Raw genomic sequence first — 57,671 nt, 5'->3', positions numbered from 1 at the left:
GGGGAACGGCCTGCGCCGTGATGTCGGCGAACAGGGAATCGTAGTTGGCGGCCTTTTCCGTCCAGGCGGTGCGCTCGAAGCTCTTGAAGGAGGTGGACATAAATTGGCCTTCGCCGAATCGGGGAGAGGAGCGGCACGATAGAGGAGGCGGCGCCCGCATGGAATCGGGCGCCGCCAATCAATCTCTCACGCCACCCGAAGGATGAGTGACACGCCACGAAAAAGGGGCCGCGTGCGGCCCCTCGCTTCGTTCGTTCGGCCGGGTGCGTCCGATCAGGCGGCTTCGGCGACCGCGCCGGGCACCCGCTCGAACACCAGACGCGCGGTCGACGGGCTCACGCGAACGGTGTCGCCGTCCATGATTTCGCCGCCCAGGATGCGCTCGGCGAGCGGATCCTGCACCTCTTTCTGGATCACGCGCTTCAGCGGGCGCGCGCCATAGACCGGGTCGTAACCGCGCTCGGCGAGCCACTCGATCGCGCCGTCGGTCATCTCCAGCGTGATCTTGCGATCGGTCAGGAGCTGGCGGAGCCGGGCGAGCTGGATCTCCACGATCGAGGCCATCTGCGTGCGCTTCAGGCGCGAGAAGAGGACGATCTCGTCGAGCCGGTTGAGGAATTCCGGCCGGAACGTCGCCCGGACGAGATCCATCACCTGCGGACGGACCGCCTCCACATCGTCGGTCTCGCCCTGCGCGGCGAGGAACTCCGCGCCGACATTCGAGGTCATGACGATGATCGTGTTGCGGAAGTCCACCGTGCGGCCCTGTCCGTCGGTGAGGCGCCCATCATCGAGCACCTGAAGGAGCACGTTGAAGACATCGGGGTGCGCCTTCTCGATCTCGTCGAACAGGACGACCTGATAGGGGCGGCGGCGGACGGCCTCGGTCAGCGCGCCGCCTTCCTCGTAGCCGACATAGCCCGGAGGCGCGCCGATAAGGCGGCTGACGGCATGCTTTTCCATGTACTCCGACATGTCGATGCGGACCATCGCCGTGTCGTCGTCGAAAAGGAAGGCCGCGAGCGCCTTGGTGAGCTCCGTCTTGCCGACGCCCGTCGGGCCGAGGAACATGAACGAGCCGATCGGCCGGTGCGGATCCTGAAGGCCGGCCCGCGCGCGGCGGACGGCAGCGGAGACGGCATGGACGGCTTCGGCCTGGCCGACGACGCGCTTTTCGAGGGCCTCCTCCATGCGCAGGAGCTTCTCGCGCTCGCCTTCCATCATCTTGTCGACCGGGATGCCCGTCCAGCGCGAGACGACTTGCGCCACGTGGTTGGACGTCACCGCCTCCTCGACCATAGCGCCTTTGTCGCTCTCGCCGCCTTCGGCCTCGGCGATCCGGCGCTCGAGGTCCGGGATCACGCCGTAAGCGAGTTCACCGGCGCGGGCGAGATCGCCTTGCCGCTGCGCGTTGGCGAGTTCGATGCGGGCCTGGTCGAGCTTCGCCTTCACGTCCTGCGCGCCGGCGAGCTTGTCCTTTTCCGCGCGCCAGCGCTGGGTGAGGGCGTTCGAGCGCTCCTCGAGCCCGGTCAGCTCGCGCTCCAGCTTCTCGAGCCGGTCGCGGGAGGCCGCGTCGTCTTCCTTGCGCAGCGCCTCACGCTCAATCTTGAGCTGGACGATGCGGCGGTCGAGCTCGTCGAGCTCTTCCGGCTTGGAATCGACCTGCATCCGCAGTCGCGAGGCCGCCTCGTCGACGAGGTCGATCGCTTTGTCGGGCAGGAAACGGTCGGCGATATAGCGGTTGGAAAGGTTCGCCGCCGCGACGATCGCGCTGTCGGTGATACGCACGCCGTGGTGCAGCTCGTACTTCTCCTTGAGGCCGCGCAGGATCGAGACGGTATCCTCCACCGACGGCTCGTCGACGAAGACGGGCTGGAAGCGGCGGGCGAGCGCGGCGTCCTTCTCGACATATTTGCGGTATTCGTCGAGCGTCGTCGCGCCGACGCAGTGCAGCTCACCGCGGGCGAGGGCCGGCTTCAAGAGGTTCGAGGCGTCCATCGCGCCATCGGTCTTGCCGGCGCCGACGAGGGTGTGCACCTCGTCGATGAAAAGCACGACATTGCCGGTCGACTTGATCTCGTTGAGGACGCTCTTCAGCCGCTCCTCGAACTCGCCGCGATATTTCGCGCCGGCGATGAGGGCGCCCATGTCGAGTGACAACAGCGTCTTGTTCTTGAGGCTCTCCGGCACGTCGCCATTGACGATGCGCAGCGCGAGGCCTTCCGCGATCGCCGTCTTACCGACGCCCGGCTCACCGATCAGGATCGGGTTGTTCTTCGTGCGGCGCGACAGGACCTGGATCGTGCGGCGAATCTCTTCGTCGCGGCCGATCACCGGGTCGAGCTTTCCTTCGCGCGCATCCTCGGTGAGGTCGCGCGTGTACTTTTTCAGCGAATCGTATTGGCCTTCGGCCGATGCCGTGTCGGCGGTGCGGCCCTTGCGAAGATCCGCGATCGCGGTTTCGAGCGCCTGCGGCGTCGCGCCGGCCGCTTTCAGGATCTTGAAGGATTCGGACGAGCTCTCGCTCGCGAGTGCGAGGAGGAGGCGCTCGACGGTGACGAACGAGTCGCCGGCTTTCTTGGCGAGGTCCTCGGCCTGCTGCAACACCTTCACCGTGGCCGGCGTGAGGTGGAGCTGGCCCGCCCCGGAGCCTTCGACCTTCGGAAGGCGGGCGAGCGCGCGTTCGACGCCCGCGAGCGCGGCCTTCGGGTCGGCGCCGGCGGATGTCAGAAGCCCGGCTGCGAGCCCCTCATTGTCGTCGAGCAGGACCTTCAACAGGTGCTCGGGTGTGAATTGCTGATGGCCCGCTCCGATCGCGTTCGTTTGCGCCGATTGGATGAATCCGCGCGTGCGATCGGAAAATTTTTCGATATCCATATGACCCCCTGAACCCTTTCGACAGCGAAGACTCGAGGAAAGAGCGTTTGGCTGGCGCGGTGCGATTGCCACCGCGGGCGCCGCCTATCGGCCGGCGCCATAACGAAGATAAGCATCCCGGAGGCGGAGAAAAGACGTCTTTGGGCCCCTTTTGTGCCGATTCTGCCGGAGCCGCCGGCCGCCGCCGCGCGGGTCCCCGGACGATCGAGGGCGGAAAAGGGAAGGTGGTGCGCAAGCGGGCGCTAAAAGACGGCGCCGGCTTTCACGAAAGCAATGGCGCGCGACTGTGCGCAACGGCGCGAGATCGCGGTCCGTCTCGCGGGCGGCATGACGCGGACGCACGAAAACACCCCGCCTGGATCGCAAGGATCCGGCGGGGTGCCAACGAGGGGAGACGAGCTGTTCTTCTTATGAGGCGGCGGGCCGTAGCGCGCCGGCAGGCTGGTCGGCCGCGCCGATAGAGTCGGCGGACGGCGCCGACTTCAGTTGGTCGATTCGGCGGTTTCGGTTGCCGGCTTGTCGGCATCGGCGGTGCGCCGGGTCCGCGTGCGGGGGCGCGTCGTGCGGGGGCGGCGCTTGGGTTTCGCGTCGTCTTCCGCCGGCGCTTCGGCCGCGTTCAGCTCGACCGTGGCGCCCGCCTCGTCGCTCTCGGAAGCGGTTTCGACCGATTGCGCGTCGCCGTCGCCGTTGCCGTTTCCGTTGTGAGCCGGTGAGGGCTGAACGGTCGCCTGGACGGTCTTGTTGTCATCGTCGTCGTCGCCATCGTCGTCGTCGAGATTGCGATCGTTGTTGTTGCCGTTGGCGCGAACGGTGCGACGTACGCCGTCGTCCTCGTCGTCGTCGATACCGTCATAGCCGTTGACGGACGGTTGCTCGCCGCGGAAGCGATCGTCGTAGCGGCCGCCGCGATCGTTGTCGTCTCGGCGCTCGCGCGGCTGCTGGGTGTTCGATTGCTCGTACGCTTGCGCGACGATGCGATAGTAGTGCTCGGCGTGCTGGAAGTAATTTTCCGCCATCACGCGGTCACCGGCGGACTGGGCGTCTCGCGCAAGTTGGGCATACTTGTCCGCAACCTGGAGCGCACTTCCGCGGATCTTAACGTCTGGGCCGTTCGACTCGTATGAGCGAGCAAGCGGATTGCTATTCTTGCTCCGATTGCGGCCACGTAGACGCTTGTTCGGATTGTTTGGTCTCATCAGCTCGTTTCTCGTCCGGGACACAACGTCAAACTGGCGGACTGTTTGGCGCAGAAAGGTGAAGACCCTTCCAACGTCCAACACGATCGACACGAATGCAGATCGACGGCCCGACTCAGTTCGCTTAGGAGCGCCGCCTATGCAGCGCACCACACCCCAACCACGTCGACGACGGCTGTAGGCCGATGCCCAGTTGGGCACGCTACAGGGAAACCCATCGTCGCCTTCATGGCGTCAGTGATAACGGTGCCCCAATCGAGGGGCAGGCACACGATGGGCATCAACGGTGCTCAATGCACCAGAACCCACCGGCCGACAGCCGGACGTTAGCGGGTCCGGCTCATCATTCCAAGACTTAATTACATACACGTCACGTCTTTTCCAACATGGCGACGTTAAGCATTCGTGCGGCGCAATGCGATGGCGCGCGTGTCTCCGTTGAGATCTGTGGCGATCGACACAGCCGAAAGGCCACATCGCTCGGCTTCACGGATCACCTCGGCCTGAGCATTTGGATCGATCTCGACGATCAAAGTGCCCGTAGGCAACATCATCTCGTCGGCCTGCGCGAACACGATCCGGTAGGCGTCGAGCCCGTCCACACCGCCATCGAGGGCGAGGCGGGGGTCGTTGTCGCGCACGATCGGATCGAGGCTCTCGATCACCGACGTCGCGATATAAGGCGGGTTCGAGACCACGACGTCGAACCGCTTCGCGAGCGCCGCGCCGAAATTGGAAACCACGAAAAAAGCACGGTCGGCGAGGTTGTTGCGCTCGGCGTTGCGTTCCGCCTCTCGAAGGGCATCCTCCGAAATGTCGACCCCGACGCCGAACGCGTTCAGGCGCTCGCTGAGGATCGACAAAAGGATCGCGCCCGTACCAACCCCTAGATCGGCGATCAGGGCCTCGGTTTCAACCGGTTGTAGCATCTGAAGCGCAAGTTCGACGACAGTTTCGGTTTCCGGGCGCGGCTCCAGCGTCGATTGATTGATCCGCAAATCCAGCGACCAGAAGGCCCGGCGGCCGAGAATGCGCCCGATCGACCGGCCGGCGATTCGCTCGCGCGCATGGGTCACGAGCTCGGCGGCGAGTTCCGGCGAAATGCGCATCCGGGGATTGGCGATCAGTTGCGCCGTCGAAACGCCGAGCGTTTCGGTGACGAGAAGCCGTGCATCGAGATCCGGTGTCGCGATCCCAGCCTCACGAAACGCCCGCTTCACCCCGTTATAAAGGCTCGACAGGTCGGCATCGTCGTTCATGAGGCCGAGGGGATCGTCAACCATCGGTCTCTGCCAGCAATCGCGATTGATGCTCGGTCGCCAGCGCGTCGACCACCTCGTCGAGCGCCGTCCCGGCGAGCACCTCGTTCAGTTTGTAGAGTGTCAGGTTGATGCGGTGATCCGTCACCCGGCCTTGCGGGAAATTGTAGGTGCGGATGCGCTCCGACCGGTCGCCGGAGCCGACCTGGCCCTTGCGTTCGGCCGCCCGCGCGTCGTCCGCCTCCTGCCGCATCATGTCGTAGAGGCGGGCCCGCAGAACCTCCATCGCGCGCGCACGGTTCTGGTGCTGCGACTTTTCCGAGGAGGTCACGACGATGCCGGTCGGCAAGTGGGTGATGCGCACGGCCGAATCGGTCGTGTTGACGTGCTGACCGCCGGCGCCGGAGGCCCGCATCGTGTCGATGCGGATGTCGGCCGCCGGGATGTCGATATCGACGTCCTCGGCCTCCGGCAGCACTGCGACGGTCGCCGCGGAGGTATGGATCCGCCCGCCCGATTCGGTGACCGGCACACGCTGCACGCGGTGGACGCCGGACTCGAATTTCATCCGCGCGAACACGTTGGTGCCCCGCACCGCGGCGATGATCTCCTTGTAGCCGCCGGCCTCGCCCTCGGACATGCTCATCACCTCGACCTTCCAGCCCTGCTCGGCGGCGTACCGCTCGTACATGCGGAAAAGGTCGCCGGCGAAGAGGGCGGCTTCCTGGCCACCCGTCCCGGCACGGACTTCGAGGATCGCGCTCTTGGCGTCCGCCTCGTCCTTCGGCAGGAGGGCGACCCGGATCTCGTCGGCCAGCCGGTCGATCGTCTTCACGACCTCCGGCCGCTCGGCTTCAGCGATCTCGGCCAACTCGTCGTCGGCCTTCAACAGCTCGTCGATATCGGCGAGCTCCTTCTCGGCCTGGCGTAAGGCCGAGACGGATCGGACGAGCGGTTCGAGCTCGGCATATTCTCTGGACAGCTCCACATATTCGTCGGCCTGGGGGCCGGCGGCCATGCGCTGCTCCAGAATGTTGAAGCGGTCGACCACCTCGTCGAGCCGCTGACGCAACATCATTCTCGTTCCTAGACTGGGATGTCGTTCGCGTCTGCAAATCGCGAAAGAAGATGACGAAGATCGTCGTTTCCGCGTCCAGGTTCAAGCCTTGGCCATAGACGCGCGCGCAATCGTCCCAGGTCTGTTGCACGAATGGCGGCCTTGACCGGCCCGATCGCCGCGGGCGGCATCGAAAGATGCGTGTAGCCGAGCCCGAGAAGGCAGAGCGCTTCGAGCGGGCGGCTCGCATAATCGCCGCAGACGGTCACGGGAACGTTGGCCTCCCGGCACGCATCGGCGACCCGCTTCAGCATCCGCACGAAGGATTGACTCAACGTGTCGAACCGGCCGGCGACGCGCACGTTCGAGCGGTCCGCCGCCATCGCAAACTGGAAGAGATCGTTGGTGCCGACGGAGACGAAATCGGTGACCTGCAGCAGCTCCTCGAGCTCGAAGAGGAGCGACGGCGTCTCGAGCATCACCCCGAGCTTGGTCGATTCGGGAAGCGTATAGCCGTGCGTGTGCAGGAAGCGCCGCTCGCGATCGACGAGCGCCCTTGCGGCATTATACTCGGCGACGGTCGTCACCATCGGGAACATCAGTTTCAATTCCTGCCCCGCGGCGGCGAGGAGGAAGGCGCGGATCTGCGTGCGCAGCAGGCCCGGCCGGTCGAGGCCGAGACGCACCGCGCGCCAGCCCATCGCCGGATTCTCCTCCTCCACCTTGCGCAGATAGGGAAGGATCTTGTCGCCCCCGATATCGAGCGAGCGGAACGTGACCGGCCGCCCTTCGGCGCCCTTGTAGATCTGGCGGTAGAGCTGCTCCTGCGCCTGCATTCGCGGCAGGGAGGGCGCCACCATGAACAGCACCTCGGTGCGGAAGAGGCCGACGCCGGCCGCGCCGCTCTCCTTGAGATGCGGCATGTCGGCGAGCATCCCCGCGTTCATCGACAAGGTGACGTCCTGCCCGTCCCGCGTCGTCGCCGGCAGATGCCTGAGGCGGCGATATTGCGCCTGCTTGCGTGCCCGGAAGCGGACCTTCTCCGCGAACACGTTCTCGACGTCGGGGGAGGGGCGGATATGAACGTCGCCCCCGTCGGCGTCGATGATGATCGCTTCGCCCGATTCCACCATCGACGTGACGCCGGCGGCCTGGCCGATCGTCGGAATGCCGAGCGCGCGGGCGATCAGCGTGACGTGGGAGGCGGGCGTGCCTTCCTCCATCACGAGACCGCGAATGCGGGTGCGCTCATAGTCGAGGAGTTCGGCCGCGCCCATCGAGCGGGCGACGATGATGGCATCGCCGGTGATCTGCGCGAGCGAGGTCGGCGAGCGACCCATCAATTCGCGCAGGAGCCGGTTGGCAAGATCGTCGAGATCGTGGAGCCGCTCGCGGACCAGACGGTCGGTCGACCGCAAGAGGCGGGCGCGATTGTCCGACTGGACGCGCTCGACGGCGGCTTCGGCCGTGAGGCCGGAGCGCACGACGTCGGCCATCTTGCGAGCCCAGCCGCGATCCTGCGCGATCATCAAGAAGGCCTCGAGCACGTCCCGCGGCGCGCCGTCGCCCTTCACCTCGTCGCGCGAGAGGTGGGCGACGAGGTTGCCGCGGATCTTGTCGAGCGCGGTTTCGAGACGGTTCAGCTCATGCTCGACATCGTCGTTCAACAGGCGGGTGACGACGACGCGCGGCTCGTGCAGCACGGCGCGGCCGAGGCCCACGCCCTCGACCAGCGAGACGCCGGCCACGTGAAGCTGCCGGCTGATATCGAGCGCGGCGGTCGATTGCGGGATCTTCTCGAGGTCGCCGGTGCCGGCGATCTCGGCGATCACCATCGCCGTGGTCTGCAACGCCTCGACTTCTTCGTTGTCGTAGCGCTTCGGCGCGCGGTTCTGGACCGTGAGGACGCCGAGCATCCGGCCGGCGCGTAGCACCGGCACGCCGAGGAAGGTGTTGTACTCATCCTCACCCGTCTCCGGCAGATAGGCAAAGCCCGGATGGGAGCGGGGATTGGTGATGTTGAGCGGCTGAGCGGTCTTCGCGACGCGGCCGACGAGGCCTTGGCCGACGCGCAGCCCGGCTCGGTGCACGGCCGACGGATTGAGGCCGTGCGTGGCATAGAGTTCAAGGATGCCGTCTTCGCGCAGAATGTAGAGCGAAGACACTTCGGCAACCATATTGTCCGCGATGATGCGGACGATACGGTCCAGCCTCTCCTGAGCTTCGAGCGGCGCGGCCATAACCGCGTGCAGCTGCTTGATAAGCTGCCTTGGCCCGGCAAGCGTATCGCGCATCGGCCCTCCTACAACCACGGGTCGTTCGAGGTCTTTCAACCATAATGAGGCGGCGCGCGCATCCTAAAAATGGAGAATACTCGTCGCCGCCACCACCGTTACCGTGAATTGCCTCTATGCTGAAATTAGTGCGCGACCTTGTCGAGGCCATAGACGGAGTGAAGCGTTCGGACGGCAAGCTCGGTGTAGGCGGAATCGATCAACACCGAGATTTTGATTTCCGATGTCGTGATGGCACGAATGTTGATCGACCGCTCGCCGAGCGCCTTGAAGGCGGTCGCCGCCACACCGGCGTGCGAGCGCATGCCGACGCCGATCACCGACACCTTCACGACGTCCGTGTCGCCGAGGAGCTTGGCGAAGCGGATCGTCTCCCGCTGCTCCTCGAGCGTCGCCATCGCGCGGTCGAACTCGGACTGCGGGACGGTGAAGGTGATGTCGGTCGTCGAGCCGTCGTCGGAGATGTTCTGGACGATCATGTCGACATTGATGTTCGCATCGGCGAGCGGACCGAACACGCGGTGCGCGACGCCGGGCGCGTCGGGCACATCGCGAAGGGTCACCTGGGCTTCGTCGCGCGAGTAGGCGATGGACGTGACTGTTTCTGCTTCCATGTCGATATTCTCCCCGGTGATCAGCGTCCCGGGCGGGGTGACGGCGGGATCGGCGAAGCTGGAGCACACCATGAGCGGCACTTCGTAGAGCATCGCGAGCTCGACCGAGCGCACATGGAGGACCTTCGCGCCGAGCGAGGCCATTTCGAGCATCTCCTCGTGGGAGATTTGCGGCAGGCGGCGGGCCGATTTCACGATCCGCGGATCGGTCGTGTAGACGCCGTCGACATCGGTGTAGATGTCGCAGCGGTCGGCCTTCAGCGCGGCGGCGAGGGCGACGGCGGTCGTGTCGGACCCACCCCGGCCGAGCGTCGAAATTCGGTTGAGCGGCGACAGGCCCTGGAAGCCGGCGATCACGGCGACTTGGCCGCGGCCGAACCGCTCGATAATCTGGCTGCCGTCAATGTCGGCGATGCGGGCGGCGCCGTGGGCCTCGTTGGTGCGCATCGGGATCTGCCAGCCCTGCCAGGAGCGGGCCTCGATCCCCATCGTCTGCAGGACGATCGCGAGGAGGCCGGAGGTGACATTCTCGCCGGAGGAAACGACAGCGTCATATTCACGCGCATCGTGGAGCGGCGCGGCTTCGCGGCAGAGCGCCACGAGACGGTTGGTCTCCCCCGCCATCGCCGAAACGACCACGGCAACCTCGTTTCCAGCTTTCACCTCGCGCGCCACATGGGCGGCGACGTTGCGGATACGGTCGACGTCGGCGACGGAAGTGCCGCCGAATTTCATTACAATGCGGGACATGGAGTGTAAGTCAAACTTTGCGGAGCGGTCCGGGGCCGCTAGCTAGCAGGTGAACCGCGTTTGAACAACCAAGGCCTTTCATGACAACGACCGTCGATGCCGCCGAAGTCGAGAAATTCGACCGTCTCGCCGCCGAATGGTGGAATCCGAACGGCAAGATGAAGCCGCTCCACAAGTTCAATCCGGTGCGGCTCACCTTCCTCCGGCAGACCATCAGTCGCCATTTCGAGCGCGATCCGCGCGGCGAAGCGCCGCTCGCGGGGCTCAGGATCCTCGATATCGGCTGCGGTGCGGGGCTCCTGTCCGAGCCGCTGTCGCGTATGGGCGCCGAGATCGTCGGCGCGGATGCCGCCGCCACGAACATCGAGGTCGCGCGGCGCCATGCCGAGCATTCCGGCGTCGATGTCGATTATCGCAACACCACCGCCGAGGCGCTCGCGGAGGCGAGGGAGACGTTCGACGTGGTGCTCGCGATGGAGATCGTCGAGCACGTGGCCGATGTGAATGCCTTCGTCGCGGCGTGCGCCACGATGGTGCGCCCCGGCGGCCTCACGGTGTTCGCGACGCTGAATCGGACGCCGAAGGCGCTCGCGCTCGCGATCGTGGCGGCGGAATATGTTTTGCGGTGGTTGCCGCGCGGAACGCACGAATTTTCCAAATTCGTGCGCCCGGCCGAGCTCGAAGCGGCCTTCACCTCGAACGGCCTGTCGCCGCGCGACGTTGTGGGCGTCGCCTACAATCCGCTGCGCGACGAGTGGTCGATCGGGAAGGACGCCGAGGTCAATTACATGATCACCGGCGTCCGTCCGCTCGCCTGATCAGGCGGCCTCGCTCTTCCTGAGGAAGTCGTCCATCCGCTCCATCGCCTCCAGAATGCGGTCCTTCGCGGCCGCATAGGAGACGCGGACATAACCTTCGCCGAGAATGCCGAAGTCCGGCCCGCCGATTAGCGCGACGCCGGTCTCCTGGAGGAGCTTGTCGGCGAGGGGCTTCGCCTTCCAGCCGGTCTCCTTGATGTTGGGGAACGCGTAGAAGGCGCCCTTGGGCGTCGCGCAGCTCACCCCCGGCAGCGCGTTCAGCGCCTCCACCACCGCCTTGCGGCGATCGTCGAAGGCGGCGACCATCGCCTCGGACGCATCCTGCGGCCCGGTGAGGGCGGCGATCCCGGCATATTGGGCCGACGCGTTGACGCAGGACCAGGCATTCACCGCGAGCTTGCGCGCCTTGTCGAACAGAGCGTCCGGCCAGAGCGACCAGCCGAGGCGCCAGCCCGTCATCGCATAGGTCTTCGAGAAGCCGTCGAGGAGGATGAGCTGGTCGCGAAGCTCGGGGAAGGAGCCGAGCGAGACGTGCTGCAGCCCGTCATAGGTCATGCGGCCGTAAATCTCGTCCGACATCACCGCGATGTCGGGCCGGTTCGCGAGGATCTTGGCGAGCTTCGCAACGTCTTCGGGCGGGGTCACGCCGCCGGTGGGGTTCGCCGGCGAGTTGATGATGACGAGCCGCGTCTTGTCGGAGAGAAGGCCCTCGAGATCGTCCGGCGAGAAGGCGAAGCCGTTTTCCTCACGGATCGGCAGCGGAACCGGGGTCGCGCCGGTGAACTCGATCATCGAGCGATAGATCGGGAAGCCGGGGTCTGGATAGATGATCTCGACGCCGGGCTCACCGAACATGACGATCGCGAGATACATCGTCACCTTGCCGCCGGGAACGACGAGGACGTTGCCCGCATCCGTCGCGACGCCGGTGCGCATCTGGATGTCGTTGGCGATCGCCTCGCGCAGCGGGGTGATGCCGGTCGCGGGCGTATAGCCATGGTGACCGTCGCGCAGCGCCTTCACGGCCGCCTCGACGATATGGTCGGGCGTCGGAAAATCCGGCTGGCCGATGCCGAGATTGATGATGTCGCGCCCTTGTTCGGCGAGCTTGTTGGCCTTCGCGAGCACGGCGAAGGCGTTCTCCTCGCCGATGCGGTCGAAGCCGCTGACGGTGTGTAGCATGTTGAGATTCTCCTCCCTACGGCGCGCGTCTTAGCGAAGCGCGCCGCAGATGACTATCGGGTGTCGGCGTTTCGTGCGGGATCGGATCCCTACTGGACGGCCGGGTCGCGCACGGTGACGTGCTGGCCGCGCACCCGCTCGCGGTGAAGGATGTAAAGACCCGCGCCGGCGATGACCAAGGTTCCGACGATGGTCCAAAGGTCCGGCGTGTCGTCGAAGATGACGTAGCCGAAGGTGATCATCCAGACCATCTGAGTGTAGATGAACGGCGCGAGCAGCGACGCGCTCGCCACCCGGTGGGCGACGACCATCGCCCCGTGCCCGATCGCGCCGAAAATGCCCATCAGGACGGCGATGCCCCACGCCCAACCCGACAGGTCCATCAGTGCATGGCCGGAATAGGGAACGAGGAGCACCATGCCGACGAGGGCGGAGAGCATCATCAGGCTCTCCTGCGATTCGGTCCGGTGCATCCGCCGCGTCAGCAGCGAATAGGACGCGTAGCACAGCATCCCGATGCCGGAGAGGCCGGCCGCCCAGTGCATCGCGCCGGTGCCGGGACGCGTCACGATGAGGACCCCGATAAAGCCGATCCCGACCGCGATCCAGCGCCGGATGCCGACCTGCTCGCCGAGCAGTGGCCCCGCGAGCGCGGTGACGACCAACGGTCCGGCGAACATGATGGCGCTCGTCTCGGCGAGCTGGAGATAGCGAAGCGCCCAAAAATTGAAGAAGGTCGCGCCGAGAAGGCAGAGGCCGCGCAGAATGTGCCAGAACACATGCTGGGTGCGGAACGGCCGCAGATTGCGCCAGACGCGGAAATAAAGCGCGAGAATGAGAACGTGGAAGGCGTAGCGCAGCCAGACGATATCGACCGATTCCATCGTCTGGTTGAGATATTTCGCCGCCGTATCGAGACACGAGAACATCGCGGCGGCGAAGGTCATGAGGAGGATGCCGCGGATCGCGGCACCCGCTTCGGTGTTGGCGGGGGCTAAAAGGGGCACTTAGGCAGTCGCGTCCTCGGCGTCGTCGTCCTCGTCGTCGCGATGCTTGGCAGAGCCCTGGGCGGCGAGAAGATTTTTCTCCATCTTTCGTAAAAGCCGCCGGAGCCGTTTTCGATCCTTGTCGTCGAAGCCGGTCAGCGCTTCTTTTTCGAGGCGCTTCCAGGTCTTGTCGATATCGTTGAGGAGGGCGCGGCCCGGATCGGTGAGGAACACGCGCGCCAGACGCCCGTCGGTGGTCGAGGTCTGCCGGACGAGAAACCCGTAAGCGGCGAGCCGTGTGACCATCTTCGTCACCGTCGGCGGCTGCACGCCGAGTTCGGCGGCGAGCTCGCTCATCGTTTGACCGTCCGTGCGGGCGAGCGCCTTGAGGACGACTTCCTGGCCCGGATGGAGGCCGAGCGCTGACAAATGCGCACCCGACCGGGCACGCTGCGCCTTCGCCGCCTGCGCGAGGCGGTAGGTCGCGGTCTTGGCGTAATCGAACGGCATCGGGACCTCTGTGCGCCCGCTCGCTCCGGCTCGGGAAGATCGCGGCGGGCATGACAAAGCCATATGCCTCAATACGTGCCGCGAACGATGACCGCAAGCCGAACACGGGGCGTCGCATCCCCCGCATAGAGCCATGAAACGGCAGAAACGCACCGAAATCGGGCCGTTTCGGCGAGACTCCAGCGATTTGTATTTATAAAACTTACGGTGAAGCGGTCAGAGCGCGGCGATCATCGTCTCGACGCGCCCGACATGGGCGGCCCGGCGCGCCTCGGTGGAGCTGTCGATCTTGTAGAGCGCGGCATAGCGGGTGCGGCAGGTGGGATGGCAGATCGCCCGAAAGCCGCGCAGCAACGTCTTGCGGCCGGGCTCGCCGATCAGCTTCGATTGCCACCAGGGGGCGCCGCAGGTGGTCGCGACTGCGATGGTGCGGATATTGTCGAGCTGGCGCTGCATCGGCTTCGATTCGGTCGGCATCGTGAAGGTCGCGTGCGGGATCATCACGCGGTCGAGCCAGCCTTTCAGCATCGCCGGCAGCCCGAACCACCATGTCGGATAGACGAACACCGCCGCGTCGCACCAGCGAAGCCGGGCGAGATGCTCGGCGACGGGGATCTCGTTGTCGCCGGGGGTGTGGTAGCCGAGCCGCTCCTCGCAGCTCATGACCGGGTCGAACCCCTCGGCATAAAGATCGATGAGCCGCACCTCGTGGCCGGCTTCGGCCAGTGTCACCACCACACGCGCGCAGATATGCGCGGAAAAGCTCTCGGGATTGGGATGACAATAAACGACGAGCGCGCGCATCAGGCCATGAGAGACGGAAACAAATAAGGCTTACCGTAATCGAAATCGGGCTGATCCCAAGCGATCATCTTGCCGGGATTGAGGAGCCCCTTGGGATCCGCGCGCCGCTTGAAGGAGAGCTGGACCGCATCGGTCTGCTTCATCCCGCCTTCCTCGAGCGTATAGCGGTGCGGATTGAAGATCGGGCACCCGTGCTCCTCGTGGATCGCGACGATCTCGTCGAGCCGAGCCTCGCTGGTGTAGCGGACGAGGGGCAGACCGAAGCATCCGACCGCCCCGTCGAAGCGGACGAACTCCAGATGTGTCGGCGCCTCGTCGCCCAAAAGCCCGGCGATCTTCATCACTTTCGCCGCGATATCGGGCTGCGGATAGAGAACCTGCAGGTAGGTGATCGCCGGATCGACGCGCAGCGCGCGCAGCGTCGTGTGGTTCCAGCAGAGCTCGAAGGCGGCCGGGAGGGTCTTCAGAAGTGCCGCATCGACCGTATCGGAGCGGAAGGTCACGGCGCCGCCGGCATGGGCAACGGCATAGGCGACGTCGGTCACCGCAAACGGCGCGGCCATGACGACGAGCACCGCCTCGCCGGCCTTCAGATAGGGTGCGTGCCGCTTGAAATAGGGCGTGACCGCCGCATCCATCACCGCGACATTCTTGAGGAGAAGGCCGTCCGCCGCGGCGAGCGCCTCGCCGCATTTCACCGCCGCTTCCAGCGAGGCGAAGGAGGCGATCATATCGACCCAGTCATAGGCCGGGGCGAGCGGCATCTCGACCTCGGTGATCACGCCGGTGGTGCCGTAGGCGTGGCTCGCTTTGGCGATATCGGGGCCGGTGAGGTCGATCAGCGAGCCGACGGTGCCGTCCATCGCCGCAAGGCGCAGGCGGATGATGTTGCCGGGATCGCGCAGGCCGCCCCAGCGGATCGATCCGACGCCACCCGAGCCGCCGGCGACGAAGCCGCCGATCGAGGCCGTGTGATAGGTGGAGGGCGACAGGCGCAGCTCCTGGCCGCTCGCGCGCGTCGCCGCGTCGATATCGGCGAGGATCGCGCCGGGCTCGGCGACGACGCGTCCGGGCTCGATCGACAGCACCCGGTTCATGCCGGACATATCGAGGATGAGGCCGCCAGCGAGCGGCATCGCCTGACCATAATTGCCGGTTCCCGCGCCGCGCACCGTCACCGGCACCTCATTGCGCCAGCAGGATCCGAGGATGAACAAGAGCTCGTCGAGATCGCGCGGGGTCGCCACGATATCCGCCGTCACGCTGTCGAGCTGGCGCTTCAGCACCGGCGAATACCAGTAGAAGTCCCGGCTCTTTTGCTGGACGATTCTCGGGTTCACCTCGAGCGGCAGCTCTTTGAGGTCGGATTTCAGCGCGGCGAGATCCATAGGCCGTCCAGCTCACAATAGTCGGGCGGTGCGGCCTCGAGGACGGCCCCGTTCCGAATGACGATACGGTCATATTGTGGGCGCGCGAACAGCTCTGTCCAAGAGCGGGCCTTGAAGAGAACGACATCCGCGGGCGCGCCGGGGGCCAACCGGTCGCGATCCGGCAAACCCATGATGGCGGCTGGAGTCGCGGAAAACGCCAGGGGCCACGCGCCGACCGGGTGGTCGAGATGGAGGATGCGCGTGGCTTCTCGCCACACCTCCACCATGTCGAGGTCGCCATAGGCGTAAAACGGATCGCGTGTGTTGTCCGATGCGATGGCGACCGGGATGCCGCGCGCGGCCATCTCATGCACCAGCGTTCCGCCGCGAATGCGGGGCGTGCGACCGGCCCGGCGGTCCTGGAGATACTGGTTGCACATCGGCAGGCTGACGATCGAAATCCCGGCCTCGGCGACGGCGTCGAGCGTCCGGTCGGCCGTGCTCTCGTCCATCGCCATCAGCGAGCAGCAATGGCCGCAGGTGATCGTCCCGGAAAAGCCGATCCGCTTCGCCTCCGCCGCGACGACGGCGAGGCAGTTGGAGGCCGGATCGAGATTTTCGTCGACATGGAAGTCGATATCGAGGCCGCGCGCCTCCGCCTCCTCCATGAGCCGCGCGACCTTCGCTTGCATCGGCGGCACGGCATAGAGGACCGCGCCGACGATCCCGCCATGGCGCGTCACATGGTCGAAGAGCGGGCCGGGGTCGTCCGGGACGCCCTCGATGCCCATGAGGCTCGCGCCTTGGAGCGTGATGCGGCCGGCCCATTCCGCCCGCAATTCGGCGAAGACGGGCCAGGAGATCGCATCTTGCGGCGGCATCGAATCGATATGGGTGCGGATCGCCGCGGTCCCCCGCGCATAGGCGGTCTCGAGCGCGAATGTCATCCGCGCTCTGAGGTCGTCCGCCGACCAGAAACGGTGGTCCTCGCCCGTGGCGGCGAGCGCTCCGGCGAACGTGCCGTCCGGGTTCGGCGTGCGCGGCCAGATATGGCCCTTGTCGAGATGGGTGTGCATGTCGACGAAGGCGGGGACGAGGATGCCGCCGGCGGCGTCGATCCCGTCCGCGAGGCCGGCGGCGGGTTCTACCAGCGCGATGCGCCCGCCTTCGATCGTGACGTCGCAGAGGTTGAGGTCGTCCGCCGGTTCCTCGCGAAAGGCGGCGGGGAGGGCGGCGTCGACGATCTTCATCGCCGGGTCGCGCTTTCGTGCCATTTGCCGAGGATCCGGTTGGAGAGGAGGCTGAGCAGGACGTAGATCACGATGCCGCTCGCCGAGATCAGCAGGAGCGCGGCGAAGAGGCGCGGAATGTTGAGCCGATAGCCCGATTCGATGATCCGCGAGGCAAGCCCCGTCCCGAAGCCCGACGCGCCGGCCACGAACTCGGCGACCACCGCCCCGATCAGCGCGAGGCCGCCCGCGATCCTGAGCCCGCCGAGAAAATAGGGCATCGCCGCCGGCAGGCGCAGATAGCGCAAGGTCTGCCACCGGCTCGCGCCATAGAGGCGGTAGAGGTCGCGCAGATTGTGGTCGGCCGAATTGAGGCCGAGCGTCGTGTTCGACAAAATCGGGAAGAAGGCGACGATCCAGGCGCACAGCAGGATCTTCGCGAGGTCGTTCTCGACGTAGATGTTGATCAGCGGGAAGATCGCGACGATCGGCGTCACCTGGAGCACGACGGCGATCGGAAAGAAGGAATATTCCACCACGCGGGACTGGGTGAGCGCAATCGCGAGGAGGACGCCGCCGACGGTGGCGAGCGCGAGGGCCAGAAGGGTGATCGCCAGCGTGTTGAAGAGCGAGGGGCCGAGAATGGCCCAGTCGTTCACGATCGTCGCGAGCACCAGCCACGGGCGCGGCAGGATGTAGGTCGGAATCGCGTTGATGACGACGATCGCGTCCCACAGCGCCACGAACGCCGCGAGCACCACCAGCGGCAATCCGATCCGCAGCATCTTGTCCGTCCGCCGCCGGCGTTCGCTGAGGCTCGGCGCGGTGGCCGCCGCCTCGTCGCTTTCGCGGCGCGCGGCGAGGCTCATTCGCCCATCGCCCGGTGCAGCGCCTCGGAGGTGATCCGCGCGATCTCGCCATTCTTTGGCGAGGTGCGGAACGCCTCGGTGCGCGGAAAGGGCTCGTCGACGACGATGTCCGCCGCGATCCTGCCGGGCCGGTTCGTCATCACCGCGATGCGGGCGGAGAGGTAGACCGATTCGAATACCGAATGGGTGACGAAGACGACCGTCCATCCCTTGTCCGCCCAGAGCCTCAGGAGATCATCGTTGAGGCGGAAGCGGGTGATCTCGTCGAGCGCGGCGAACGGCTCATCCATCAGGAGGATCGACGGGTCGGTCGCGAGCGCGCGGGCGATCGAGACGCGCATCTTCATGCCGCCGGAGAGTTCGCGCGGATAGGCGTTGCGGAAGTCGGCGAGGCCGACGCTTTCGAGCGCGGTCATGATCTGCGCTTCGGCGCTGCTGCGCGTCATGCCTTTGAGCCGCAATGGAAGCCAGGCATTGTCGAAGACGGTGGCCCACGGCATCAACGTGGGCTCCTGAAAGACGAAGCCCACATTGCGCTCGCGCTGCGCCGCGCGGCCGGTCGCCCGGTCGTGCCAGGTGATCGTCCCCTCGGTCGGCTCGTCGAGACCCGCGATCAGCCGCAGGATCGTCGACTTGCCACACCCCGAAGGGCCGAGCAGCGATAGAAATTCGCCGCGTCCGATCCTGAGATCGACGCCGGCGAGGGCGCGCGTGCCGTTGTCGAACGTCTTGCCGACACCGTCGAGGGAGACGATGGCTTCGGCGCTCTCGGCGGGGCTCGCGTTCAGCACGGCGGGCCGGTTATTCGCCGGTGAGCTGTTTCTTCAGATCGAGCCCGACGCCCTTGTTGACGAAATCGAGCGTGTAGATGGTCTCGAGATCGAGCCCCTCGGGTGCGACCTTGGCCTCGACCATCTTGTCGTAAAAGCTCTTGAAGCGCGCGTCGGTCATCGCGCCGATGCCGAGATCGAGCGCTTCGCCGGAATCGACGATGCCGTATTCCTTCATCTTGTCGATCGAGTAGGCGAGCTGCGCCTCGGTCATCTCCGGGTTGGCCTCGAGGATGAGGGCGTTGCCGGCCGACGGGTCGCCATAGAGGTAGGTGTACCAGCCGAGCGCCGAGGCATCGACGAAGCATTGCACCGCGTCCGCCATCTCGTCGATCGTGCTCTGCATCACTTCGACGGTGGTCGCGTAGGTGTCGAACCCGTGATCGGCGAGGAGGAAGACGTTGGGCGTGAACCCGCCCTGCGTCTCGATCGCGTACGGCTCGGACGTCACGTAGCCCTGTTGGCCGGAGCGCGGATCGGCGAGGAAGGGGGCGGGGTTGAAGGTGTAGGGCTCGCGCTGATCGGCGGTGAAGCCGTAGGCGTCGATCATCCATTGATAATAGGACTGGAAGCCGTTCTCGCCGATCATCAGCTTGATCGTCTTCAGGTCCTCGAACGTGTCGAGCCCCTGGTCGGGGTGGGTCATGATGACCTGCGGCTCTTTCTGGAAGTGCGCCGCGACGACGACGAGCGGGATCCCCTGTTCGGCCGCGCTGAAGGCCTGGAGAAGGTTGCCGCCCATGTGGAACTGGATCCGCCCGGCGAGGAGGAGCGCGCGGTTGTTCACCTGCGGACCGCCGGGAGCGATCGTCACGTCGAGGCCGCAATCGGCATAGGTCCCGTCCGCGACAGCCTGATAATAGCCGCCATGCTCGGCCTGGGGCAGCCAGTTGGTGCCGAAGGTGACGGGCGTCAGCTCCTGCGCGTGGACGGCGCTTGCGCCCATCGCGGCGATGGCGACGGCAGTCAAAAGCGTGCGGTGCATCATCTTCCCCTCGGTCCGTTCGATCCGGATACCATGCGATAGCATCGCCGCGCCGTCGGCGACAACGCGCCCGCCCGCGACGCGTTGATTGCAAGCAATTGTTGTGCCGTGATGACCGCTGCACCCGCGCTCCGAGAGGCCCGCTTGGACCATGAAACACCACACGCCAGAGACCATCCGCCGCCCCTTCGCGAAATATTCGCATGCCGTCGAAATTCCAGCAGGGCGGCGCCTTTTGGTCCTCTCCGGCCAGCTCGGTATCGGGCCGGACGATGCGATCCCGGACGGGGCGGAGGCGCAGGCCGCGCTCTGCTTCCGCAATATCGACGCGATCCTCGCCGAGGCGGGCGGCGATGCACGCTCGATCGTGCGGATCAACGCCTTCGTCTCGGGCCGGGAGCACCTCGCAGGCTATATGGCGGCGCGCGACCGATATGTCGCCGACCCGCCGCCCGCCTCGACCTTGATGATCGTCGGCGGCTTTACCCGTGAGGCGTTCGTCGTCGAGGTGGAGGTTCTCGCCGCGCTCGACTGAGGGCCCGCGCGATTGCCGACTTGCCACGTCGGCGGGCCCGCCCATAGTCTTCGAGCGGCCCCATCTCGACCGGCCATGGAGTTCCGACGATGCCCCTGCCGCTTCCCTATTGGGCGGACATGACCGCGCTCGATTTCTCGACCGACACCGATGATTGGATCGCCGTCATCCCGACGGCCGCCATCGAGCAGCACGGCCCCCATCTGCCCCTCGGCACCGACACGATCATCGCCGAAGGCATGGTGAAAACGGTCGTCGAGCGCCTGCCGGACGATATTCCGGCCTCCTTCCTGCCCGTCCAGGCGATCGGCAAGTCGAACGAGCACATCAGTTATCGCGGCACGCTGACGATGGCGTGGGAGACGGCGATTAAGGCGTGGCTCGAAATCGCGACGTCCGTCGCGCGGGCCGGCGTGCGACGTATCGTCTTCGCGAACTCGCACGGCGGCAACACGGCGATGCTCGACATCGTGACGCGCGAGTTGCGCGTCCGCTTCGACATGCTCGCGGTCCATTCGGCCTGGATGCGCTTCGGCGAAGGCGAGGCGATCGGCGAGGCGGAGCGCGCCTATGGCATCCATGGCGGCCAGGTGGAAACGGCGTTGATCCAGCATTTCCGCCCCGATCTCGTCCGCACCGAGCATCTTCAGGATTTTGCCAGCGAGCAGGCCCGCCTCGTCGCCGAGCGATCCCATCTGCGCGCTCACGGCCAGCACGTCTTCGCCTGGAAGGCCGGAGACCTCAACCCGAATGGCGTCGTCGGCGACGCGGCGGCGGCCACCCCGGCGCTCGGCGCGCGCATCGCCGCCCACCAGGCTGACCGCTTCATCGAGCTTCTGCGCGACGTTGCAACGATTGACCTCTCTGTTCTGAAGTAAAACGGCCCCGAGCCGTCCCGCCGAAATTGTGCGGTGGACGAATCCGGACCGTTGTGGGTAGAGTCTGCGGGATATTTCCAACGCCGCTGTGGTCACGGCGAGTTCTTGGGGGACGGCTATATGAAGCGTGTTTGGATCGCCGCTGCTCTTCTTGCGGCGTCTTGCGGCACAGTCATTGCTCAAGATGATGAAAAGACGTTCAAGTTCGCCTTCCAGGGCGAGCTTAAGTCGCTCGATCAATACACGCTCAACGAAACGTTTTCGTTGTGGACGCTCGGCAACGTCTATGAGGGGCTCGTCCGTCTCGACCCCGATCTCAACATCATTCCGGGTCTTGCCGAGAGCTGGGAGATGGTCGACGACAACACTTGGCGCTTCAACCTGCGCAAGGGCGTGACCTTCCATAACGGCAACCCGTTCACGGCCGACGACGTCGTCTTCTCCGCCAATCGCGTCCGCTCCAAGGGCTCCGACCTCACGACCCGCGTCCCCGCCGACGCCGAGTTCGTCGCGATCGACGATCACACCGTCGAGGTCCGCCTCGACTCGCCGAATCCGATCCTGACGGCCGAGTGGCCGACCTGGGGCATCATGGACAAGGAGTGGACCGAGGAGAACGACGCCGTCGCCGTCACCTCCGCGTCCGCCGAGGGCCAGAATTACGCCGCGCTCAACACCAACGGCACGGGCCCGTTCAAGATCGTCAGCCACGAGCCGGGCGTGAGGACCGTCTTCGAGGCCAATACCGACTGGTGGGATTGGGACAATCGCGCGTTCAATATCGAGCGCGCCGAATTCACCCCGATCGGCTCGGACGCGACGCGTGTCGCCGCGCTCCTCTCGGGCGAGCTCGATCTCGTCTATCCGATCCCGGTGCAGGACATTCCGCGCGTCGAGGCCAATCCCGGCACCGAGGCGCTGACCGGACCGGAGCTGCGGACGATCTTCCTGGGCTTCGACCAGAAGCGGCCGGAGCTTCTCTATTCGAGCGTCAAGGGCGAGAACCCCTTCCAGGACGTACGGGTGCGCAAGGCGTTCTATCAGGCGATCGACATCGAGGCGATCAAGCAGAAGATCATGCGCAACCTGTCGACCCCGTCGGCGCTGATGATCTCGCCCGCCCTCTATTCCCGTTCCGACGAGTTCGAGCGCCTGCCTTATGATCCGGACGCGGCCAAGGCGCTTCTCGCCGAGGCCGGCTATGGTGACGGCTTCTCCGTCGGCATGGATTGCCCGAACGACCGCTATGTGAACGACGAGCAGATTTGCCAGGCGGTCGCCGCGATGCTCGCCCGCATCGGCGTCACGATCGAGTTGAACGCGCAGCCCAAGGCGCAATATTTCGCCAAGATCCTCGCCTCGGGCGGCTACGATACGTCCTTCTACATGCTCGGTTGGACCCCCGGCTCGTTCGACAGCTACAACGTGATCCGCGACCTCAACGCCTGCCGCAACGACGACGGCACCGAGGGCGGCCCGTTCAATCTCGGCGGCTATTGCAACGAGGAGGTCGACGCCCTCGCCGCGAAGATCCTCGTCGAGAACGACATCGACACCCGCGATGCGATGATCGCCGAGGTCTACACCATCCTCAACGAGGAGGTGTCGCATATCCCGCTTCACCAGCAGGGCCTCGCCTGGGGCAAGTCCTCCGACATCGAGGTGTTGCAGCGGGCGGACAACGCGCTCCTTCTGTCGACCGTCAAGAAATAGGGGCGGGGCCGTGAGCCCCCCTCGGCTGCCGCTATGATCGGATTCATCGTCCGCCGCATCGTGCAGGCGATCGTCGTGATGCTCGTCGTCGCGCTGATCTCGTTCACGATGTTCCGTTTCGTCGGCGATCCCGTGAACCAGATGGTCGGCGTCGAGACGACGCCGGCCGAACGCGCCGCTCTGCGCGATGATCTCGGCCTCAACGACCCCGTGCCCGTGCAGTTCTGGCGCTTCGTCAGCGACGCCGCGCAAGGCGATTTCGGCGTGTCCTATCAGTTCAAGCGCCCGGTCGCGGAGCTTCTCGCGGCGCGGATGCCGGCGACGCTGGAGCTGTCGTTCGTCTCGGCCCTCTTCGCCCTTCTCATCGGCATCCCGATGGGGGTCTATACCGGCCTCAAGCGCGATCACTGGCTGTCGAAGCTGTTCCTGTCGGTGTCACTGATCGGCATCTCGTTGCCGACCTTCCTGATCGGCATTCTCCTCATCTTCGTCTTCGCGGTGAACCTTCAGTGGCTCCCGTCCTTCGGGCGCGGGCAGGTCGTCGATCTCGGCTTCTGGACGACGGGGCTTCTCACCGTCTCCGGCCTCAAGGCGCTGATCCTGCCGTCGATCACGCTCGGCCTCTTCCAGATGACGCTGATCATGCGCCTCGTGCGCGCCGAGATGCTGGAGGTCCTGCGGTCCGATTATATCCGCTTCGCGCGCGCTCGCGGTTTGCGGGATCGGACGATCAATTTCGGCCATGCGCTGAAGAACACGTTGGTGCCCGTCATCACCATCACCGGATTACAGCTCGGCTCGGTGATCGCTTTTGCCATCATCACCGAGACCGTGTTTCAATGGCCGGGGATGGGCTTGTTGTTCCTGCAGGCGGTGCAGAATGTCGATATCCCGATCATGGCGGCCTATCTCCTGATGATCGCGTTCCTGTTCGTCGTCATCAATCTCCTGGTCGACCTCCTCTATGTCGTGGTCGACCCGCGCATTCGCCTGACGGGGCCCGCGGCATGAGCGAGAGCGCCCCCCACCGCGCCGAGCCCGACGGCGAAGCGGCCTCCTCGGTCGCCGCGATCGAGAGCCGGCCGCGCCCGTTCCGCACCGCGCTCTTCGACAGCGATCTCCTGCACGCTTTCCTGCGCTCCAAGCTCACGGTCCTCGCCGCGGTGGTGACGCTCGTCATCTTCGTCGCCGCCGCGTTCGCCCCCTGGATCGCGCCGCATGATCCCTCGGACCTCGCCTCGCTCTCGCTTCTCGACAGCCTGACCCCGCCGGCATGGGTGAATGGCGGATCGACCACTTATCTTCTCGGCACCGACGATCAGGGCCGGGACATGCTGTCCGCGATCCTCTACGGCACGCGGATCTCGCTCGCCGTCGGCCTCGCCTCGGTGGCGCTCGCCGCCTTTATCGGCATCACGCTCGGCCTCATCGCCGGGTATGTGCGCGGCCCGATCGACAGCTTCATCATGCGCGTCGCGGACGTGCAGCTCACCTTTCCGGCGATCCTCATCGCGCTCTTGATCGACGGCACGGCCCGCGCGCTGTTTCCGAGCCTCACCCGCGAGGAGAGCGCGTTCTACGTCCTCACTTTGTCGATCGGGCTGTCTTTCTGGGTGCAGTATGCCCGCACCGTGCGCGGCTCAACGCTGGTGGAGGCCAACAAGGAATATGTCCTCGCCGCCAAGCTCATCGGGCTGCCTACCTTCGTCATCCTGCTGCGGCACATCCTGCCCAACATTATGGGCCCCGTCCTGGTGATCGCGACGATCAATCTCGCGCTCGCGATCATCACGGAGGCGACCCTCTCCTTCCTCGGCGTCGGCGTGCCGCCGACCGAGCCGTCGCTCGGCACGCTGATCCGCATCGGACAGGATTTCCTCTTTTCCGGGGAATGGTGGATCACGATGTTCCCGGGCGCGATGCTCGCGGTCCTGGTGCTCGCGGTGAACCTCCTCGGCGATTGGCTCCGCGACGCGCTCAATCCGAGGCTGAGATGACGGCGCGGCTCCTCGCCGGCGGCATCGGCTACGAGATGGGCCGCCATTTCCCCAATCCCGGCGATCCCGTCGGCGCGACGCGGATGATGCTCGAAGAGCCGGCCCTCGTGCACGACCTTCACGAGGGCTATCTCGAGGCCGGCGCCGAGATCATCACGACGAACACGGGGGCGGCCAACCATCGCCTCCTCAACCGCCACGGCCTCGGCGATCGCTTCGCCGAGGCGAACCGCATCGCCTGTGAGGCGGCCGTCACGGCGCGCGACAGCGTTAATCCGGCGGCGCTGATCGCCGGTGTCCTGCCGCCGATCAGCCAGTCGGACGATCCGAACGACCTGCCGCCGCTCGGCCTGATGGAAGCCGAATATGCCGAACTCGCGCTGATGCTCGCCCCGCAGGTCGACCTCTTCATCTGCGAATCGATGTGGTCGGCGGCGCAGGCCTTCGCGGCCGCGCGCGCCGCGCGCGCCGCCGGGCGTCCGGTCTGGGTCGCCTTCACCCTGCGCGATGCGGGGGAGCCGGTCCTGCGCGGTGGTGAGCGGATCGCCGATGCCGCCACGCTCCTCCAGGACATCGCCGTCGACGCGCTCCTCCTCAGCTGCACCACGCCGGAGATGGTGACGCTCGGTCTTCCCGAACTCATCCGCGCCGCCGACGGGGTGGAGGTCGGGGCCTACGCCAACGCCTATCGCGACGTGCCGGGCGAATGGCAGGCCGGCAAGAATCTCGAGGCGCTGATGATCCGGGAGGATATCGACGCGGAAGCCTATGCCGCCTACGCCGAGCACTGGCTCGACGAGGGGGCGACCATCATCGGCGGATGTTGTGAGGTCGGACCCGCTTATCTCGCGCGGCTCAAACTGCTCATCGAGGGACGCTGATGGAGGCCGGCCCCGTTCTCAGCGTCCGCGATCTCACGGTCGAGTTTCCGACCCGTCGCGGCACGCTCACCGCCATCGACGGCATCTCGTTCGACATCGCGCCCGGCGAAGTGCTCGGCGTGGTCGGCGAATCGGGGGCGGGCAAGTCGTTGACCGGCACGTCGATCATCGGCCTCCTCGACCCGCCGGGCCGGATCGCGGGCGGCGAGATCCACCTCGAAGGCCGCCGGATCGACAATCTCCCCGCCGACGCGATGCGCACCATTCGCGGCCGGCGGATCGGCACCGTGTTCCAGGATCCGCTGACGAGCCTCAATCCGCTCTACACGATCGGCCGCCAGCTCACCGAGACGATCCGCACCCATCTCGGCCTCGGCCGCCGTGCGGCGCGCGACAAGGCGATCGCGCTGCTCACCGAAGTCGGCATTCCCGCGGCTGACAAGCGGCTCAACGCCTATCCGCACCAGTTCTCCGGCGGCATGCGGCAGCGCGTGGTGATCGCCCTCGCGCTCGCCGCCGACCCGGTCCTCGTCGTCGCCGACGAGCCGACGACCGCGCTCGACGTGTCGGTCCAGGCGCAGATCATCAACATCCTGAAGCGCATGTGCCGCGAGCATGGCGCGTCGGTGATGCTGATCACCCACGATATGGGCGTGATCGCCGAGACGGCCGACCGTGTCGCGGTGATGTATGCCGGGCGGATCGCGGAAATCGGGCCGGTCTCCGATGTCGTCAAGCGGCCGCGCCATCCCTATACGGTGGGGCTGATGGGGGCGATCCCGCGGCGCGAAGGCGGGGAGCGGCGCCTGCGCCAAATACCGGGCGCCATGCCGCGGCTCGACGCGATACCGCCGGGGTGCGCCTTCAATCCGCGTTGCCCCGAGGCGTTCGCCCGCTGCCGCCTCACCCGTCCCGGCCCGATGGAGGTCGACGCCTCGCACGTCGCCTGCTGGCTCTACGATCCCGACGCGACCCCCACGCCGGACTTTCCCCCTTCCGAGGATGACGAGGGGGATACGGAAACGGAGTGGCAGACCTATACGCCGCCCCCCGATCCCGATCCGCAACACGCCTTCACCGCATCTGGCGAAGCGCTGGTGGAGGGGCCGGGCCGGGCCTTCGACCTTCCGCAGTCCGATTGGCGAAAGGTGACGCGGCCATGACCGACACGATCGACCACGACGAGGCCGTGGCCGCGCGCGCCGCCGATCCGGCCGCCGCCTCTGAGACCCTCGTCACGGTGGAGCATCTTTCGCGCACCTTCGACGTCTCGCCCCCTTGGCTCGACCGCGCGCTCGAAGGCATGAAGCGCCAGATCGTCCACGCCGTCTCCGACGTGTCGTTCACGATCGAGCGGGGGGAGACGTTCGCCCTCGTCGGCGAATCGGGGTCCGGCAAGTCGACGATCGCCAAAGTGGTCGTCGGTCTGATGCCCGCGAAAGGCGGCTCGATCGTCATCGACGGCGTTACGATGGGGGAGGGGTCGTCGCGTGACGTCCGGGCCTTGCGGCGGCGGATGCAGATGATCTTCCAGGATCCCTATGCGAGCCTCAATCCGCGCATGCGGGTCGACAAGATCCTCGCCGAGCCGATCCGCGCCTTCGGCCTCATGTCGGGCCGGAACCGGCGGGCGCGGGTCGCCGAACTCCTCGAGGCGGTCGGCCTTCATCCGCGCGACGGGCGGAAATACCCGCACGAATTCTCCGGCGGCCAGCGCCAGCGCATCTGCATCGCCCGCGCGCTCGCCTCGAACCCGGCCTTTCTCGTGTGCGACGAGCCGACATCGGCGCTCGATGTGTCGGTGCAGGCGCAGATCCTCAATCTGATGAAGGATCTCCAGGACGAGCTCGGCCTCACCTACCTCTTCATCAGCCACAATCTCGCCGTCGTGCGGCACATGGCGAACCGGATCGGCGTCCTCTATCTCGGCCGCCTTGCCGAGGTCGCCCCGTCCGAGGCGCTCTTCTCCACCCCGCGCCACCCCTACACGAAGATGCTCCTCGACGCCCTGCCGGACGTCGAGATGTCCGGCCGCGCGCGCACGCCGGTGACGGGCGAGATCCCGAACCCGATCGATCCGCCGACCGGCTGCGCCTTCCATCCGCGCTGCCCGCTCGCCGACACCCGTTGCCGCGCCGAGCGCCCGGAGCTCGCCCCCGCGCCCGATACGCCGGCCAATCTCGTCGCGTGCCACGCGGTGGAGGAGGGGCGCGACCGGCAGGCCGCCTGAACGAACGCGGCGCACCCCGCCGCCGCAAGCGCCGCACCACCCGCGCCCGTTAGCTTTGCCGGGCCGAGAGTGGGGCGGGCGGCCCGCTCGCGACCGCGAGGGGGCCTATGCCGAGCACCATTCCCGTCGATCGATTGCTGACGAAGGCCGGCACCATGGCCCGCGCCGGCCACTATCTGGAGGCTCACCGCCTCTATCGCACGGTGCTCGATCACTATCCCCAAAATCGCCGCGCGGCCGACGGGCTGCGAAAGATCCGTGAGCCCGCGCCCTGGGGCAAGGGCAGCAAACGGCTGAAGGGAAAGCTCGAGCACATCGCCACGCTCCAGCGAGCGCGCCGGGTCGAGGATGCGGCGCAGGCGAGCCGGGCCCTCGCGGCGGAGTATCCCGATACCATCCGCGTCCACCTCCTGCGCGGCGCCCTCGCGCTTCAGGTCGAGGACGCGCTCGGCGCGGTCGAAGCGTTCACCCGCGCCGTCCAGCTCCAGCCGACCTACCCGGACGCTTACCGCCAGCTCGGAGAGGCGCTGAAGCGGCTCGGCCATCGCGAGGAGGCGCTCGCCGCCTACCGCCAGGCGATTGCGGTGCATCCCGAGGCGGCGGAGCCGCGCCGCGATCTCGGCCTTCTCCTGCGCGAACTCGGCCGTGGTCTTGACGCGATCGAGGCCCTCACCGCCGCGATCACCCTCGCGCCGGACGATATCGCGGCGCGCGCCGCCCGCAGCGAAGCCCACAAGGATCTCGGCGAATATGACGAGGCGGCGGCGGATCTCGCCCGCATCGCCGCCCTCCGACCGGACAGCGCGGACGCGTTGAATTCCCTCGCGAACGCCCTGTCGCGTGCCGGCCGTCACGGCGAGGCGGTGGCCACCTATCGCAAGGCGTTGCAGATCGCGCCCGGCCATCCCGAGGCGCACAACAATCTCGGCGTCGCCCTCTTCGAGATGGGCGACCCGGACGGCGCGCGCCCGCATTATGCCGCGGCCCTCGCCGCCCGTCCCGACTATGCCGAGTGCCACCGCAATCTCAGCACGATCACCCGTTATGCGGCGGGCGACCCGCACATCGACGCCCTCCGGTCGCTCCACGAAAGCGCGTCAATCGGCGAGGCCCAGCGGATGCACGTCGCCTTCGCCCTCTTCAAGGCGCACGACGATCTCGGCGCGGTCGACACGGCGTTCGCCTATCTCGAAGAGGGCAACGCCATCCGCAAGCGTCTCCACCCCTATGACGGCGACAAGGTTCGCACCACGATCGCCGGCATCAAGCGCTTCTTCGCCGCGGGCGCGCCGCCGCAACTGTCGATGCGCAAGACGGGCGATCGGACGCCGATCTTCATCGTCGGCATGCCCCGCTCGGGGACGACGTTGGTCGAGCAGATCCTCGCGAGCCACCCTTCGGTCTCGAGCGCGGGGGAGATCATGGCGTTCGAGCGCGCGTTGCTGCCCCACGCCGAGGCGATCCGGGAGGCGACGGCGACCACGCTCGACCCCGCGATCGTCGCCACGTTCCGGCGCGATTATCTCGCCGCCCTCGACCGGGTCGGAAAAGGGCCGTTCGTGACCGACAAGATGCTCGTCAACGCCCGTTGGATCGGCTTTATCGCGATGGCCTTTCCCGAGGCGCCGATCATCCGCCTGAAGCGGGACGGCATGGCGACCGGCTGGTCGATCTATCGGCATTATTTCGCCTCGAGAGGCAACAATTACGCCTATGACCAGCGCGACATCGCCGGCCACTATCGCCTCCAGGCCGACCTCATGGCCTTCTGGCACAAGGTCTGCCCCGGCCGGGTCCATGACCTTTGTTACGAGGAACTCGTCGACGACCAGAAGCACGAGACGCATCGCCTTCTCGCCGCCTGTGGCCTGCCTTGGGATGCGGCCTGTCTCGATTTTCACCGGACCGACCGCGCCGTCGCGACCGCGAGCACGGCACAGGTGCGCCAAGCGCTCTACAAAGGAAGCGGTGAGGGATGGCGCCGCTATCGCGCCCATCTCGGCCCGATGATCGACGGGCTCGGCATCGGGCCGCCATGCGCGAAAGGTTAGGTGATCGTCTCAGCCGGCGGCAGGCGGATGCGCGCCGTTGCCGCCCACGGCCCGGGATTGCGGAGGTCGGGGCGAGAACGTCACCCGCACGTGGGTGCCGCCGGGCCGGCTGTCGATATCGATGACCCCGCCGAGTTGCTTGGCGAAGGCCGCGACGAGCTGTTGACCGAGGCCCGATTTCGCCTCCGGGTCGAGGCCGCCCCGTCCATTGTCGGCAACCTCGAGCACGGCATCGGGGCCGCTCGGACGGAGGCTGACGCGGATGATGCCCTCGTCCTCCGCGGCGAAGGCGTATTTCAGCGCGTTGGTCATCAGCTCGTTGGCGATGAGGCCGAGCGGCGTCGCGACGGTGGTCGAGACGACGATCGGTTCGAGATCCGTCTCGACCCGTACGGCGGTTGAGATCAACGCGCTCGCGACCTCGTCGACCACCTTCTGCAGGAAATGGTCCGCGCGCGTCTCCATCACTTCTTCGTCGACCGTGAGGGTGCGGTAGAGGTCGGCGACGGACTGGACGCGGCGCTTCACCCGCGTCAGCGATTCGTGATGCGTCGGGTCGGTGGCGCGGCGGCCTTCGAGGGCGATGATGGAGGAGATCATGCCGAGGCTGTTCATCACGCGGTGGTTCAATTCGCGCAGGAGCCTCGCCTGATAGGTGAGGGCGGCGTCCATCCGCGTCTCGGTCGCTTTGGCGGCGGTGATGTCCCGCATGACGATGGCGAAATGGAGCGGCCGATCGAGCTTGGTCGCCTGCACGTCGAACGAGCGGCCGGTCGCCTCGTCGTCGAGCTCGAAGCGGGCGGGGGTGCCGGTCAACGCGACGGCGCGGCAGGTGTCGAGCCACGCGGCGGCACGGGCCGGCATCACGTCCCGCCCGGTCCTTCCGGCCGGGGGCGGAAGATCGAGCAGTCGCTCGAAACCGGGGCCGACCGCGAGAAAGCGATAGTCGACCGGGGTGCCCTCGTCGTCGAGGACCAATGCACAGATGCAATACGTCTGGTCTGTCGCGCAGATCACTGCGTCGAGTACGCTCGCCTTCAATTGGCGCAGAGCGTCGCGATCCATCGGTCTCTCGCCGCCATTTTACAAGCTGCTGCCGCTCGAACGCTACTGCAGGATCGAACGGCGATGCAATTGGTCTCACGGGCATTCGCTCCGTGCGCCGACGCGACATATTGTTCGTGACAGCGTCTCATGCTACCCGCCCGACCATGACACACCGACGACGCTGCCCAGTCTGACCGTCCGATTGGCCCTTCGGCCATGCCGTCAACCGTGCGCGAGCGTCCCATGCCCCCCGATCTCAATATCCGGCCCGAGGAAGCCTCGGACGCCGATGCCGTCGAAAATCTCTATGCCATCGCCTTCGGTCCGGGGCGCTTCTCCCGCACGGCGTACCGGATGCGAGACGGGGTGCCGCACGATCCGCTGACGAGCTTCGTCGCCGAGCGGAACGGATTGGTGATCGGCGCGATCCGGCAGACGCGCATTCGGGTCGGCGAGGCGAAGGCCTATCTCCTCGGTCCGCTCGCCGTCGCGGAGACGGCGGCGAAGCAAGGGATCGGCCGCGGGCTCCTCAAACGCTCGATCGACGCGGCGCGGGGGACGGCGGCCGATGCGATCGTCCTCGTCGGCGATCCGCCTTTTTACGGGCCGTCCGGGTTCGATCAGGTGTGGGACGCGATCCTGATGCCGGGCCCGGTCGAGCGGCACCGGCTCCTGTGCCTTCCGCTCAAGCGAATGGTGTCCGGACCGGTGAGCGTCGCGACCTGGTGAGGGAAGGCGAGATCGGGTCGCGCCCGATCGGCTGAGATTTCGAGCCGCCGCAGACGCCGCCACAGCGTTCTTCCTGCCCGTTCGGGGCGTTGGGACGCGAAGTGCGGTCGCCGCGTCGCGTCCGATGATCCGCGTTCTTATCCACCGGGGTCCGATTGTTCGCGGTCCGATGGTCCGGGATATTTCGGCCCCCGGCCCCGGCCTCTTCGTCCGGCGGATCGGCCGGAAGCTGGTCGACGGCCCGGGCTTGGGGTCAGGCCTTTGGCGGCGAGGGTCAGTGACCCTCGCGCCACCAGGTGCTGCCGAGACCGGCGAGAAGGATCGCAAGCCCGAGGAACCCCGCGAAGAGGGGCACACGGTCGATGCCGACGAGCTCGCTCGCCTCGGAGCGTTTGAGGCCCACCCAGTCCGTCCCCGACATCATCCGCCCGGTCGGACGCATGAGAATGCGCGGCGGACCGTCCCCCGGCTCGACGCGGCGCACCGATCCGCCGGTCATCTCCGCGACCGGTTCGAGCTTCGTCGTGTCGGAGCGCAGATCCTGCGCCTCGAGCGGGTTTGCCGGGCCGACATGGCCGAGCGCCGTCAACGTGCCGTCATCCGCCCGGTAAAGGCCCATATCGGGCGCGTCGATCGAGGCGCGCCAGAGGCCCGGCTCGGCTTCCTCGAGCGTGATCGTCTGCTCTTCGCCGGAGGGGGTGGTCAGCGTCACCGGGGCGACGGTGTCGGACAATGTCTGCCGCTCGACGGTGAGGGTGCCGGCGCCGGCATCGAGCCGCAGCGCCTCCTCCTCGAGCTCCGGCTCCTTCATCAGCCAATGCGACAGGCGGCGCAGCAGCGGCACATACGGCCCGCCCCCGTCATAGCCCCGCGCCCAGAGCCAGACATGATCCGACATCATCATCGCGACTCGGCCATCGCCTTCGCGCGACAGGGTGAGGAGCGGGCTCGCGCGCGCTCCCGTCATCACCGTTTCGCCGGCGACGGGGACGGTCTCGATCTGGCGGAACCACTCGCTCCAGGCCGGCGGCTCGGATTCCGAGCCCGGAAGGCCGCGCGTCACCGGATGGCGGGCGCCGCGCTCCGAGACCTCGGGCCGGAACGGCTCTTCGATGATCTCGCCGGACGGGGCGGCCGGAAGGGCAGCCGCGAGCGGTGTGTGATAGATCGAGCGGGACCCCGCATAATCCGGCCCCGCGGCGATCAGGACCGCCCCACCGTTCAGCACATATTGCGCGATATTGTCGAAATAGAGCGCCGGCAGAACGTTGCGGCGGTGGTAGCGGTCGAAGACGATGAGGTCGAACTCGTCGATCTTCTGGCTGAACAGCTCGCGGGTCGGAAAGGCGATCAGCGACAGCTCATTGATCGGCGTCCCGTCCTGCTTCTCCGGCGGCCGCAGGATCGTGAAGTGGACGAGGTCGACCGAGGCGTCGGACTTCAACAGGTTGCGCCAGGTCCGCTCGCCTGCATGGGGCTCGCCGGACACCAGAAGCACGCGCAGATTCTCGCGCACCCCTTCGACGATCGCGACGGTGGTGTTGTTGACGTCCGTCAACTCGTCGTCGACCGTCGGCACCTCGAACTGGAAGAAATTGTTGCCGCCGTGGTTGATTGGCGCCTCGATCGCGACCTCGTCGCCGACGCGGACCTGCCGCCGCTCGACGAGTTCGTCGTCGATGCGGACGGTCAGCGGAACGTCCTCGTCCTCCGCGCCGGTATCGCGCACCCGCACAACGATCGTCTGGGTCGAGCCGACGAGGCCGAAGCGCGGGGCGGCGACGATCTCGATGCGCCGGTCGCGCTCGTCCTCGCGGCCGACGACGAGGCTGTGGATCGGCGCGCCGAACGGGGCGGTGCCCGGTACGTCGTGCACCTGACCGTCGGTGATCATGATGGCGCCGGCGATGCGGTCGGGCGGCGTGTCGCCGAGAAGGTCGGCGAGAGGGCCGAAGAGGACCGTGCCGTCCTGGTCGGGGGCGGGCCGATCGACGGTGAGGGTGCGCACCTCGAGGCCCGCGGTCTGCTCGAGACGCTGGACGATATCGGCGGCGAGCGCGTCGGTCGCCTCGACGCGGCCGGCGGCGCGTTGGCTCTGCGTCCGGTCGACGACGACCGCGACGACGCCGTCGAGCGGCTCGCGCAGCTCACGCTGGAGCGCGGGGTTCAGAAGGGCGATCGCGAACAGGAGGACGGCCAGCCCCCGGATGAGGGAGCCGCGCACGCGCCGCGCGATCCCGATCGCGGCGAAGACGAGGCCGACGGCCGCGAAGGCGGCGACGAGCCACCAGGGGATGAACGGATGGAACGCGAGACTGAAATCCATCATGTCACTCATTGGCCGAGGCGCTCCAACAACGCGGGCACGTGGACCTGGTCGGCTTTGTAATTGCCCGTCATCGTGTAGATCGCGATGTTGATGCCGGCCCTCAGCGCCATTTCGCGCTGATAGGGATCGTTCGGCACCGTCGGGTAGAGGTAACTTCCGTCCGGCCCGACAGCCCACGCACCGGCGAGGTCGTTGCCGGTGATGAGGATCGGGGAGACGCCGTCACCCGCGCGCGCGGGGCGGTTCGTGGTCTCCGTCATGTCGATCGTCTCCACCCAGAGGGGCGAGCCGGACCAGCGGCCGGGAAAGCCGTTGAGCAGGTAGAAGGTCTTCGTCAGGACGTGGTCCTGCGGCACGGGCTCGAGGGGCGGAATGTCGAGCCCGTCGAGGATCTCCCGCAGCGCGAGCGTCGCGGGCGAGGCCGAGTTGAGGACGGCGCCGCCCTGATCGCGCGTGTCGAAGAGGATCGTTCCGCCATTCTTCATGTAGGCGTCGACCTTGGCGATCGCCGCGTCGGACGGGCGCTCGCTGTTCGGCGACAGGGGCCAATAAAGGAGCGGGAAGAAGGCGAGATCGTCGGTCTCGAGATTGACGCCCATCGGCTCGGCCGGCTCCACCGCCGTGCGGCGCAGGAGCGCATCCGAAAGGCCTTGAAGCCCCGATTCACTCACCCTGTCGAGGGTCTGGTCGCCGGTCGAAACATAGGCGAGGCGTGTCTGGAGCGAGGCGCGCATCGCGAAGGCTTGCGCCGCGTCCTGCGCCGCCGCGGGCTGGACGAAGGCCGCGCCGAGCACCGGAAGGAGAGCGGCGAGCGCGATCGAGGCCATCGCCCGGCGTCGGAACGCCCCCATCAGAAGCAGGATCGCCAGCGCGTCGACGAGGAGGAGAAGCGCAGCCATGGTCATGAAGAGCCCCTTCAGCTCGGTCGGACCCTCGCTCGTATAGAGGCCGACATTGACGTCGGGAAACGCGGAAGGATCGATCGCCGCGAGCGTCTCGCCGTCGTCGAGGAGGTTGACGGCGCGGAAGGCGCCATCCGTGCCGTAAAGGCCCGGCGGGTGACGCGGGCCGGGCTCGATGTCGCGCGCGACGAGCGGCTCCACCATCGGCCCCGGCGCGACGAGACGGCCTGCGCCGTCGAGGACGCGATAGGGCGGTAGAGCCGGCCCGCTCTGACCATCGCCCGAGCCGCCCGTCGCGGTCGACAGCTCCACCACCGCGCGCAGCATCTCCACGAAGGAGGCCGAGAGCGGCAGGTTCGACCATCCCGTGTCCGCGGTAACGTGGAAGAACACCACCCAGCCCGCCCCGATATTGCGCCCCGTCACGAAGGGGGTGCCATCGGCGAGGGCGGCCCAGGTGCGCTCGGTGAGTGCGATCGAGGGTTCGGCGAGAAGCTGACGCGTCACCGTGACGTCGGCGGGGACGGTGAGGCCGGCAAAGGGACCGTCGTCGCTGAAATCGGCGAGCGGTTGCGGGTCTTCCCAAGACAGCGTGCCGCCCAGCGTGCGGGCGCCCTCGCGCATCGGGACCGGGACGAGATCGTCCATGCCGTCGGCGGTGCGCGGTCCGGCGAAACGCAGGAGGACGCCGCCTGAATTGATCCAGCGGGCGAGGGTGTCCTGCGTCGAGGGAAGCAGCGTTCCGACATCGGCGAGCACGATGACGGAGGTGCCGGCGTCGATCAGCTCGTCGATCGCGCTCGGCAGGTCGAGCGCCGTCGGAGTGCGCAGATCCGTGGAGGGCGAAAGCGCGGCGCGCAGAAAATGGAGCGGCGACAGGAGTGGCTGAGCAAGGTCGAGCGAGCCGCCCGAGATCAGCCCCACCGTCCGGCGGCGGAAGCGCTCGTCGAGCAGGCGGACGGCGGCGGCGTTGCGTGCGCCGGCGACGGTGACGCGCATGGCGTCGTTGCGAAGCTCGGTGGGCAAAACGAGCTCGGCCGTCGCACTCGTCTCGCCCTCGATGAAGGCGACCGGGCCCTCGGCGAGGACGAAACCGCGCGGATCGAGGATGCGGACCTGGCGCGAGATGGCGCCGGGCGCCGCGTCGCTGACGAGCGTCACGCTCATCCCGTCGGCGCTGTTCGTCACGTCGGAGACGCCGAGTATGTCGCCGGGATCGGGCACGAAGAGGCGCACGGGCGAGGCGCTGGCCGCGGCGAGGGCGGTATAGAGGCGCGCGTCGTCCTCGCCGCCGAGCCCGTCGGCGAGCCATGCCGCGCCGCCGACTTCGACGCCGTCGAGCCGATCGGCAAGTTGGGCGCGCCGGGCCTGCCACGGCCGCGGCTCGAGGCTGCCGAGGAGTTCGCGCGCGGCGGAAGGGCTGCCCGCGGTGAGCGGCGTGGTCGAGGCGTCGGACGTCGCGACGAGGATCACGGCGCGATTGGCGCTTTCGGCCTCGGTGATCAGCCGATCTGCGGTCTCCACCCGTGCCGGCCAGTCGTTCGCGGCGGCGAAGGTGTCGTCGAGGACGATCAAAAGCGGGCCGTTGCCCATCGCGGCCGGACGCTCGGGCCGCAAAATGGGCTGGGCGAGGGCGATGATCACCAACGCCGCGAGCGCGAGGCGCACGAGCATCAGCCACCAGGGGGTGCGGGTCGGGGTCTCCTCACGCTTCAAGAGGCCGAGCAACAGACGGGTCGGGCCGAACGTGATGTCGTGCGGGCGAGGCGGAGTCGCGCGCAGAAGCCACCACAAGAGTGGCAGGAGCAAGAGCGCCCACAACACAGCAGGCGCACCGAAACCGACAACGCTCATCGCGTTCTCCTCATGCGAAGGGCATCATGCCCCCGCGTTACCGTCCCGCTCTCCGGCCAGCGCCGAGCGCAGTGCGAGCAGCGCCGGTGCGAGCGAGTGGTCGGTATGGTGAACGATCAGCGAGGAGCCCAAGCGCCTGGCCTCCGTCGCGAGCGCCGCCTTGTGGGCGGCGAGAGTGTCTTGATAGCTCGTGCGCCAGGCTTCGGCCTTGCCGACGAGGAATGCGAGGCCCGATTCGGGGTCGACGAAGCGGGTGCGCCCACCGAACGGAAACTGTTCCTCCGCCGGATCGAGCACCTGAACGAGATGCGTGCGCGTCCCGCGCGCGGCAAGGGTGCGGAAGGTCTCCGCCCACTCACCGAGGGGATCGAGAAAATCGCCGATGAGGACGACGTCGGCGTGGCGCTTCACGTTGATCAGCTTCGGCCGCGCCGCTGCGCCCTCGGTCTCCGTCTCGGCGAGGGCCTCGGCGATCCGGTCGGCCGCGTCGCGGCGCGCGCTCGGCGGGGGGCCATCGGCAAGGCCGATCCGCTCACCGCCACGACCGAGAAGCTCGGCGAGGGCGAGGAGGAGGACGACCGCGCGCTGCTCCTTCGAGACGTCCGCCATGCGCGAGCGCACCCGCATCGAGGCCGTGCGATCGACCCAGAGGAGCACGGTGTGGGCGGCTTCCCACTCCCGTTCGCGCACGAGGAGCGTGTCGTCGCGCGCCGAGCGGCGCCAGTCGATGCGCCGCGCCGGTTCGCCGAAATCGAACGGCCGAAACTGCCAGAACGTCTCGCCCGGGCCCGCACGACGCCGACCGTGCCAGCCGGCCGATACGGTCGCGGCGACACGTTTGGCTTCGACCAGAAGGTCGGGCAAATTCGCGGCTGCCGATTTCGCCGCGATCATCGCCCCTTCGGCAGACGCGCCCTGGTCGTTCTGGGCGGGCCTGCGGAACCCGCCGAGCATTAGATCTTGCTCGTGAGCTGCTTGATCACGCCCTTCACCGTATGCCCGTCGGCACGCGCCGAATAGGTGAGGGCCATACGGTGCTGAAGGACCGGCTCGGCAAGGGCGATCACGTCCTCCCGCGAGGGGGCGAGGCGGGTCTGCAGCATCGCACGGGCGCGGCTCGCGAGCATCAGCGCCTGGCTCGCGCGCGGGCCGGGACCCCAGGCGATCTTGCCGGCGAGCTCGTCATTTTCTTCGGGGCGCGCGGAGCGGACGAGATCGAGGATCGCCTCGACGACGGTCTCGCCGACCGGCATACGGCGCACGATGGTTTGAAGGTCCATCAACTCATCGCGGGAGAGGACCGCCGAGGGGGTCGCATCGTCGAGACCCGTCGTCTCGAGGAGGATGCGGCGCTCGGCCTCACGGTCCGGATAATCGACGTCGACCTGCATGAGGAAACGGTCGAGCTGCGCCTCCGGCAGCGGATACGTGCCTTCCTGCTCCAGCGGGTTCTGCGTCGCGAGGACGTGGAACGGGGTCGGCAGCGCGTGCGGCGTGCCGGCGATGGTGACGAACCCTTCCTGCATCGCCTGCAGCAACGCGGACTGCGTGCGCGGCGAAGCGCGGTTGATCTCGTCCGCCATCAGAAGTTGCGCAAAAACCGGGCCCTTGATGAAACGGAAGGCACGTTCGCCGCTGGCCGCCTGTTCGAGCACCTCGGCGCCCAGGATATCGGAGGGCATCAGGTCCGGGGTGAACTGGATGCGGCGCTCGTCGAGGCCGAGGACCGTGCCCAACGTGGCGACGAGCTTGGTCTTGGCGAGGCCGGGAACCCCGACGAGAAGCGCGTGTCCGCCGCACAGGATCGCGATGAGAGAACGCTCGACGACGTCACCCTGCCCGAAAATGACGCGGTCGACCTCGGCTTTCGCCGCGCTGAGCCGCGCAACGGCCGCTTCGATCTCAGCAACGCGAGCAAGGTCGTCGGTCGGCTCGATGGCGCTGAAGTTATTCATAACTCACCTCTGTGGGCTCGCGGTCATGCAGCCCGGATCCATAAAAGCAAGGTCTAGGCCGTCGTCGCCTAACCATTTGTTCATGGTTTGGCAGGCCGAGCGCTGTGCGTTAGATCGTCGGGTAGAGCGTTGCCCATCGCTCGACACCTTGCAACTGGAGAGCTGCGGTCCGGTGGCGCACTCAGACGACGAAATCGATCAAGATCCCGCGACCCCGCTCGGCGCACTGATGGCCCGCGCGGCCGAACTCGGTGGTGGAGCCGCGCCTGTAGAGCGTTGGAATCCCGAGGATTGCGGCTCCATTCCGATGCGTATCGCGGCCGACGGGACGTGGTATTATAACGGCACGCCGATCCTGCGCGATCGCCTCGTCCGCCTCTTCGCGAGCGTGTTGCGACGAGAGCCTGACGCAAGCTTCGTCCTCGTGACACCCGTGGAAAAGGTCACGATCGAGGTCGACGACGCACCTTTCGTCGCGGTCGAGCTCGTCGCCGGCGGGGAAGGGAAGGACATGACGCTGACACTGCGCACCAATGTGGGCGACGTCGTGACCGTCGATGCCGAGCATCCCCTGCGCGTGGCGATCGAAGACGGCACCGGAGGATTTGTGCCCTACGTCACCGTCCGCGGCGGCCTCGAAGCGCGCCTCACGCGCCCGGCGGCGCTGGAGCTCGCCGAGCTCGCCGCCGATTCTCCGCGAATGGACGGCCGGATCGGCGCGTGGAGCGCGGGGACATTCTTCCCGCTCGATCATGACAGCGACGGACACACGGTGTGACGGATCGCCCCATCAGCCCCGATTCGCCCTCCGAAACGGACGGAACCAAGCCCGAGGATCGGAACGGAACGCTGACGGTCCACCCCGTCGCCGGGCCCGCGACGACGCCGATGGCGCTCGCCCCGCCCGATCCGCGCGACCCGAAATTCGTGGATCTCGTCTGGCGTGCCCAGCGCCTCGAACCGACGCGCGGCCATTTGCGGAGCGACGTGCAGGTGCACGGCGATCATGTCCTCAATCCGCAATTCGCGCCAAATCCGTCCGGCGCACCGCTCCGCCGCGCCGCGGTTTTGATGGCGCTCGCTTATGACGAAGACGGCGAGCTCGCGGTGATCCTCACCGAGCGGGCGAAGCATCTTTCGGCCCATGCCGGGCAGATCGCGCTGCCAGGCGGCAAGATCGAAGCCGGCGAAACGCCCACCGATGCGGCCCTGCGCGAGGCGATGGAGGAGGTGGCGCTCCCGCCCGACGCCGTCCAACCGCTCGGCGTCACCGAGCCCTATGCGACGCGGACGGGCTTTTTCGTTATCCCTGTTCTCGGCGCGTTGCGTCGCTCCGTCGTCCTCCATGCGAGCCCCGACGAGGTGGCGGCGGCCTTCACCGCGCCGTGGTCGCTCGTGATGAGCGGGGCGGCGTGGCGCGAAGTCACGGTTGACCGGGACGGCACTCCGCGGCGCTACTATGAGACTATGTACGGCGATCGTCGCATCTGGGGCGTCACGGCCGGGATCTTCAAAGCGGTCGGGGAGCGCCTTTATCGATCATGATTCGCGTCATCATCACCCAAATCATCCTGTTTCTGTTGCCCTTTGTCGGCTTCTTCATCTACCGGCTGGCGACGGAAGGGCCGACGGGCGCGCGGATCCGCGATCTCGGGCGAGTGAACTTCTATCTCTCCATCGCCGGCGGCGTTCTCGTCATCCTGGGGTTCATCTATTTCGCGGTGACGGGCGGGGAAAGCCAGGGCGTCTATGTCCCGACCCAGTATCGCGATGGCGAACTCATTCCAGGTGGTTTCCGTCCGCGTTAACCTCACGTCCGCTCTGATTCGATTGTGTGCGATCCCGACGGGCTCGCATTTCGTATGGGTGGGAGGGCGCCGAAGGGCGCCGGTCGGCTGGGCCGGGAGAGACGGGGTGGTGATCTAGCGCGTGGTCGAACGGTTCAATCTCACAGCGCCGTGGCTGAAGAGCGATCCCGTGATTCGGTTGTTCGATGCGCTCACGCCCGTCGGGGAGATGCGCGTGGTGGGCGGCGCCGTTCGCAACACGCTGCTGCGCGAGCCGATCGGCGACATCGACATCGCGACCGTCGCGACCCCCGACAGGGTCGCCCGCGCCGCACGGGAGGCCGGCTTCCACGTCTATGAGACGGGCCTCGTCCACGGCACGCTGACGATCACCGTCGCCGGCCACCCCTTCGAGGTGACGACGCTTCGCGAGGACGTCGCGACCGATGGCCGGCGCGCGACGGTCCGCTTCACCGACGATTGGGAGATGGACGCCGGCCGCCGCGACTTCACGATGAACGCGCTCTATCTCGATCGCGACGGGAGCGGGTTCGATTATTGCGGCGGCTACCAGGATTGCCTCGACCGGCGGGTGCGCTTTATCGGCGACCCCGATCAGCGCATTCTCGAGGATCACCTCAGGATCCTGCGGTTTTTCCGCTTCCATGCGAGCTACGGAACGAGTGCGCCGGACCCGGACGGCCTCGCTGCGACGCGGCGCAACAAGGCGCTTCTCGCGAACCTCGCGGTCGAGCGCGTCCAGCATGAATTGATGCGCCTGATGGGCGCGCCCGGCGCGGTCGACGTGATCGCGATCCTCGCCGATGAAGGCTTTCTCCTGCCGTTCCTGAAGCCGCCTCTCGCGCCGCGCTCCTTTCGCGCGCTCGCGCGGGTGGAGGCGGCGGCCGGGCGCCAGCTCGCCCCGGTTCTCGGCCTCACCGCGCTCGTCGGATTCGACATCGACCGGTTCGAGAAAGCCGCCCGTGCGCTGAAACTTTCCCGCAAACGGCGCGACCGGGGGCTCGCGGCGCTGAACGCTTCGCGCGACATGCCGCCGCGTTCCGCGCCCCATGTTCGCAAGCTCCTTTACGTCCACGGCGCGCAAGCCTTTTGCGATGGTCTGATGATCGCCCTCGCCGACGGGGTGGACATCATCGACGTGCCGCGCATCCTCGCCGAGGCGCGCAATTGGCAGAAGCCGGTCTTTCCGGTCTCCGGCAACGATCTTTTGCGCCAGGGCGACACCGGCGGCCCGGAACTCGGCGCTCGCCTCCGCCGGCTCGACGCCGCCTGGCGCGACAGCGACTTCGCCCTCGGCAAGGACGCGCTCCTCGCGCTCGACCGTGCCCACTTGGAAAAAGACGGATAGTGTGTGAGGAGACGCAGTGTCGCGACCGGAACACCGACGGGCGCGCCCGCATTCGTCACGCGTGAAATTCGGAACGTCGTATCATGGCCGTCGCCACCACCCCCGCCATCCCGCCCGAGTGCATCTACCAAGAGGGCGAGGATTGGATGCTCGTCTCGCCGGTGCCGGACTTCCTGGCCGCGGATGCGGCGGCCTATTCGGTCGCCCAGCGCGCCACGCTGAACCGCATTGTCGGCCTGCCCGAGGTGCGGGAGAAGGTGCTCGGCAACCGCCTCCGGCCGGACCGGATCTGCATCGCGCTCGTCAAGGGAGAGATCGCCGGCCTCATTTCCTACCGGATGGATGGGGAGGGCTCGGTGTGGCCCGATTCCAGTCGCTATCGCGAGCATTTCGGCGCCGTGAGCGGCACCGCGCGCTATTGGCTCACCGAGGCGACCCTGCGCCGGGGACGGCCGGACGAGCTCTATCTCGAAGGCTTCAAGGTCGACCCGAAGGCGCGGGGGCGCGGCATCGGTACCTCGCTCCTTCATTGGCTCGGCGACGAGGTGATCCGCCGCGGCAAAAAGGCGTGGCGCACCGAGGCGTCGATCACGGCGGATGCGGCGATGCGGGTCTATCAGGGCGTCGGGGCGAAACCGATCAAGACGATTTCGCTCGGCCCGGTGGGCTATCTGTTCGACCGGCCGAAATTCGTCGTCCTACGCTGGGAAGCGCCGACCGGGGCGACGACGGACGGCGCGGCCTGAGGCACGCGCATCCTGTCGCGGTTGATAAAACGGCCGGTGGTGCAAATATTTTGCTTCATCAAACGGATTTCTTCTGGGCGGGCTCATGAACTACTTTCGCACGGCGCTCCTTCTGGCGGGTCTGACCGCGCTTTTCATGGGCGTCGGCTTTGTCATCGGCGGCGAGCAGGGCATGCTGATCGCCTTCGGCATCGCCGTCGCGATGAACGTCTTCTCCTACTGGAATTCCGACAAACTCGTCCTGCGCATGCACCATGCGCGGGAGGTCGACGAACGCACCGCGCCTGAATATTATGCGATCGTTCGCGAGCTCGCGGCCCGTGCGCAATTGCCGATGCCGCGCGTCTACATCCTCGACGAGGATCAGCCGAACGCCTTCGCCACCGGCCGCAATCCCGACAATGCCGCCGTCGCGGCGACGCGGGGCCTCCTGCGCTCGATGAACCGCGAGGAGATCGCCGGCGTGATGGCGCACGAGCTCGCCCACGTCCAAAACCGCGACACCCTGATCATGACGATCACGGCGACCATCGCCGGCGCGATCTCGATGCTCGCCAACTTCGCCTTCCTGTTCGGCCGCAACCGCGACAACCCGTTCGGCGTCGTCGGGATGCTGTTGACGATGATCGTCGCCCCGCTCGCGGCGATGCTCGTCCAGATGGCCATCAGCCGGACCCGCGAATACGCCGCCGACCGGCGCGGCGGCGAGATTTGCGGCCAACCACTGTGGCTCGCTTCGGCGCTCGAAAAGCTGGAGCGGGGCCGCACGATCCCGAACGAGGAGGCCGAGGCCGTCCCGGCCACGGCGCATATGTTCATCATCAACCCGTTGTCCGGCCAGCGGATGGACAACCTCTTCTCCACCCACCCGAACACCGCGAACCGCATCGCCCGCCTGCGCGAATTTGCGCAGGAGATCGGCGGCACGCCGGCCTCCCTCTCGCCGCAGCGCGGGCGTGAGCCGCGCGGCCCTTGGGGCGGCGGATCGCCCGCGCCGACCCGTTCGCGCCGTCCCGGCGGCCCCTGGGGGTGAGGCCGGCCGCGCCGTCGGCGGTTGATGACCGGAGACGGCGCGCAATTGGCCTCTTGAGCGCGGCGCCCTTTCTGCGCCAACTGCGCGGATGACACAGTCCGACAATAGAGGCGGCGGCCGGCGACGTCCGCCCGACCGCGGCGCCCAGCAAAGCGGCCGGCGCGGTCCGCCCGTCAGCGGCGTCGAGCCACGGCGCGCGGCGTGCGAGATCGTCACCCGCGTGTGCGAGGCCCATCAGCCGCTCGCCGCCGTCCTCGATGGGGAGGACAGCGGGCTCGAACCGCGCGACGCCGCGCTTGCCCGCGCCATTGCCCGCATCACCGTGCGGCGCCGCGGCGATATCGACTGGTGTCTCGCCAATCTCATGGACAAGGCGTTGCCGAAGCGGGCCGAGGCGGTGCGCTCGATCCTCAGGATCTCGGCGGCGCAGCTCCTCTTCATGCGGCAGGCGGATCATGCGGCCGTCAATGTCGCCGTCGCGCTGTTGAAGGGGGATGCGGCGACCGGCGGTTTCGCCGGGCTCGCGAACGCGGTCCTGCGCCGCCTCATCCGCGAGCGCGACCTTCTCCTCGCCCGCCTGCCCGTCGAGGCGAACACGCCGGGCTGGCTCTGGGAGCGATGGGTCGCAACGTATGGCGAGGCGAACGCCGCCGCGATCGCCGCGATCCACCGGGAGGAGCCGGGGCTCGATCTCGCCTTCGCCGCGCCGAGCCCGCTGCCCGAGGGCGCCGAGCGGCTGCCGACCGGCGGGGCGCGCCTCCCGGCGGGCGCCGTCACCGAGATCGAAGGGTATGCGGCGGGCTCCTGGTGGGTTCAGGATGTCGCCGCTCAGCTTCCGGCGACGCTGCTCGGCGACGTCGCGGGCCGACATATTCTCGACCTCTGCGCCGCGCCGGGCGGCAAGACGATGCAGCTCGCCGCCTCCGGGGCGCGCGTGACGGCGGTCGAGATCGATGCCGGACGCGCCGCACGGCTTCGCGAAAATCTTGCCCGCACGCGTCTTGCCGACCGCGTCGATGTGGTGGTCGGCGACGCGCTTCAGGCGGAGGGCACCTATGACGGCGTCCTCCTCGACGCGCCGTGCTCGGCGACCGGCACCATGCGCCGCCAGCCGGACGTCGCCTGGGCGAAGACGAAGGCCGACATCACCGCCCTCTCGCGCGTCCAGAAGGATCTCCTGCGCCATGCGGCGGCGCGCCTCGCGCCCGGCGGCAGCCTCGTCTATGCGACATGCTCGATCGAGCCGGAAGAGGGGGAGGCGCAGCTCCGCTTCGTCGCCAAATTCCTGCCGGAGCTGACGCTCGAGCCGATCACCGACGGTCCCGCCGCCGCCTTTGCGACGGAGGAGGGCGCGATGCGCACACTCCCCCACATGGCGCTGGAAGGCACCGATCTGCGCGGTCTCGACGGTTTCTTTGCGGCGCGCTTCCGGCGAAACTAGCCCGCGCCATGCCGTAATCCGGGGCGAAGGGGTTGACGGAGCGTGCGGGCGCAAAATCTCCCCGTGGGCGCGTTTCGCCCCGGCCGGGGCGCGCCGGGTGACGCAAAATTGCGTCCGACGGAGAGGACGGGCACGCTCCGCGATCGATTTTTGTTTCGCGGATCGTGCATTGGCGCATCCCGCGCTCCAATAAGCGCGGATAAGATGCTCTAATCCTCTGCGATCGAGCAGCGTCTTCTCGCCCGATTGATTCCAAGCGTGCGAGAGCTGCCCTAGAAGGGGCGCGCCATCTCGGCCCCTTCCGATGCGACCTCGACCCGGCGCGGCGAGGCGAGCAGATGAGAGAGCGTTGTCGAAGTCCGGCCCCACGGTGACCACTTTCCCCGCGCTGATCGGATTTGCCGTACGCCGTGCCGCGGCGCGCGCTGTCGCCGGCGCGCGCAATCTCCTGTGGCAGCGTCCGGCCTCTTCACCGCCCAACCGGGTGATCTTCGCGCCCGAGACGCTCGTCGAAGCCGATGCGGCGGTCGCGGCGGACATCTATGCCGGCGTCTTCGCGCTCGCCGGCGAGGTGGTCGACGCGTCGGGGCGCTCACCCTTCGCGATCGCGCCACCCTCGCCGGAATGGGCGCGGGCGCTGCACGGGTTCGGCTGGCTCCATCATCTGGAGGCGAACGCCAATCGGCTGTCCTCCTCGAACGCCCGCGCGCTGTTCGACGAATGGCTCCAGGCGCCCAGCGCCAACGAGGCGGTCGCCAACGAGCCCGACGTGATGGCCGACCGGCTCGTCGCCTGGCTCGTCCAATCGCCGCTGCTGCTGAACGGCGCCGACGCCGCCTTTCGCACCCGTTATATGCGCGCGCTCGGCCGGCATCTGCGCCGCCTGGAGCGGGTTCTGGGACCGCTCCCCAAGGGGATGACGCGATTGCGCGTCGCCGCGTCGCTGGCCCTCGCCGGAACGGTGGTGGCCGATCAGGGCCGCCTCGCGCGCTGGTCGATGGGGATCCTCTCCGATGCCGTCGCGAGCGAGGTCTTGCCCGATGGCGGCCACGCCTCCCGCAGCCCCGAGGCGGTGGTGACGGTTCTGACCCTCCTCATTCCGCTGCGCGAGGCGCTCGGACGCCGTCAGTTCCCCGTGCCGACCTTCCTGCGCGATGCGATCGACCGCATGTTCCCGATGCTGCGCTTCTTCCGCTATGGCGATGGCGGGCTCGCCGCCTTCCACGGCGCGGGGTTCGTCGCCCCGGCGGCACTCGACACCGTGCTCTATTATGACGAGGTGCGCGGCAAACCGGCGGCGAACGCGCGTTATAGCGGCTTTCAGCGTCTGTCGGCGGGCGACAGCGTCATCCTCTTCGACACCGGCCGCGTGCCGCCGCCGACCCATTCGCGCCATGCGAACGCATCGGCGCTCGCCTTCGAGTTCGCGCACGGGGCGAACAGGCTCGTCGTCAATTGCGGGGCGTTGGAGCGGGCGCGGCCGGAATGGGCGGGCGTGGCGCGCGCCACCGCCGCACAGTCGACGCTCGCGATCGCCGAGCGGTCCAGCGCGAAGGTGCTCGATCGCTGGCCGCTCGTCGGGTGTCTCGGTCCGCTCCTCTATGCCGGGCCGCGGCGGGTCGACGTCGCGCGGGAGGGGCAGAGCGCGCGCGCCGAGCACGATGGCTATCACGAGGCGTTCGGCCTCGTTCATCAGCGCAGCCTTACCCTCGCGGATGACGGCCTCTGGCTCGATGGGGAGGACAGGCTGATCGGTCCCGACCGGCTCGACGGCTATCCCTTCGCGGTGCGCTTCCATCTCGGCCCCAACGTGAAGGCCCGGCTGGAGCCCAAGCGCGACCGGGTTCTCCTCACCCTGCCGGACGGTGCGATCTGGCTGTTCGGCCTCGACGAGGGGCCCGGTCTGGCGCTCGAAGACTCGATCACCCTCGTCGCCTCGCGCCAGGTTCGCCGCACCACGCAGATCGTCATAGCAGGCAACACGTTGACCGATGACACCGTGCGCTGGCACATCGGCCGTCATGCGGCGCCCCTCGACATCGAGGCGGAAAACGCCGAGGACAGTGAACCCGATTAGAATCCGAGACCGCTCATGACCACCAACACGGTGCGCCGCGCCCTTCTTTCCGTATCGGACAAAGAGGGCCTCGTTCCGTTCGCCCAGCGCCTCCACGCGCTCGGGATCGAACTCGTCTCCACCGGCGGCACCAGCCGCACGCTCGCGGAGGCGGGGCTTCCCGTCACCGACGTCGCGAGCCTGACGGGCGTGCCGGAAATGCTCGACGGGCGGGTGAAGACGCTGCACCCCGCGGTCCATGGCGGCCTCCTCGCCGACCTGTCCAAGGACGAGCATGTCGCCGCGATCGACAAGGCCGGGATCGTTCCGATCGGCGTTGTGGTCTGCAATCTCTATCCGTTCGAGAATGCGCTCGAAGGCGCGGCGGAAGAGCGCGAGCTCGTCGAGAAGATCGACGTCGGTGGGCCGTCGATGACCCGCGCGGCGGCGAAGAATTATCATCACGTCGCCGTGGTGGTGGACACGGCCGACTATGATGCCGTCGCGAGCGCGCTCGAAGCGCACGAGACGAGCGTTCCCTTCGCGCTGCGCCGCCGCCTCGCCGCGAAGGCCTTCGCGCGCCTGTCGGCCTACGACGCGGCGATCGCGGGTTGGCTCGACGGGGCGACGGCGGATGACGACACCGACGTCGACCACACGGTCTGGCGCGCCTTCGGCGGCCGGCGTGTCGCCGAGATGCGCTATGGCGAGAACCCGCACCAGTCGGCCGGCTTCTATCGCTCGGTCGGCGGGGAGGGGATCGCCTCCGCGAAGGTCGTCCAGGGCAAGGCGCTCTCCTACAACAACATCGCCGACGCCGACGCCGCCCTCACGGCCGTCGCCGATTTCACCGGCGGGCCGTCGGTCGTGATCGTGAAGCACGCCAATCCGTGCGGCATCGCGACAGCCGCGAGCCTCGCCGAGGCCTATGAAGACGCCCGCAAATGCGACCCCGTCTCGGCCTTCGGCGGCGTCGTCGCGCTTTCCGAGGCGCTCGACAAGGCGACGGCGGAGCGGATCGCGGCGATCTTCACCGAGGTGGTGATCGCGCCGGGCGCCGACGAGGAGGCGCTCGCGATCCTCGCGGGCAAGCCCAATGTGCGCGTCTTGTTGACGAACGGCCTTCCGACCCCCGGCGGCACGATGGTGCGCTCGGTCGGCGGCGGGCTTCTCGTCCAGGATCTCGATGCGGGGGTGATCGACGAGGCGGAGCTCAAGGTCGTCACCGACCGGGCGCCGACCGATGCGGAATGGGCGGACCTTCGCTTTGCCTGGCGTGCGGTGAAGCACGTCAAGTCGAACGCCATCGTTTACGTGAAGGGCGGGGCGACCGTCGGTGTCGGCGCGGGGCAGATGAGCCGGGTCGACGCGGCGCGCATCGCCGCCTGGAAGGCGCAGGACGCCGCGCGCGAAGCGGGCGAGGCCGAGACCCGCACGAAGGGTTCGGTCGCCGCGTCCGACGCCTTCTTCCCCTTCGCCGACGGGCTCGAGACCATCGCCGCCGCCGGGGCGACGGCGGTGATCCAGCCGGGCGGCTCGCGCCGTGATGACGAGGTGATCGCCGCCGCGAACGCCGCCGGCATGGCGATGGTGATGACCGGGATGCGCCACTTCCGCCACTGACCCTTCGCACAGGCCGAGACAATGCGCGTGGCCCGCTCTCCGACGAGAGCGGGCCATTTTCGTTCCGCGCCCAGCCCGGCGGCCGTTCGACGTCGGAACGCGCACAATCGTTCGCCTGATAGCATCTTGTGGTTGTGATTGGATTTCGGCGAACGCGGGGGGACCGGCGCCGACATCTTGGGATTTTGTAGAAACCGAAAGCGCGGTAAGCGCTTAAGTCCATGCGGCAGCTTTGGATGCAAGCAAATCTATCCAAATGCATTGAAATTTATTTGAAATTTACATAGACCGTTCTGCTTGACAGCGCGTTAAGGTGCTGTCACCCAATCGCTTCCCTGAATTGGCGAATAAAGCGCAAGAATCGGGATGCAAAGTGCCTGGCAGTGGTTGGTTGGAAACGGGTTTGAAGACTTCGCCGACCGCCTCGTCGGGAAGGATGTGGACCTCGATGTGCTGCGCAACATGTCGCTGGCGGATCTGCGGGCGCGCGGTCTCGATGATCCGAGCGCGAAGCGCCTTCAATTGGCCCTCCGATCCGCCGTCAGCCGCGTGACGAAAGAGCAACGCGCCGTTCCGACCGTCTCCGAACGCCGCCTGCTCACGCTTCTGTTCTGCGATCTCATCGACAGCACGGTCCTTTCCGCGCGGCTCGACCCGGAGGACTGGGCCGAAGTCTTGTCGAGTTATATCGAGACCGTGGCGCGCCATGCCGAAGGTCACGCCGGCTTCGTCGCCAAGGTGGTCGGCGACGGCGTGTTCGTCTATTTCGGCTATCCGACCGGGCACGAGGACGACGCCGCCCGCGCCATGCACGCCGCGATCGCGACGACGGAATCGGTCCGCTCGCTCGCCGCCTGGCCCGATGTCGAGCTCGGCGTGCGGATCGGGATCGCGACGGGGCCGGTCGTGGTCCGCGCGATGGCGGCCGGCGACTTCACCGAGCATCAGGCCGTCGTCGGGGAGACGCCCAACCTCGCCGCGCGCCTTCAGGGCGTCGCCAACCCCAACTGGGTGGTCGTCAGCGACGAGACGCACGATCTCGCTCCCGACGAGTTCGACTATGAAGACCTCGGCTACAAGCGGCTGCGCGGCTTCGACGAGCCGATCCGCTGTTGGCGCGTGCTCGCCGCGCGACGGCTCGAAAGCCGCTTCCTTGCCAATCACGCCCGTGGCGGCGGCCGTTTTGTCGGTCGCGAGGAGGAGATCGCCGCGCTCTTCGAGTGCTGGCGTCTGGCGCGGGCGGGGCATGGCCGCGTGGTGCTCGTCGAGGGGGAGGCGGGGATCGGCAAGTCGCGTCTCGTCGGCAACCTTTATGCGAGCGCGCGCGACGAGAAGACGATGCGGCTCATTTTCCAATGCGCCGAGCTGAACAAGGACACCGCGCTCCACCCGGTCTCGACGCATTTCGAGTTCATCTGCCGGATTAAGGCGGAGGACGACCTTGCGACCCGGCTCACCAAGCTGACGGCTTTCGTGCGAGCGAACCCGGTCCTCGAGAACGATTCGATCGCGCTGATCGCCCGCCTGATGTCAATACGCTCCGGCGTCTCCGACGAGATCGCCGCGTTGCCGCCGCAGGAATTCAGGACGCGCCTGTTCGCGGCGCTCACCGATTGGATGCGGGCGCTGTCGCGCAAGCAGCCGCTGTTCGTGGTCGTCGAAGACATTCATTGGATCGACGCGACCACCGCCGAACTCCTCAACCACCTCGTTCGCGAGATCGGCGACGCGCCGATCCTGGTGGTGCTGACGAGCCGCGGCGGCGGTTTCGCGGTGCCGAGCGATCTGACCTTGAAGCTCGGGCGGTTGGAGGTCGACGAGGCCCGCCGGCTCGTGACCTCGCTGATCGACGGCACGACGCTCTCCAGCGTCGGCCTGTCCAAACTCGTCGAGCAGACCGACGGCAACCCGCTCTTCATCCAGCACGCGGTCCAGATGCTGGCCAAGCGCTCGTCCCCCGATCAGGAGATCGATGTCGGCGGCCTCGGGCGCTCGGTGACGCTGCAACAGGTGCTGCAGGCCCGGCTCGACAATCTCGGCCGCAACAAGCGCGTCGCGCAGTTCGCGTCGCTGCTCGGCCGCCAGTTCACCGGGGCGCTCCTCCACGCGACATGGCCGTTCGAGGATGACGGGCTCGATGAGGGCCTCATCGCGCTCGAGGAGGAGGGGCTTCTCGAAGCGCGGCGGTATCGCGACGGGGTGGAGTATCGTTTTGCCCATGCGCTGATCGTCGACGCGGCCTATTCCTCTTTGTTGAGGCGCGATCGGCGGGTGTTTCACCGCCATATCGCGCAGGTGCTTGAAACGAGCTTCGCCGACCTCACCGACCGCGAGCCGCACATCCTCGCCCGTCACCATGCGGCGGGCGGTGATGCTGCGACGGCGATTCCCTTCTTCCTGAAGTCGGCCGAGCTTTCCCTTGCCCGCTCGGCCTATGTGGAGGCGCGCAACCACATCGAGCAGGCGATCGCGATCCTGCCCGAGGTCGCAGACCCCGAGGCGCGCGACCGGCTGGAGCTCACGCTGCGCCCTGCCTATGGCGCCGCGCTCACCGCGACGCGCGGTTATGCCGTCGACGAGGTGTCGAGCAACTACCGCCGCATCCTCACCCTCGCGCGCCAATATGGCGACGTGCGCTCGGAGTTCCACGCGCTCCTCGGGCTGACGCGCTATTCGATCGTGCGGGCGGACATCGCCAAGGGGCGCGCCCTGAGCGGCGATCTGTTGATCACCGCCCATGCGCTCGGCCAGCCGGAGCTCGTGATGACGGCGGAGCTTCTCGTCGGCATCACCGAGATGATGACGGGTAACCTCGCCGCCGCCGGGCGGCATCTGTCGAACGCCCATGCCGCCTATGATCCGGTCCGCGACCGGCAGCTCGCCCACCGGCTCGGGCAGGATCCCTATTGCACGACGCTCGTGTGGCTCGCGATGCATGCCTGGCTCGGCGGCCACGTCACACGTTATGCGGAGCGGCGCGCCGAGGCCCTGTCCCTCGCCCGCGAACTCGATCACCCGTTCACGCTCGGCTACACGCTCGTCCGCCTTCTGGCGCTCGATCGGTTGAGCGGCGATCTCGATGCGGCGCGGGCCCTGGCGGCGGAGGCGATCGATCTCACCCGCCAGCGTGGCTTTCCGGCCTTCAAGGCTGCGGCGCGCTTCTGGCTCGCCGATCTCGCGCCCGACCGCGACACCAACCCCGTCCATCTCGACACCATGGAGCGCGAGATCTCCGCCCATGCGCCGACCGACCAGCGCAACAATATCGGCTACATGCAAATCTGCCTCGCCGAGCGCGCGCTGGTCTTCGGCGACACCGCGCGGGCCGAACGCGCGCTCGACGGGAGCGCCGCCGCGATCGAGGAGACCGAGGTGCGGTGGTGCGAGGCGGAGCTTTATCGCTTCCGCGGCCGCCTCGCCGTTGCGCGGGGCGAGCGCGACGCGGCGATCCACTGGTTCTATCGCGCCGTCGAACTCGCCGCGCACCAGGGCGCGTGCTTTCTGCGTCTGCGCGCCGGTGTCGATCTCGCGACCTTGCAGGCCGAGAGGGGCGAACTCGCCGATGCGATCGACACCATGAGCACCGCCTGCCACTCGCTCGCCGACGAGGCCGACAGCGACGAGCTCGACAAGGCCCGCGCCTTCCTCGCGGACTTGCAGGCCCAGGAGGCGGGCGCGCAGCCCCGCGCCACCGCACACTAGTCGTCACGAGATGATCTCGCGGCTTGCAATGCAATCCGTTCTATGAATACTTTATTTCGAGAAATTTTTATTTGTGAAATGAAATAAATTGAGCGGTGGTATGGCAGGGATCGATAAAGCCTCCGTCATCAAAGCGATTAACGAGCGGATCGGGGGCACCGCCGTCCCGCAATTCGTCGTCACCTTTCCGGGCGGGGGCGAGGAGCGCTTCGGGGATCCGGCCAGCAATGCCGCGGCGTTTCAGATCGACATCAAGACCGAAACCGGCGCCGAGGCGCTTGCCTCGCTCGACGAATACAGGCTCGCGCTCGCCTATCTCGACGGCGATATCGACCTCGATGGCGACTTCCTGAAGCTGCTCGATATGCGCCTTTATCTGTCGGACCGGCACCCGTGGCTGCAATTTCTCCGCTTCGCCCTTCCGATGGTGCGTGGCCAGGTCAAGAACGACAACGACCTCGTGCCGCGCCACTACAACCACGGCAACGCCTTCTATTTCGCCTTCCTCGATCGCTCGCACCGCCTTTATTCCCAGGCGCTCTATGCCGACGATGACGAGGATCTCGAAACCGCCGCGCGCCGCAAGCTCGAAACGATCTGGGACGTGTGCGGGCTCCGCCCCGGCTCCCGGGTTCTCGATATCGGCGCCGGGTGGGGCAGCTTCTCCGATTTCGCCGCGGCGCGCGGGGCCGAGGTGACGATGCTCACGATCTCGAGCGAGCAGCTCGCCTATCTGAAGAGCCTCGCCGAGACGCGGGCGCACGGGGCGCGGATGACCCCGATCCTGCGCAATGTCTACGAATTCGAGACCGACGAGCCGTTCGACGCGATCGTCCTCCTCGGCGTGATGGAGCATCTGCCCCATTATCGGCGCTTCCTGCGCCATGCCGGCCGGATCGTGCGCGATCAGGGCCGGATCTACATGGATTTCGCCGCCAATCGCCGGAAATACGCCTCCAGCACCTTCTCCCATCAGCATGTCTTCGAGGGCAATCATTCCCTCGTCCACATGCCGGGTCTCGTCAGCGCGGTGAACAAGACCGATTTCGAAATCGTGACGATCGACAATGACCGGCACAGTTATTTCCTGACCCTGTGCCAATGGGCGCGCAACCTGGAGGAGGCGACACCGGCGCTCATCGAGCGCTTCGGCCTCAAGACCTTGCGCCTTTTTCGCCTTTATCTCTGGGGCACGGCACAGTGCATGCAGTCGGGCAAGATCGAGAGCTATCGGGTCGTGGTGCAGAAGGCCGCGCGGGGAAAGTCGTCGTTTCTCGGGTTGCGCACGTGAGCGGGAGGGCGCAACCCATTTGACTGGCGTCAACCCATACCGGGCCACGGCATGGTTCTAAGAGACGTCATGAGACAGGTGGGTGCGCCTCGCATTTGCTCGGCGGACCAGTCCTTGGAGAGATAGAATGGGTTTCAGAACGGTCCTCGTTCACGCCGACAATTCCAGCGAGGGGCAAGAGCTTCTGGCGCAGGGCGTCCACTTCGCCCGACATCATGACGCGCATCTCGTCGCGCTCCTCGTCGGACTGCAACCGGTCCAGCCCTATGCGAGCATGGTCGACGTGCCCTTCGCCGGCTACATCGAGGATATCGAGGCGGCTCGCCAGGAGGTCCAGGAGGCGACGCGCGCGCTCGACGCGAAGCTCGCCACGGAGGCGATCTCCTTCGAGGTCCGCGGCGTCTCGCTGCCCGTCGGCGTGGTGGGCGCCGAGTTCGCCCGGCACGCCCGTTATGCCGACATCACGATCCTGCCGAAGTCCAACGAGGCGGGGACGCTGACCCACATTCTCGACGCCACGCTGTTCGAGAGCGGCCATCCCGTTCTGATCGCGCCGAAGGGCGCCGAACTCTCCCGGTCGATCGACACGGTCGTGATCGGCTGGGACGCGAGCCGCGAGGCGACCCGCGCGATCGGCGACGCGATGCCGTTCCTGACCAAGGCGAAGGACGTGCGCATCGTGATGTTCGATCCGCGGGTCACCTTCGACCGGCACGGCGAGGAGCCCGGCGCGGACCTTGCGACGATGCTGTCCCGCCACGGGCTCAAGGTGTCGATCGAGACCCTCGCGCGGACCGACCGATCCTTCTCCGAGGCGTTTCTCGGCCGGGTGAACGAAGTCGGCGGCGATCTCGTCGTCAGCGGCGGCTACAATCACACCCGTTTCGGCGAAATGCTGTTCGGTGGCGCGACGCGTGACCTTCTCGCGTCGGTGGACGTGCCGCTTCTGATGTCGCGATAGGGCGAAGGCGAAGCCGTTCATGGCCGAGATGATGCGCGCGATGGTCCTCCGCGAGGCGGGGCGTCCCCTCGAGGAGGAGATGCGGCCGATCCCCAGCGCGGGGCCGGGCGAACTCCTCATCGAGGTCACGGCGTGCGGTGTGTGCCGGACGGATCTTCACGTCGTGGACGGGGATTTGACCGACGCGTCCTATCCGGTGGTGCCGGGACACGAGGTCGTCGGCCGTGTCCTCGATCTCGGGGCGGGCGTCGTCGGATGGACACGCGGCGACCGGGTCGGCGTTCCCTGGCTCGGCAGCACGTGCGGGCACTGCCCCTATTGCGTGTCGCTGCGGGAAAATCTGTGCGATGCGCCGACCTTCACCGGCTACACCCGCGATGGCGGCTTCGCCACGCACCTCACCGCCGACGCGCGCTTCTGCCTGAAACTCCCCCACGCTTCGTTCGACGACCGGACGGGGGCGCCGCTCCTCTGCGCCGGATTGATCGGCTATCGCTCCTATCGGATGGCGGGAAAGGCGAAGACGCTGGGCCTCTACGGCTTCGGCGCGGCGGCTCACATCATCGCGCAGGTCGCGGCCGCCGAGGGACAGACGGTCTACGCCTTCACCCGGCGCGGGGATACGCGGTCGCAGGATTTCGCCCGTTCGCTCGGCGTCGCCTGGGCGGGCGCATCGGACGAGGCGCCGCCGGAGGAGCTCGACGCGGCAATCATCTTCGCCCCGGTCGGCCTGTTGGTGCCGGAGGCGCTGAAACGTGTGCGCAAGGGCGGCCGCGTCGTCTGTGCCGGGATCCATATGAGCGACATCCCGGGCTTTCCCTACGCCGATCTCTGGGGCGAGCGGGAGGTCCGCTCGGTCGCCAACCTCACGCGCGAGGACGGCGAGTCCTTTATGCTGTTGATGGAGCGGCATCCGGTGAGCGTGCACACGACCGTCTATCGTTTGTCGGAGGCGAACACCGCGCTCGCGGACCTGCGGGCCGGCCGGCTCGACGGGGCGGCGGTGCTGGTGCCCTGACCCGTCGTCGAGACGGGCTGTCAAAACGTCGCGACCCGTCGATATCGCGGCAGCAACCCTGACATATCAGATCCGATATCGAGCGGAGTGCCCAGCGCGGCGTGATCGCACGGCGCACTCGATGCGTTGATGGGCGAACGATTGGACGAGGCAAAGCGATGTTCGACCTGATTACGCATTTTCTGGAATATGGCGGCTATGTCGGGCTCGCGTTCCTCATGCTCCTCGAAAATGTGTTCCCGTTCATTCCGTCCGAGGTGATCATGCCGCTCGCCGGCTATGTCGCGCACCGCGGGGACATGAACCTGTTCCTCGTCATCCTGTCGGGGTCGATCGGATCGATCGCCGGGGCGGTGTTCTATTATTATATCGGCTGGTGGCTGGGGCTTGCCCGCGTGCACCGCTTTATCGGTCGCTATGGCCGTTGGCTGACGATCTCGAACGATGACATCGACCGCAGCCACGCCTGGTTTATTCGCCATCAGCAGAAGGCGGTGCTGATCGGGCGGCTCCTGCCGACCGTGCGCACGCTGATCTCGATCCCCGCGGGCATCGCGAAAATGAGCCAGCCGCGCTTCGTGTTCCTGACCAGCATCGGCACGACCGCCTTCACCGCGATCCTCGCGGTCGCCGGCCATGCGCTCGGCTCGCAATATCACCTGGTGGAGGAGTGGATGAACCCCCTCACCAACGTGATCGTGGCGGCGGTGGTGATCTCCTATATCTACCGCGTCATCGTCTACCGCCCGCGGGAACGGCATTAGACCGTCCTCGCCGCCGTCTGCCTCCACCCATCGTCCCCTACGGGATATTATTCCCGACGCGACGTGCGGCCTCGGCCGTCGTTCGCCCGATCGGGGATGCCGAATGAGACATTAGAGCACTTTCGGCTCAGTCGTACTCATAGCCGCAGTGGCGGATGTAGCGGCGACATTCGTCGGGATCGAAGCGGGCGAGGAGTGCGCCAATCGTATCCCACAGTTCGTCGCGGGTTCGTGCGGCCGCCTTTCGCAGGAGCGCCTTCAGCTTGGCGAAGGCCATCTCGATCGGGTTGAGGTCGGGGCTGTAGGGCGGCAGGTAGAGGATGCTGGCGCCGGCCGCGGCGATCGCCTCGCGCACCCCGGCGACCTTGTGCGCCGCGAGGTTGTCCATCACCACGACGTCGCCCGGCGAGAGTGCTGGCGCGAGGAACTGCTCGGCATAGGCGAGGAAGGTCCGCCCGTTCATCGGCCCGGTCAGCACGAGCGGCGCGACGATCCCAGACGCCCGGAGGCCAGCGACGAACGTCGTCGTGTGCCAGTGTCCGTGCGGGGTGTGGTCGACGAGCCGCTCGGACTTCGGGGCCCAGCCCGTGCGGCGGACCATGTTGGTTGAGGCTCCGGTCTCGTCGAGAAAGACGAAGCGGTCCGGATCCATGAAACCCTGGAAACCGCGCCAGCGCCGGCGCGCCTTCGCGACGTCGGGGCGGTTCTGCTCTGCCGCCTTCAGCGACTTTTTTTGTGCCTGAGCCCGAGCCGTTGCAGCATCGACCAGACCGCCCACAGCGACACCGCCGGGCCGCCGCGCGCGATGATGGCCGCCCTCAGCTCGACGAGCGTGATGCTCCCGTTTGCCGCCACCAGCTCCCGGATCGTTGCCTCGTGAGCGGCCAGCAGCGGCTTGCGATACCCGCCGATCCGGGCCGGCTCGACGCTGCCGGTCGCCCGCACTCGCTGCATCAGCTTGACGACGGTCGACGGGCTCACATCGAAGCGGGCCGCCACCTGGCGAGCCGAGCCGCCGGCATCGACGGCTCTTGCGAGACGAACCCTCAAATCATGGGACAGCGGCGCCATCGTGCGAACTCCCGAACGCGATCACGACCATCTCAGAATCTGATTTGCCCGATTCTCCGCAAGCCGAAAGTGCTCTAG

At 67.2% G+C, this 57,671-nt stretch carries 46 protein-coding genes and 1 pseudogene (1 of these 47 running past the window's edge); 25 read left to right on the top strand and 22 right to left on the bottom strand.

The window, feature by feature from the left end:
* The 7 genes from L1787_RS12305 to L1787_RS12275 all read right to left on the bottom strand — a co-directional run.
* A protein-coding gene (locus tag L1787_RS12305; protein ID WP_235709160.1) for a class I SAM-dependent methyltransferase crosses the window boundary here: on the bottom strand, positions 1-100 show its 5' portion. The gene continues 710 nt to the left of window position 1, outside the view; only the first 100 of its 810 coding nucleotides appear in the window; the start codon lies at positions 98-100; its stop codon lies beyond the left edge, outside the window.
* Positions 101-273: 173 nt separating this feature from the next.
* The gene (clpB, locus tag L1787_RS12300; RefSeq protein ID WP_235709159.1) at positions 274-2,877 is read right to left on the bottom strand and encodes an ATP-dependent chaperone ClpB; all 2,604 of its coding nucleotides are present in this window, start codon (positions 2,875-2,877) and stop codon (positions 274-276) included.
* A gap of 482 nt (positions 2,878-3,359) precedes the next feature.
* The gene (locus tag L1787_RS26065; RefSeq protein WP_369415091.1) at positions 3,360-4,073 is read right to left on the bottom strand and encodes a DUF4167 domain-containing protein; all 714 of its coding nucleotides are present in this window, start codon (positions 4,071-4,073) and stop codon (positions 3,360-3,362) included.
* Between the two features lie 395 nt (positions 4,074-4,468).
* On the bottom strand, positions 4,469-5,356 hold the full coding sequence (gene prmC, locus L1787_RS12290) for a peptide chain release factor N(5)-glutamine methyltransferase (protein ID WP_235709158.1): 888 nt from the start codon (positions 5,354-5,356) through the stop codon (positions 4,469-4,471).
* Positions 5,349-6,410, bottom strand: a complete 1,062-nt coding sequence (gene prfA / locus L1787_RS12285; RefSeq protein ID WP_439648288.1) for a peptide chain release factor 1 — start codon at positions 6,408-6,410, stop codon at positions 5,349-5,351. The genes prmC and prfA overlap by 8 nt, the downstream gene beginning before the upstream one ends.
* Before the next feature lie 8 nt (positions 6,411-6,418).
* Positions 6,419-8,683 (bottom strand): phosphoenolpyruvate--protein phosphotransferase, encoded by a 2,265-nt coding sequence (gene ptsP / locus L1787_RS12280; RefSeq protein ID WP_235709157.1) that lies wholly within the window; start codon positions 8,681-8,683, stop codon positions 6,419-6,421.
* 125 nt (positions 8,684-8,808) lie between these two features.
* On the bottom strand, positions 8,809-10,047 hold the full coding sequence (locus L1787_RS12275) for an aspartate kinase (RefSeq protein ID WP_235709156.1): 1,239 nt from the start codon (positions 10,045-10,047) through the stop codon (positions 8,809-8,811).
* Positions 10,048-10,127: 80 nt separating this feature from the next.
* On the opposite strand from L1787_RS12275, the gene ubiG reads away from it, so the two are divergent.
* Positions 10,128-10,865: a bifunctional 2-polyprenyl-6-hydroxyphenol methylase/3-demethylubiquinol 3-O-methyltransferase UbiG gene (gene ubiG, locus L1787_RS12270; protein ID WP_235709155.1), complete on the top strand. Its 738-nt coding sequence runs from the start codon at positions 10,128-10,130 to the stop codon at positions 10,863-10,865.
* On the opposite strand, the gene L1787_RS12265 is transcribed toward ubiG, so the two are convergent.
* From L1787_RS12265 to L1787_RS12225, 9 genes are all read right to left on the bottom strand, one after another.
* A complete protein-coding gene (locus L1787_RS12265) occupies positions 10,866-12,047 on the bottom strand; it encodes a pyridoxal phosphate-dependent aminotransferase (RefSeq protein ID WP_235709154.1) in 1,182 nt (393 codons plus the stop codon).
* Positions 12,048-12,136: 89 nt separating this feature from the next.
* Positions 12,137-13,054 (bottom strand): DMT family transporter, encoded by a 918-nt coding sequence (locus L1787_RS26060; RefSeq protein WP_235709153.1) that lies wholly within the window; start codon positions 13,052-13,054, stop codon positions 12,137-12,139.
* Positions 13,055-13,606, bottom strand: coding sequence for a MarR family winged helix-turn-helix transcriptional regulator (locus L1787_RS12255; protein WP_439648287.1), 552 nt, complete (start codon positions 13,604-13,606; stop codon positions 13,055-13,057).
* Between the two features lie 153 nt (positions 13,607-13,759).
* On the bottom strand, positions 13,760-14,347 hold the full coding sequence (locus L1787_RS12250; RefSeq protein WP_235709151.1) for an NAD(P)H-dependent oxidoreductase: 588 nt from the start codon (positions 14,345-14,347) through the stop codon (positions 13,760-13,762).
* Entirely contained in the window at positions 14,347-15,735 is a 1,389-nt protein-coding gene (locus L1787_RS12245; RefSeq protein WP_235709150.1) for an FAD-binding oxidoreductase, read from the bottom strand. The genes L1787_RS12250 and L1787_RS12245 overlap by 1 nt, the downstream gene beginning before the upstream one ends.
* Positions 15,717-16,991 carry a cytosine deaminase gene (locus L1787_RS12240; protein WP_235709149.1) on the bottom strand — a complete coding sequence of 425 codons (1,275 nt, stop codon included), beginning with the start codon at positions 16,989-16,991 and terminating at the stop codon, positions 15,717-15,719. The genes L1787_RS12245 and L1787_RS12240 overlap by 19 nt, the downstream gene beginning before the upstream one ends.
* Positions 16,964-17,731 carry an ABC transporter permease gene (locus tag L1787_RS12235; RefSeq protein ID WP_235709166.1) on the bottom strand — a complete coding sequence of 256 codons (768 nt, stop codon included), beginning with the start codon at positions 17,729-17,731 and terminating at the stop codon, positions 16,964-16,966. The genes L1787_RS12240 and L1787_RS12235 overlap by 28 nt, the downstream gene beginning before the upstream one ends.
* Positions 17,732-17,811: 80 nt before the next feature.
* The gene (locus L1787_RS12230) at positions 17,812-18,606 is read right to left on the bottom strand and encodes an ABC transporter ATP-binding protein (protein ID WP_235709148.1); all 795 of its coding nucleotides are present in this window, start codon (positions 18,604-18,606) and stop codon (positions 17,812-17,814) included.
* A gap of 10 nt (positions 18,607-18,616) precedes the next feature.
* Positions 18,617-19,633, bottom strand: coding sequence for an ABC transporter substrate-binding protein (locus L1787_RS12225; protein ID WP_439648289.1), 1,017 nt, complete (start codon positions 19,631-19,633; stop codon positions 18,617-18,619).
* 148 nt (positions 19,634-19,781) lie between these two features.
* On the opposite strand from L1787_RS12225, the gene L1787_RS12220 reads away from it, so the two are divergent.
* The 9 genes and pseudogenes from L1787_RS12220 (at position 19,782) to L1787_RS12180 (ending at position 29,915) form a co-directional block, all read left to right on the top strand.
* On the top strand, positions 19,782-20,165 hold the full coding sequence (locus L1787_RS12220) for a RidA family protein (protein WP_235709147.1): 384 nt from the start codon (positions 19,782-19,784) through the stop codon (positions 20,163-20,165).
* Between the two features lie 89 nt (positions 20,166-20,254).
* Positions 20,255-21,043: a creatininase family protein gene (locus L1787_RS12215; RefSeq protein ID WP_235709146.1), complete on the top strand. Its 789-nt coding sequence runs from the start codon at positions 20,255-20,257 to the stop codon at positions 21,041-21,043.
* Between the two features lie 120 nt (positions 21,044-21,163).
* Positions 21,164-22,756 (top strand): ABC transporter substrate-binding protein, encoded by a 1,593-nt coding sequence (locus L1787_RS12210; protein WP_235709145.1) that lies wholly within the window; start codon positions 21,164-21,166, stop codon positions 22,754-22,756.
* A 33-nt stretch (positions 22,757-22,789) separates the two neighbouring features.
* A complete protein-coding gene (locus tag L1787_RS12205) occupies positions 22,790-23,767 on the top strand; it encodes an ABC transporter permease (RefSeq protein ID WP_235709144.1) in 978 nt (325 codons plus the stop codon).
* On the top strand, positions 23,764-24,753 hold the full coding sequence (locus L1787_RS12200) for an ABC transporter permease (RefSeq protein ID WP_235709143.1): 990 nt from the start codon (positions 23,764-23,766) through the stop codon (positions 24,751-24,753). The genes L1787_RS12205 and L1787_RS12200 overlap by 4 nt, the downstream gene beginning before the upstream one ends.
* The gene (locus L1787_RS12195) at positions 24,750-25,634 is read left to right on the top strand and encodes a homocysteine S-methyltransferase family protein (RefSeq protein ID WP_235709142.1); all 885 of its coding nucleotides are present in this window, start codon (positions 24,750-24,752) and stop codon (positions 25,632-25,634) included. Before L1787_RS12200 ends, L1787_RS12195 begins: the two co-directional genes overlap by 4 nt.
* A pseudogene (locus tag L1787_RS12190) lies at positions 25,634-26,596 on the top strand (ABC transporter ATP-binding protein); the annotation flags it as partial. The gene L1787_RS12195 and the pseudogene L1787_RS12190, both read left to right, overlap by 1 nt.
* A 197-nt stretch (positions 26,597-26,793) precedes the next feature.
* Positions 26,794-27,864: an ABC transporter ATP-binding protein gene (locus L1787_RS12185; RefSeq protein WP_439648286.1), complete on the top strand. Its 1,071-nt coding sequence runs from the start codon at positions 26,794-26,796 to the stop codon at positions 27,862-27,864.
* Positions 27,865-27,971: 107 nt separating this feature from the next.
* On the top strand, positions 27,972-29,915 hold the full coding sequence (locus L1787_RS12180) for a tetratricopeptide repeat-containing sulfotransferase family protein (protein ID WP_235709141.1): 1,944 nt from the start codon (positions 27,972-27,974) through the stop codon (positions 29,913-29,915).
* A gap of 9 nt (positions 29,916-29,924) precedes the next feature.
* On the opposite strand, the gene L1787_RS12175 is transcribed toward L1787_RS12180, so the two are convergent.
* Entirely contained in the window at positions 29,925-30,980 is a 1,056-nt protein-coding gene (locus L1787_RS12175; protein WP_235709140.1) for a sensor histidine kinase, read from the bottom strand.
* A gap of 225 nt (positions 30,981-31,205) precedes the next feature.
* Here L1787_RS12175 and L1787_RS12170 point away from each other — a divergent pair, with 225 nt between their 5' ends.
* Positions 31,206-31,691, top strand: coding sequence for a GNAT family N-acetyltransferase (locus L1787_RS12170; protein ID WP_235709139.1), 486 nt, complete (start codon positions 31,206-31,208; stop codon positions 31,689-31,691).
* Between the two features lie 274 nt (positions 31,692-31,965).
* On the opposite strand, the gene L1787_RS12165 is transcribed toward L1787_RS12170, so the two are convergent.
* The 4 genes from L1787_RS12165 to L1787_RS12150 are packed head-to-tail and all read right to left on the bottom strand — an operon-like array spanning position 31,966 to position 38,731.
* On the bottom strand, positions 31,966-34,029 hold the full coding sequence (locus tag L1787_RS12165) for a hypothetical protein (RefSeq protein WP_369415090.1): 2,064 nt from the start codon (positions 34,027-34,029) through the stop codon (positions 31,966-31,968).
* A complete protein-coding gene (locus L1787_RS12160; protein ID WP_235709138.1) occupies positions 34,026-36,776 on the bottom strand; it encodes a DUF4159 domain-containing protein in 2,751 nt (916 codons plus the stop codon). Before L1787_RS12160 ends, L1787_RS12165 begins: the two co-directional genes overlap by 4 nt.
* 24 nt (positions 36,777-36,800) lie before the next feature.
* Positions 36,801-37,730: a DUF58 domain-containing protein gene (locus tag L1787_RS12155; protein ID WP_235709137.1), complete on the bottom strand. Its 930-nt coding sequence runs from the start codon at positions 37,728-37,730 to the stop codon at positions 36,801-36,803.
* Positions 37,730-38,731, bottom strand: a complete 1,002-nt coding sequence (locus tag L1787_RS12150) for an AAA family ATPase (protein WP_235709136.1) — start codon at positions 38,729-38,731, stop codon at positions 37,730-37,732. The genes L1787_RS12155 and L1787_RS12150 overlap by 1 nt, the downstream gene beginning before the upstream one ends.
* Positions 38,732-38,903: 172 nt before the next feature.
* Here L1787_RS12150 and L1787_RS12145 point away from each other — a divergent pair, with 172 nt between their 5' ends.
* The 14 genes from L1787_RS12145 (at position 38,904) to L1787_RS12080 (ending at position 56,522) form a co-directional block, all read left to right on the top strand.
* On the top strand, positions 38,904-39,509 hold the full coding sequence (locus L1787_RS12145) for a DUF1285 domain-containing protein (RefSeq protein ID WP_235709135.1): 606 nt from the start codon (positions 38,904-38,906) through the stop codon (positions 39,507-39,509).
* Positions 39,506-40,276: an NUDIX hydrolase gene (locus tag L1787_RS12140; protein WP_235709134.1), complete on the top strand. Its 771-nt coding sequence runs from the start codon at positions 39,506-39,508 to the stop codon at positions 40,274-40,276. Before L1787_RS12145 ends, L1787_RS12140 begins: the two co-directional genes overlap by 4 nt.
* Entirely contained in the window at positions 40,273-40,539 is a 267-nt protein-coding gene (locus tag L1787_RS12135) for a DUF6111 family protein (RefSeq protein ID WP_235709133.1), read from the top strand. Before L1787_RS12140 ends, L1787_RS12135 begins: the two co-directional genes overlap by 4 nt.
* Positions 40,540-40,708: 169 nt before the next feature.
* Positions 40,709-41,887 carry a CCA tRNA nucleotidyltransferase gene (locus tag L1787_RS12130; RefSeq protein WP_235709132.1) on the top strand — a complete coding sequence of 393 codons (1,179 nt, stop codon included), beginning with the start codon at positions 40,709-40,711 and terminating at the stop codon, positions 41,885-41,887.
* An 83-nt stretch (positions 41,888-41,970) separates the two neighbouring features.
* Complete coding sequence (locus L1787_RS12125; RefSeq protein WP_235709131.1) at positions 41,971-42,633, top strand: GNAT family N-acetyltransferase; 663 nt, start codon at positions 41,971-41,973, stop codon at positions 42,631-42,633.
* An 85-nt stretch (positions 42,634-42,718) separates the two neighbouring features.
* On the top strand, positions 42,719-43,666 hold the full coding sequence (htpX, locus tag L1787_RS12120) for a zinc metalloprotease HtpX (protein ID WP_235709130.1): 948 nt from the start codon (positions 42,719-42,721) through the stop codon (positions 43,664-43,666).
* Between the two features lie 88 nt (positions 43,667-43,754).
* The gene (locus tag L1787_RS12115) at positions 43,755-45,107 is read left to right on the top strand and encodes an RsmB/NOP family class I SAM-dependent RNA methyltransferase (protein WP_235709129.1); all 1,353 of its coding nucleotides are present in this window, start codon (positions 43,755-43,757) and stop codon (positions 45,105-45,107) included.
* Between the two features lie 370 nt (positions 45,108-45,477).
* Positions 45,478-47,184: a heparinase II/III family protein gene (locus L1787_RS26055; RefSeq protein ID WP_235709128.1), complete on the top strand. Its 1,707-nt coding sequence runs from the start codon at positions 45,478-45,480 to the stop codon at positions 47,182-47,184.
* A gap of 15 nt (positions 47,185-47,199) precedes the next feature.
* Entirely contained in the window at positions 47,200-48,786 is a 1,587-nt protein-coding gene (gene purH / locus L1787_RS12105) for a bifunctional phosphoribosylaminoimidazolecarboxamide formyltransferase/IMP cyclohydrolase (RefSeq protein WP_235709127.1), read from the top strand.
* Positions 48,787-49,152: 366 nt separating this feature from the next.
* On the top strand, positions 49,153-52,488 hold the full coding sequence (locus L1787_RS12100; protein WP_235709126.1) for an AAA family ATPase: 3,336 nt from the start codon (positions 49,153-49,155) through the stop codon (positions 52,486-52,488).
* Between the two features lie 100 nt (positions 52,489-52,588).
* On the top strand, positions 52,589-53,779 hold the full coding sequence (locus tag L1787_RS12095) for an SAM-dependent methyltransferase (protein ID WP_235709125.1): 1,191 nt from the start codon (positions 52,589-52,591) through the stop codon (positions 53,777-53,779).
* Between the two features lie 127 nt (positions 53,780-53,906).
* On the top strand, positions 53,907-54,740 hold the full coding sequence (locus tag L1787_RS12090; protein WP_235709124.1) for a universal stress protein: 834 nt from the start codon (positions 53,907-53,909) through the stop codon (positions 54,738-54,740).
* A gap of 31 nt (positions 54,741-54,771) precedes the next feature.
* A complete protein-coding gene (locus L1787_RS12085; protein ID WP_235709162.1) occupies positions 54,772-55,758 on the top strand; it encodes a zinc-dependent alcohol dehydrogenase family protein in 987 nt (328 codons plus the stop codon).
* 158 nt (positions 55,759-55,916) lie between these two features.
* Entirely contained in the window at positions 55,917-56,522 is a 606-nt protein-coding gene (locus L1787_RS12080; RefSeq protein ID WP_235709123.1) for a DedA family protein, read from the top strand.
* 127 nt (positions 56,523-56,649) lie between these two features.
* On the opposite strand, the gene L1787_RS12075 is transcribed toward L1787_RS12080, so the two are convergent.
* Positions 56,650-57,593, bottom strand: a protein-coding gene (locus L1787_RS12075; protein WP_235708155.1) for an IS630 family transposase whose coding sequence is annotated in 2 segments (ribosomal slippage) — positions 56,650-57,251 and positions 57,251-57,593 — 945 coding nt in all. Because the reading frame shifts where the segments join, the coding sequence is not laid out codon by codon here.
* Positions 57,594-57,671 lie beyond the last annotated feature (78 nt).

The organism is Acuticoccus kalidii, assembly GCF_021556395.1.
Classification (GTDB): Bacteria; Pseudomonadota; Alphaproteobacteria; order Rhizobiales; family Amorphaceae; genus Acuticoccus; species Acuticoccus kalidii.
The sequence above is the reverse complement of the archived record's forward strand: the minus strand, read 5'-3'. Positions and strand labels throughout refer to the sequence as shown.

Coding starts and splice junctions, on each gene's coding strand:
- clpB (WP_235709159.1), bottom strand. CDS start 2,877: ATGGATATCGAAAAATTTTCCGATCGCACGCGCGGATTCATCCAATCG.
- L1787_RS26065 (WP_369415091.1), bottom strand. CDS start 4,073: ATGAGACCAAACAATCCGAACAAGCGTCTACGTGGCCGCAATCGGAGC.
- prmC (WP_235709158.1), bottom strand. CDS start 5,356: ATGGTTGACGATCCCCTCGGCCTCATGAACGACGATGCCGACCTGTCG.
- prfA (WP_439648288.1), bottom strand. CDS start 6,410: ATGATGTTGCGTCAGCGGCTCGACGAGGTGGTCGACCGCTTCAACATT.
- ptsP (WP_235709157.1), bottom strand. CDS start 8,683: ATGCGCGATACGCTTGCCGGGCCAAGGCAGCTTATCAAGCAGCTGCAC.
- L1787_RS12275 (WP_235709156.1), bottom strand. CDS start 10,047: ATGTCCCGCATTGTAATGAAATTCGGCGGCACTTCCGTCGCCGACGTC.
- ubiG (WP_235709155.1), top strand. CDS start 10,128: ATGACAACGACCGTCGATGCCGCCGAAGTCGAGAAATTCGACCGTCTC.
- L1787_RS12265 (WP_235709154.1), bottom strand. CDS start 12,047: ATGCTACACACCGTCAGCGGCTTCGACCGCATCGGCGAGGAGAACGCC.
- L1787_RS12255 (WP_439648287.1), bottom strand. CDS start 13,606: ATGGCTTTGTCATGCCCGCCGCGATCTTCCCGAGCCGGAGCGAGCGGG.
- L1787_RS12250 (WP_235709151.1), bottom strand. CDS start 14,347: ATGCGCGCGCTCGTCGTTTATTGTCATCCCAATCCCGAGAGCTTTTCC.
- L1787_RS12245 (WP_235709150.1), bottom strand. CDS start 15,735: ATGGATCTCGCCGCGCTGAAATCCGACCTCAAAGAGCTGCCGCTCGAG.
- L1787_RS12240 (WP_235709149.1), bottom strand. CDS start 16,991: ATGGCACGAAAGCGCGACCCGGCGATGAAGATCGTCGACGCCGCCCTC.
- L1787_RS12235 (WP_235709166.1), bottom strand. CDS start 17,731: ATGCTGCGGATCGGATTGCCGCTGGTGGTGCTCGCGGCGTTCGTGGCG.
- L1787_RS12225 (WP_439648289.1), bottom strand. CDS start 19,633: ATGATGCACCGCACGCTTTTGACTGCCGTCGCCATCGCCGCGATGGGC.
- L1787_RS12220 (WP_235709147.1), top strand. CDS start 19,782: ATGAAACACCACACGCCAGAGACCATCCGCCGCCCCTTCGCGAAATAT.
- L1787_RS12215 (WP_235709146.1), top strand. CDS start 20,255: ATGCCCCTGCCGCTTCCCTATTGGGCGGACATGACCGCGCTCGATTTC.
- L1787_RS12210 (WP_235709145.1), top strand. CDS start 21,164: ATGAAGCGTGTTTGGATCGCCGCTGCTCTTCTTGCGGCGTCTTGCGGC.
- L1787_RS12205 (WP_235709144.1), top strand. CDS start 22,790: ATGATCGGATTCATCGTCCGCCGCATCGTGCAGGCGATCGTCGTGATG.
- L1787_RS12200 (WP_235709143.1), top strand. CDS start 23,764: ATGAGCGAGAGCGCCCCCCACCGCGCCGAGCCCGACGGCGAAGCGGCC.
- L1787_RS12195 (WP_235709142.1), top strand. CDS start 24,750: ATGACGGCGCGGCTCCTCGCCGGCGGCATCGGCTACGAGATGGGCCGC.
- L1787_RS12185 (WP_439648286.1), top strand. CDS start 26,794: ATGACCGACACGATCGACCACGACGAGGCCGTGGCCGCGCGCGCCGCC.
- L1787_RS12180 (WP_235709141.1), top strand. CDS start 27,972: ATGCCGAGCACCATTCCCGTCGATCGATTGCTGACGAAGGCCGGCACC.
- L1787_RS12175 (WP_235709140.1), bottom strand. CDS start 30,980: ATGGATCGCGACGCTCTGCGCCAATTGAAGGCGAGCGTACTCGACGCA.
- L1787_RS12170 (WP_235709139.1), top strand. CDS start 31,206: ATGCCCCCCGATCTCAATATCCGGCCCGAGGAAGCCTCGGACGCCGAT.
- L1787_RS12165 (WP_369415090.1), bottom strand. CDS start 34,029: ATGAGTGACATGATGGATTTCAGTCTCGCGTTCCATCCGTTCATCCCC.
- L1787_RS12160 (WP_235709138.1), bottom strand. CDS start 36,776: ATGAGCGTTGTCGGTTTCGGTGCGCCTGCTGTGTTGTGGGCGCTCTTG.
- L1787_RS12155 (WP_235709137.1), bottom strand. CDS start 37,730: ATGCTCGGCGGGTTCCGCAGGCCCGCCCAGAACGACCAGGGCGCGTCT.
- L1787_RS12150 (WP_235709136.1), bottom strand. CDS start 38,731: ATGAATAACTTCAGCGCCATCGAGCCGACCGACGACCTTGCTCGCGTT.
- L1787_RS12135 (WP_235709133.1), top strand. CDS start 40,273: ATGATTCGCGTCATCATCACCCAAATCATCCTGTTTCTGTTGCCCTTT.
- L1787_RS12125 (WP_235709131.1), top strand. CDS start 41,971: ATGGCCGTCGCCACCACCCCCGCCATCCCGCCCGAGTGCATCTACCAA.
- htpX (WP_235709130.1), top strand. CDS start 42,719: ATGAACTACTTTCGCACGGCGCTCCTTCTGGCGGGTCTGACCGCGCTT.
- L1787_RS12115 (WP_235709129.1), top strand. CDS start 43,755: ATGACACAGTCCGACAATAGAGGCGGCGGCCGGCGACGTCCGCCCGAC.
- purH (WP_235709127.1), top strand. CDS start 47,200: ATGACCACCAACACGGTGCGCCGCGCCCTTCTTTCCGTATCGGACAAA.
- L1787_RS12100 (WP_235709126.1), top strand. CDS start 49,153: ATGCAAAGTGCCTGGCAGTGGTTGGTTGGAAACGGGTTTGAAGACTTC.
- L1787_RS12095 (WP_235709125.1), top strand. CDS start 52,589: ATGGCAGGGATCGATAAAGCCTCCGTCATCAAAGCGATTAACGAGCGG.
- L1787_RS12090 (WP_235709124.1), top strand. CDS start 53,907: ATGGGTTTCAGAACGGTCCTCGTTCACGCCGACAATTCCAGCGAGGGG.
- L1787_RS12085 (WP_235709162.1), top strand. CDS start 54,772: ATGCGCGCGATGGTCCTCCGCGAGGCGGGGCGTCCCCTCGAGGAGGAG.
- L1787_RS12080 (WP_235709123.1), top strand. CDS start 55,917: ATGTTCGACCTGATTACGCATTTTCTGGAATATGGCGGCTATGTCGGG.